Source organism: Paenirhodobacter ferrireducens (genome assembly GCF_004022265.1).
GTDB lineage: Bacteria > Pseudomonadota > Alphaproteobacteria > Rhodobacterales > Rhodobacteraceae > Rhodobacter > Rhodobacter ferrireducens.
Genome location: NZ_SAVB01000004.1, coordinates 1 through 57,077, shown reverse-complemented (window position 1 = coordinate 57,077; position 57,077 = coordinate 1). Strand labels below are relative to the sequence as shown.

Sequence of the window (57,077 nt, the reverse complement as noted above, 5' to 3'; positions counted from 1 at the left end):
GAGAGCAAGGGGGATGCGGGTCATGCGGCGGGCCTCAGGGCGTCGGGCTCGACCCGGGCGAGGAAGCCGACCACCGCGGCGGTGATCGCGGCCTCGACCAGGGCGAGGGGCAGATAGGTGGCAAGCAGCACGCTCGCGACCGGGGCATAGGCGGGGGAGGAGAGCGCGAGGCAGGCGGCGACCAGCCCGCCGGTGCCCAGAACCGACAGCCCGCCGACAAGGGCCGCCAGCCCCGCGCGCAGGCCGGGGCGCGTCGTGCGGCGGATCGTCGGGCCAAGGGCCAGGCCCAGCACCACGCCGGGCAGCGCGATGTTGACCGTGTTGACGCCGAGCGTGGTCAGCCCGCCGAAGCCGAACAGCAGCGCCTGAAGGACAAGGCCCACCAGCACCGACAGGAAGGCGCCGCTGCCCAGCATCACCCCCATCAGCCCGGCCAGCAGCAGATGCACGCTCGAGGGCCCGACCGGCACCGAGATCAGCGAGCCGGCGAAGAAGGTGGCCGACAGGATCGCGGTGCGGATGATCGCGCGGTCGTCGATCTGGCGCAGGGCGAGCGCCACGCCGCCTGCCGCCAGCACCGCGCCGCCGATCAGCACCGGCGCCGCAAGGATCCCGTCGGGGATATGTGCCATCAGTTGCCGCCCATGTCGGTTGCCTTCACCCAGATCAGCGCGCCTTCCTCGACCGGCACCTCGGTGCCCTCGGGCGACGTCATCGGTGTATCGCCTTCGATCAGCGCGGCAAAGCCCCACCACCCGGCGCGCGGCATCACATAGCTGAAGGTGCCGTTCGCGTCGGCCTTCAGCACCTGGGTGATGAAATCGTCATTCGGCGGCACGACCGAGCCGTCGTTGACGAACTCGACCTCGACCTCGGCGAAGGGCACCGGCGCGCCGGCCTTCAGCACCACGCCGGTGAAGGCGTTGCCGGTCCACAGCCCGTTCGGGCGGGTCAGCGGCGCGATCTCGACCGGCAGGCCCGCCAGGGCGTCCCAGCCCTCGCCCGAGGCATAGGAATCGACCACCACCTTCGCGTAATGGACGATGAACTTGCCCTCGGCGGGCTCCCAATAGGGCTGCGGCGCGACCCAGACCACCGCGGCGCCGGGCTCGGCCAGATCGGTCTCGGCCGCCCAGGCGGGGGTGCCGCCCACCGGGGCCTCGCGCAGCGCCGGCATCAGGTCGGTCTTTTGCCCGTTCATCACCATGCCGAAGCCCGCGGGTTTCTGCATCGCCATCACAGGGCCGCCCTCGACCGGGTGGGTGAAGACCAGATCGAAGGTGACCTTGCCACCCTCGGGCAGGACATCGGCCGAGGGGATCAGCTCCTGGAAATGCGCGGCGACGGGGGAGGCGGCCAGCATCAGGGCCAGCGGCAGCAGCGGGAGGAAGCGGGGCATGGCTTTTCCTGTCGTATGCGTTTTTTAAAAGTTATGCATACCATCCCCGGCAGGGCAAGGCAGAACCGCCGCCCGCTTCTGTTTGCCGCGCGCGGGTGCTAGGCTTGCCGCGACAGACGGAGGCAGGATGCAGCGCACGACGATCACGCTTGACGACGACCTGGCGGCGGAGCTTGACGCCTATCTCGACCAGACCGGGGCGCAAAGCCGGTCGGAGGCAATCCGCGACCTGTTGCGCCGGGCGCTGGCGGCGCGGCCGGGCGCGCCCGAGGCGGCGGAGTGCTTCGGCACGGTGAGCTATGTCGTCGACCCGTCGGTGCGCAGCCTGGCGACGCGGCTGCCACAGGGGCGGCTCGACCGGCACGACCAGACGGTGGCGGCGCTGTCGGTGCCGCTCGACCATCGTCACGCGCTCGAGGTGGCGGTGATGCGCGGGCGGGTGGCGGAGGTGCGCGCCTATGCCGAGGCGCTGTTCCTCGAACGCGGGGTGCTGCATGGCACGCTCGGGCTGATCCCGGTGGCCGAGGACGAGCACCACCACCACGTGCACGAGGGCGGCGGCAACCACGCCCACAGCCACCTGCGGGTGCTGGCGAGCTTCTAGACCGCGGTGGCGAGGGCGAGCCCGTCGACGACGGCGGTGAAGGCGTCGCCCTGCTGCATCGCGGCCTGCGGGAAGAGCCGCGCCGCCTCCTCCGTCACCAGGTGCATCAGGCTGGCGCCGCCGACGAAGACGACGCGGCTGACATCCCCGGGCGCCAGCCCGGCAAGGCGCAGCGTCTCGGCCATCGCCTCGGCCAGATCGGCGCGGTAGCGGGCCAGCGCGGCATCGAGCGAGGCCGGCGTCACGTCACAGGCCAGCCGCGGCTCGACGAAGCCAAGCGCGATGCGGGCCGCCTCCTCGCGCATGTTCGCGGCGATCTTGCCCTTCTCGACGGCGAAGGCGATCTCGTGGCCGAGCTCCTCTTCCAGCACCGTGGCAAGGCGCTCCATCTGCTTGCGCTCGACCGCCACGCGGACCATGCCGGCCACCATCCGCCGGGTCTCGGGTGTGTAGAGGAAGGGGATCTTCGCCCAGGTCGACAGGTCGACATAGATCGCCTGCGGCACCGGCAGCAGGCCCGAGCCGAGCTCGCGCCGCAGGCTGCCGCCAAGGCCGAGGGCGGGCATCACATGGGCCATCGACACGGCATGGTCGAAATCGGTGCCGCCCAGGCGGATGCCGTGGCTCGCGATGATCTCGGGGCGGGCGCCGGTGGTGCGGAACAGGGTGAAGTCCGAGGTGCCGCCGCCGATGTCGACGACCAGCCCGGTCTCGCCCGCCGCGGCATTGCCGGTGCTGGCGAGCGCTGCCGCCTCGGGTTCGGGCAGGAACTCGACCGTCTCGAAGCCCGCGGCCAGATAGCAGGCGCGCAGGTCGTCCTCGGCGCGGCGGTCGCGCTCGGGGGCGTTGGTGTGGAAATGCACCGGCCGGCCGGAAAGCGCGCGGGTGAAGCGCAGACCGCTCGTCGCCTCGGCGCGGCTGCGCAGCTCGATCAGGAAGGCGGTGATGATGTCCGCGACGCTGCGCCGCTTGCCGCCGATCAGCCGCGGTTCGTTCAGCAGCGAGGTGCCGAGCACGCTTTTCAGCGCGCGCATGTAGCGTCCTTCGGTGCCGGCGATCAGCGCCTCGGCCGCGGCTGCGCCGATCCGCATCGGCCCGCCATTTGCCGGGAAGAAGACCGCGGTGGGCAGGGTGTCGGCGCCGGTCTCGATGGGGATGCGGCGCGGCAGGCCGCCCATCAGCACCGCCGCGGCGGAGTTCGAGGTGCCGAAGTCGATGGCGAGGGGAAAATCGGGCATGGCGCGGGCTCCGCTGGAAGGGCGCCTCGCCTACCCCGTTTCCGCTGCGGGTGCAAGCGGTTCAGACCTCGTCGTCGCGCTCGGCCAGCGGCCAGTAGAAATCGGGCGGCAGCCCGGCCTCGGCGCGCTTTTCCTCGTTGAAGGGCGGTTTCAGCGCGCCGTGGAAGTAGGTCCGAACGAGCCCGTGGAAGGTCTCCTTCGGGTCGAGCTCGTGCCGGCCGCACAGGAAGTGGAACCACTTCGAGCCATAGGCGACGTGGCCCACCTCTTCGGCATAGATCGTCTCGAGCGCGGCGATGGCGTCGGGCAGACCGGCCTTGCGGAAGATCTCGATCATCCCCGGAGTGACGTCGAGCCCGCGCGCCTCGAGCACCATCGGCACCACGGTCAGCCGTCCCATCAGGTCCTCGGCCGTGTCCTCGGCAGCGCGCCACATCCCGGCATGGGCGGGCAGCTCGCCATAGAACGAGCCGAGCGTGCCGAGACAGGCATTCACCAGCCGGAAGTGGTTCGATTCCTCGTCCGCCGCCTTCACCCAGTCGTCGTAAAAGCCCATCGGCATCGGCGTCGCGGTGAAGCGGGCGAGGATGTCCCAGTGCAGATCGACGGCATTGAGCTCGATATGGGCGAGCGCATGCAGCAGCGCCTTGCGTCCGGCGTCCGATCCCGGACGGCGGCGCGGTACGTCGCGCGGGGCGAGCAGCTCGGGCCGCTCCGGCCGGGCGGGGCGCAGCGGCGGCGTGGCGGTGCCGATCGGCATCGGCGTGCCGGCGGCGCGGGCGTCGAACCACGCTTTCGCATGGGCGCGCGATTTCGCCGTCTTCTCCATCGCATCGGCGGTGGTCAGCACGTCGACGGCGCAGGCGGCCAGGCTTTCGGGGGTGGGGAAGGGCGTGTCGGTCATGGCCGAGCCATAGCGCAGCCGGGCGCGCCGGGCCAGAGCCCGCGCGCCGCGCCGGTTTCGCGAAAGGTCAGAACAGCAGCTTGTAGCTGTTGCCGAGGGTGTCGGTGGCGGTGCCGGTGCCGCTCTTCGTGCCCGAGCCCTGGATGAAGCTGCCCTGGATCCGGGTGCCGTCCTCGCACACGGCGTAGATCTCGCCGCGGTTGACGCCGCCCACATCCTCGGTCGCGTTCTTGTACTTGCCGCCGGTGTCGCGGATCGTCAGCGACAGGCCGCGCTCGTGCGAGGTGACCTTGGGGGTGACCGAGCTCCAGGTGCCTTCGCATTTCAGCTTGGGCTTGGGCAGGCGGAAGTAGAGCTGCCCCGAAGAGGTTTCGATATTGGTCGCCTTGGCCGCGATGACGATCGAGGAATCGGCATCGGCGATCGGCCCGGCGATCGGGTAGAACTGCATCTCCCCGTTCTTGCTGCCGCAGGCGGCGAGGGGGAGAAGCGCGAGGAGGACGAAAGCGCGACGTTTCACGGCGAATGTCTTTCGGTCTGGACCCGCTCCGATTCCGGATTGCGTGGCCCGTCTCTTGGCGGGCGGTGCAATCCTGGGCCGGGCAGGCGGGCGGCCGGGGCGGTCCGTGCCGCGGCCATGTTCTGTAATGCATTGAACACGCCTTGCTTCTTTTGTCCTGTAGAACAAGGGCCAAGCGCGTTGCGCCGATACGTATGACAAGGCGGCATTCCGAGTGCAAGCGCGTTTTTCCGGTGCCAAATGACGTTGGCGTGCGTTGCTACGCGCGCCCTGGATGCCCTCTGCGCTGGGGCATCGCCGCGAAGACACCGGCGAGGGAAAGCGGTGAAACCCAACCAAAATTCAAAATGAACATACTTTAGTATATACACGAGGGGATTTGGTTCGTATCTTATCCATAACGCGCCAGGGGGGCGGCAGGCGACTCAGCCCACGCCTTCCTGGCCGGTATGGAGTGGGGGCACTCTGTGAGGTGAGGTATCAAATGTTCGAATATCCTAATGGAATGATCGACAGAGACACCGCTGTTCCCCGGCGCCAGGCGCGGCAGGCCCGCCCGTCGCTGTTCTACTGGGGGGGACGTGAGCGCCAGGTCTCGCGTCTGGGCTATATCTCGGCCTATTGTCCCCGGGGGCTGTCGCTGTTTTTCGGCAAGGCCGGCGACGTCTCCAGTTGCGTGAACGACTGGGTGCGGCGGATGGGCGGCAATCTGATGCTCACCGATCTCGAGAGCACCTCCGAGCGGCGGCTGCGCCGAAGCGTGCACCGGGTCGACTTCTGCCTCGTCGATGAAAGCTCGATCGGCGATGTCTGCCAGGTGGTCGAGCAATGCCTGTTCCTGCGCCGGGCGGTTCCGAACATGCCGCTGCTGCTGCTGTCCTCCTCGGTCAAGGACGACGATTTCAGCACCGAGAGAATGGCGATCTGCGACGCGACGCTGCGCACGCCGCTTTCGCGGGCGGCCTTTTCCTACGGGCTGCATGCGGCGAAACACAACAACGCGCATTACCTTCGGTCGCTGGCTGACGCGGCAGCGTGGGCCTGACGCGCCGGCCGCGGCCGTGAGGCTGCCTCGGTCGGCCGCGTCAAGCGGCCGCCTTTTTCGTGCGTATTCATTCAAGTGTCTTCCCGAATGGCAATGACCTGCATGTCCGAACAGCCCGTCTTCGAGTCTGCCGCGCAGGCCGCGGCCGGAACCAGCAGCTATCCTCCTGTCAAAGAGATCCGCAGGATGGCGCGGGATCTGCGTGCCGAGGGCCGCTTCCTCGATGCCGCGAAGGTCTATGGCGTCGCGGCGAAATGCGATCCCGACGGAAATGCCGGCCTGTTCATGGCCTACAGCCTGCGCGATGCGGGAGATGACCTGACGGCGCGTCGCGCCTTCGAGCATTATGCGCTCCATCACCCCGCCGATTTCGACGGCCATGTCGCGCTCGGGCTGTTCCTCAAGCAGCGCGGCGAATACGAGGCGGCGATCGCGCCGTTGCGCACGGCGCTGCAGCTGCGCGAGGACATCGCGACCCGGAACACCTACATCTCCTGTCTCGGCCGCTCCGGCCATCAGGAAGACGCCCGCCGCGAGGGGCTGACAAACCTGCGCGACAAGCACCGGCACGCGCTGGACTGCGCGCGTCAGAGCCCCTTCGCCCAGGCCGGTCTGAAGCCCGGCGGGCGCGGCTTCGACCCCGAGCATGCCGAGCGCAACATCATCGCCTTCTCGCTCTGGGGGGACCGGCCGGAATATGTGACCGGGGCGATCGTCAATGCGCAGATTGCCAAGCATCTGTATCTGCGCTGGACCGCGCGGTTCTATTGCGACCGCAGCGTGCCCGCCGACGCGATCGAGGCGCTGAAGGCCTATGGCGCGCAGGTCGTGATGATGGACGACCCCGATCTTGCCGGGCTCCGGCCGATGTGGCGCTTCTTCGTGTCGGACGACCCGGGGGTGAACGTCTTCGTCTGTCGCGATGCGGATTCGCGTCTGAATGCGAAGGAGCTTCTTGCGGTTTCGGACTGGCTCGGGTCGGGCAGGCGGTTCCACGTGATGCGCGACCATGTCCTCCATCACGAACTGATCCTTGCCGGCATGTGGGGCGGCACCGCCGGGGTCCTGCCCAACATTCGCGACTATCTTCTCGGCGCCAAGGGATATCACGACAACAGGTTCATGGATCAGGCGTTCCTGGGGGAACAGGTCTGGCCGATGATTCTCGACGACGTGCGGGTGCATGATTCGGTCTTCGGCTTCCCCGAAGCCGCGGGATTTCCCGCGGGATACGAGCTGCCCGGCGCCATCCATGTCGGCGGTGGCGTGAAGCGGATGCCGCATTGGGCCAAGCTCATCCACATGCCCGGATGAGACGGCCGCGCCGTTTCCTGCGTGTCACAGCACTACACCGATATCGCGCCCCGGAGAGGCGAAGCGTTGACACCTCGCGCCGCTTCACTCACGACGGGCGCGAAAGACGCGACAGAGATCCGAGGAGCAGAGACGATGCACATTGACCGCAAAACCAAGGGGGCTTGTGTTGGTCTGCTCGGCGGGGCCGCCCTGCTGTCCTGTGCGGTGATCGCACCGCTTGCCGAGGCGCGCAGCTTCGACGCCGTGGCGGTGCACGGCACCCGGATGGTCTCCGACGATCAGCTCAAGGCCTCTTGCGGCATCGCGCCCGGCACCGATTATTCCGCCGATGATCTGCGCCAGATCGAGAGCTGCCTGAAGGACTCGGGCGTGTTCAGCGCGGCCAAGGTGACGGCGGATGGCCGGACGCTGGTCGTGGATGTGCAGGAAAAGCAGCTTCGTCCGGGGCGGGCGAGCTTCGGCATCGCCTATGACAGCGAGGACGGAGTCGTCGGCTCGGTCTTCTTCGAGCGCTACAACCTGTTCCCGAACACCTATGGCTCGATCGACATGCGCCTTGGTGCGGAATCGCAAAGTCTCGAGACCAATGCCTATTACAGCGGCGACACGCCCGGTCGCCTGGACTTCGGGCTGGATGCGGCCTTCCTGAACACCGAGTATGACGACCAGAGCTTCGGGCACCGCAGCGCCCGGATCGAGGGCTACCTCGCCCATGTCGACCCGGTGCTCGGCCGGTTCGAGGGCGGGCTCGGCTATCGCCGCGACGCGCTGGAGAATGTCGACAGCGACGCGAGCGCCCTGATCCGCGCGGAAGAGGGATCGGTGGTGCGCCCCTATCTGCGCTTCAGCTATTCCGTCCATTCGGACGAGTCGGTCTCGACGCTTGCCGCGCCGGCCTATTCGTTCCGCTTCGACCAGTATTTCTGGAACCTCAGCGACGAGCACGCATTTGCCGACAGCCGGATCTCGGCGCAGTCGAGCGTTCCGCTCAGCCCGGATACTCTGGTGATGTTCAGCTTCCAGGGCGGGGCGCTGTCCCAGCAGGGCAGTGCGGCGACGCGGATCGTGGACCGCTATCAGGCCGGCGGGGCGATGTTCCGCGGCTTTGCGCCGCGCGGCATCGGCCCGAAGGACGGCAAGGACTTCCTCGGCGGCAACTACTACGCGGTCGGCAGCATCGACGTCCAGCATTCGGTCGGCGAGGTGTTCCATACCCCGACCCGGGTCGGCGCCTTCGTGAGCGCGGGCTCGGTCTGGGGGCTGAATGACACGCTGGGCGGGATGATCGACGATGGCAAGAACCTGCGCAGCTCGGTCGGTGTGACGCTGACTTTCGACGTGCATGGCTCGCCGCTGTCGATCTACCTGGCGAAGGCGACCGAGAAGGAAAAGGGCGACGACACCCAGAGCTTCGGGCTGAGCTTCTCGACCCGGTTCTGAGGCGGAAATCTCCGGAGGCGGCCCGCGGTCGCCTCCCGGCGGCCGCTTAGGCGGCTCAGAGCAGGTTCCGGTCGCGCGAGACGATCACCGCCTGGGTGCGGTTGCTGACCCCGAGCTTGCGGCAGATCGACTTCACGTGCATCTTGACCGTCTGCTCGGCGAGGTTCAGCGCCGTTGCGATGTCACGGTTCGAACGCCCTTCCGCCAGATGCTCGAGCACACCGAACTCGCGATCGGTCAGCGGATGTTCGAGAGAGTCGCGCGCCGTGTTGCGGTCATTCAGCAGCTCGAGCGGCACGTATCGCTCGCCCGCGGCCATGAAACGGATCGCATTCGCCAGAGACTTCAGCGGCATGGTCTTCGGCACGACACCGGCGCCACCGCGCCCGAGAACCTCGTCGACAAGATGCGCCGTCGGGTTGCCGGTGAGGATCGCAACGGGCTTTCCGCCGTTCGCGGCAAGGGCGCGGTCGAGCCCCTCGAGCCCGTTCATCCCGGGCATCTGCAGGTCGAGCAAGATGATGTCGAACGGTCCCTTTGCGCCGATCAGCGCGAAAGCGCCGTCGAAGTCCTGCACGGTGCTCAGCTCCATGTCGGCGGTCTGCCCCACGAACATCTGGAACATTTCCAGGATCATCGCATGATCGTCGGCAATGAGGAGATGCAGTTTGTTCTCAGGTGTCATTCGGTGCGTCGCCCCTTTTCCTCGTCGAGCCATATAACGTCATCGCGAAACAACAAGTAGGGATTTTCTGCTGAGCTGCGCACAGCGGCGCTCACCGCCCGGTCGGTGACGGGCCCAGCGGCCCGCCATCCGTCAGCGCCGTCCGGGTCTGTTCGATCGCCTCGGCAAGCTCGCGGTATCGGGGCGCGAGCGCGCCACTCTCCCGCCCGGTGTCCTGAATCCGGCGCAGGCAGGCCTCGACCAGGCGCAGCCCGGTGATGCCGCACGAACCGACCGAGGAATGCAGCTGGGCGCGTGTCTTCGCCCCGAAGCCCTGCTCCTGCAGCGCCCGCAGGGTTTCCGCGGCCTCGTCGAGGGCGCGCCCCATGAACCGTCTTGCCCCCTCTGTGCCAAGATCGGTCAGCAGTTCCTGCACGATCGCGTCACTGAACAGCGCGATACGCTGAGCCGGCGATGACGGCACGGCCGGGCTTTGGTCCATGGGGGGCTCCGATGATCTGAGGTCGTGGATTTCGTGCGCAACACGGGTCAGAAGCTGCGCCGCGGGCAGGGGCTTGGGCAGCAGCAGGCGGATTCCCGCCTCGGCGCAGGCGGCGCGTGTTTCGGCGTCGTCCTGCGCCGAGAAGCCGATCAGGCGCGGCCGGCCGCGCCGTTCGCGCAGCCGCAGCCGCCGGGCGATCGACAGCCCGTCGAGCCCGGGCAGGACGAGGTCGAGCAGCACCGCGTCGAATGCGGGCGCGGCGGTTTCCGCGAGCAGCAGCCCGGCCATGCCGTCGGCGGCGGTGCTGACCAGGGCCCCGGCGCGGCGGAAAGCCTGCGCCAGCCAGTCACGGACGACCGTATTGTCCTCGATGATGAGGATGCGGGCGCCGGCGAGGTCGTGGGGCGGCGCGTCGGGCGTCGCCTCCGCCGGGGCAAGATCGGCCGCCTCGGGCAGCGCGAAGGAGAGGGCGATCGCCTCTTCCCCCGGGCGCGACAGCAGGTCCCAACTGCCATGCAGGATCTGCCCCGCGGCGTGCATCAGCCGCACTCCCTCCGAGGTTTCGGCGGTTCCCCGGGCCAGCCCTTCGAGGAGCGCCCGCGGGATCGTGCCCGCCTGCTGCCATTGCTCGAGGGTGATCGTCCAGAGGCCGGGACGATCAAGCTCCATCCGCAGCCTGATCCGCCGGAGGCCTGCGCCATGCCGCACGGCATTGCCGATCAGGTTCTGTGCCAGCAGCCGGAAGATCGGTTCCGGCCCCTGCACCTCGGCCCGCCGCGGCGGCGGGTCGAAGACGAGGGGGACCTGCCGGGACTGCGCCAGCGGCTGCAGCATCGTCACGACCGCCGCGATGGTGGTGGCCGGATCGAAGGCGCACGACAGCTCGGCGAGTGTCTCGGCGCGCGACAGCGCAAGAATGTCGGTGATCCGGTCGAGGGCTGTGCGTGCGGCTGCGGAAAGGGCGGGGGCCTGTCCTTCGGTCGTCGCCAGCAGGGCCTGCAGCGGGCTGCGCAGGTCATGTACCGCAAACCGGCGGATCAGGCGGTAGGCCTCGGCCTCGGGCGTGGGCCGGTCGGCCCGGAAAAGATAGACGCGCTGACCCGCCCTGTCGTCGAGCGGCAGGCAGATCAGTTCCGCCCCGGCTGCGTCGGGCAGGGGCCGGCGCAGATAGAGCGGGGCGTCGCGCATCGCCGCGCGCATCGCCGGCGGAAGCTCTGCGCCGTGCGACCAGTGGCGCAGCAGGGCGTCGCCGGCTGGGTTGGCGAAAAGCGCATCGCCGCTGCCGCTCAGCAGCAGCAGCGCGCGATCGTCTGCAGCTTCGGCATGCGACAGGGTGTCGATCAGGTTCTTCAGCGACGGGTTCTCTGTGATTGCCACAGCGACAGCCTTTCCGGGCGGAGGGACGGGGCAGATACCGGATTCGCGCACGACTGAGGGCCGGGCGCAATCCCGCACCGCGCATATGCACCGGGGGACAAGGTGCAGCAGGCGCGGATCAGTCTGCAGTGCCGAAGAACTGCTGCGCGATCAGCCGGGTCTGATCGAAGCTCAGCGGCTTTTCGACGGCGAGGTTTGCGCCCGCCGCCTCCAGTCGCTCGCATTCCGATCCGAGTGTCGAGGCAGTGATCCCGACGACCGGCACCGAGGGCGAGATCCGGCGGATCTCCTCGACCAGTTCGCTGCCGGTCATGCCGGGCAGAAGCTGGTCGACGAAGATGATCGAGGGCGGTGCGGCGCGAAAGCTCGCCAGCGCCTCGACCCCGGTCTCGACCCAGGTGACGGTGCCGAACAGCCGGCGCAACCGGTTCGCGGTCAACTCGCCCACCAGCTTGTTGTCCTCGACCAGGAGAGCGGATTTCGATGCATAGGGAACACTGTCTTGGGTCATTTCTTGCCTCGGTTCGTCGGTTTCCGGCTCTTCACGCAGCAGCCGGACGGGATGGGTCATGACGAAGCAGGCGCCCGGCCGGACCGTCTCGTCGAGCCAGAGCTTGCCGCCGATCATGCCGATGGACTTGCGCGCGTAATAGAGCCCGAGCCCCGGGGTCGCATCGCCGGTGCCCTCGTTGCCCGCGGCGCGGAACGCCTCGAAGATCCGGCCGCGGGCCTCTTCGGCGATGCCGGTTCCGTCGTCGCGCACCATCCAGGTCACCGTCGCCGTGTTGCCCTCGCCCGGTGTGAGGAAGGAACTGATCGTGACCTCGGTGCCGCGCGAATGCACGATCGCATTATGCACGAGTTTCGACAATGCGACGACGATGCGCACCGGCGCGCCCTGCAGCAGCAGTTCGGAGTCCTGCGACTGGTCGAGGCGCAGGCGCATGTTCGCGGCCGAGCTGCTGAACGTCTCGAGGATCTGGAAGCCGATTTCGGCGAGGGTGAAGATCTCGCCCCGACCCTGGCTGTCGGTCTGCGCGCGCAGGTTTTCCATGATGCCGGTCAGCCGCCGGACGGTGCTTTCCATGCTGATGCCGATCTCGTCCCAGCTCGACCCGGCCTTCATGTCCTCGACCAGCATGGCAAGGATCGCGACCGGGGTGCGCAGCTCGTGCGAGGCGACGGCCAGCAGGTGCTCTTCGCGGCTGCGCGCCTCGACGAGGCTGGCCTCGCAGGCCTGAAGCCGGTCCGCCAGGCTGCGGTCGGATTGTTCGGCGGCGAGGCTGAGCCAGATCTGCCCGTCCTCGCGCGCTAACACCCGCGTCCGCATCAGGGTGGGGGCCTCGCCGGGGATGGTGATCGTCAGCGGGGTCGGGTCCCCGCTATCGGGCAGGGAGGCCGAGGCGTTCAGCCGGCGGAACAGCTCCATCAGCGGCGGCAGCTCGGCATGGGCGAAGAGGTGCGAGAACGGCACGTCGCGCAGATCGGCCTCGCGCGACAGCGGAAAGCTCATCAGGCGGCGGTTGAGATCCAGCACGGCGAGCCAGCGGCCCTCGTCCGCCTGAAAGCGGCGCCCGGCGCCGGCCGCTGCCAGCCCGTCCCCCATCCCCCATTGCGCGAATCGGTTCAGCGCCACGAACACCATGATGAAGGCAGCGATCACCGCAAGCTCGGGGATCGAGCTGCCGATGTCCGGGACATGGTCCGTCATCTCGCCAAGCGCGGCGCAGCTCGCCGCCGCGCAGGCCGCCGCGGCGCGGGCCGTGCGCAGCACGCTGACCAAAAGCAGCATCATCGCGGAGGCCAGCAATGCGACGATGGCGGGGACCGTACCCTGTGCGACACTGGCGAGCTCGAGCCCGGCCGGGAGCAGGGTGAAGAGCCCGAGACCGAGTGCGGCGATCATCCCGGCCGATTCCCTGCCGACGCGGTCTTGCTGGGCGAGGGCGTAGCCGGTGAAGTTTCGCGCCGTGAGGATGCACAGGGCGATCAGTTCGGCGTGCAGGGCGGAGCTGATGTCGACGGGCACGTTGAACAGCATGAGTTCGAGCAGAAGGACCGCAATCGCCACGACGGCGATTGCCTGCCAGCCGAGGGTGAAGCCCAGGAACCCCGGCGATCGATCCGGCTCCGTCCGCGTTTCGCCGAGGCTCGGCAGGCGCTCGTTCAGCCCGAGCGCGACCAGCCCGAGACCCGCGCCGAGAAGCATGCGCTGCAGCCCGCCGTCGGCGAGCGGCGACACCACCGGCAGAAAACGGAACGCCATGACGAGCCCGAGCCCCGCCGTCGCCGCCAGCGCCCCGCGTCCGGTCAGCGCGCGGCGGCGGTATGCGGTCAGCACGGTCACGCCGAAGGCGCAGCTGAGTGCGAAACCCGCAAGTCCCGGCTGTTGCCAGATCTGCGCCGGCAGGAAGCCCGCGCCGAGCAGCGCCAGCAGCGTGAGCGCGAGCCCCTGCCCGGCGCCGGCGCCGCTCTGTTCCGGGGCCGAGGTGCCGTGCCGCCAAAACAGCGCCCGGCCAGCTCCGCGTGTCGTCGTGCTCATCACACCATTCCCATGATACGAAGGATTGCCGGGGTCAGCAGCAGCAGCAGCAGCGGCGGCACCGTGAACGCCATGGTGCCGAGCGTCATCTTCGTCGGCAGGACGTTGGCCTTGCTCTCGACCTTGCGCAGCCGCTTATCCCTCAGGTCGTCGGTGTAGACAGTCAGGATCTGTGCGACCGGCGTGCCCATCCGGACCGTCTGCACCAGAGCATTGCCGAGTGCGCCGATATCCTCGTTCTCGGTTTCGGCGGCAATCCGGCGGAAGGCTTCGCCGCGGTCCATGCCGGCAAGGATCGCCTCGGCGGCCCAGTCGAGATGCGCCGCAAGTTCCGGGTGCACCGGATGCAGCTCGCGTGCGGTGCGGATGATCGACTGGTCGAGCGACTGGCCGGCCTCCATGCAGATCTGCAGCAGGTCGAGGGCGTCGGGCAGGGCCTTTTCCAGGCGCTGCTTATAGGCTTCCTGGCGCGCGCTGATCCACAATGCGGGAAGCATATAGCCGACGCAGAAGGCCACCGTGCAGGCGGCGATGGTCATCGTCGAGAACTCCGGCGTGTCGCCCCGGAACCAGGTCAGCCCGAGATATCCGGCCGCGAAACCAAGCGCCCCGGCGACGACCTTCGACAGGTTGAACAGCGGAACCGCACTCGGGTTGGTGAAGCCCGCCTGCGCCAGTTGCCGCTGCAGCGGCGAGAAATCGCCGGTGAGGAAGGGGAGCGTCTCGGCATCGTCTGCGCCGACGGCGGTTTCGGCGCGCGGTGCAAGGCGCCACAGGAGCAGTCCGCTCAGCAGCAGTGCCTCGCCGATCGCAACCCCGAGTATGGCCAAGTTTTCCATCCGGCCCTCAGGTGTCGAAGCGCACGATGCGGCGCATGAAGAGGATATTGAGCACAAGCAGGAGGACCACGGCGGAGAGAACCGGCACGGTCAGGTTGTGATCCTTCATCGGCGCGAAGTAGTCCGGCGCCAGCAGCCAGATGCCGCCGGCGGCGACCACCGGAAAGCCCGACAGGAACAGGCCGGACCATTTCGCCTCGGCGGTGATCGAATCGATCTTGCGCCGCAGCTGGATGCGCGAGCGGGCCAGCATCGAGAGTTTCTCCACGAGGCCGGCCAGATTGCCGCCGGTTTCGCTCTGGATCGCGACCGCCGCGGCGAGGAAGCGCAAGGTCTGGTTGTCGCAGCGCTGCGCGAGTTCCTCGAGCGCCTGGATCGTGTCCTTGCCGAAGTTGATCTGGTCCGCGGTGAAGGCGAATTCCGATCCGAGCAGCCCGGGCGTGTCCTCGGCGAGGGTGCGGATGACCACGCTGATCGGAATGCCGATCCGCAGGCTGCGCACCGCGATATCGAGGGCATCGGGCACGCTCGCCTCGATCTCGCCTTGCAGCTTGCGCGCGTGCCAGCGCGGCAGCAGCGCCGCCGCGGCGCCGAGTGTGAGGGCGCAGGCGAGCAGGCTCCACCAGACGCCGATCTGCAGCAGACCGATGCCGAGCGGCAGGATGACCCCGCACAGCGAGAGCGCACCGATCACGATCAGCCGGCGATGGTCATGCCACAGCCGCATTCCCGGCAGCGCGCCGCCGGCCGTGCCGCGGGAGGCGACCGGGTCGCTGATGCGCAGCGGCGCGGGCCGTCCGGGGGCAGCGGCCGGGGCGGCGGCGGCCGGGGTGCCGGAGAACCGCTCGAGCACGCGCCGGCGCAGCCGGCGGTAATCGGTGATGACATAAAGGCACAGCGCCATCACCAGCAGCACACCGCCGGTCATGAACAGGCCGAGAAGCAGCATTGATCCGCCCATCAGCCTTCTCCGCTGTAAAGGGAATCGGGCAGGCGGATGCCCCAGCGGCGGAATCTCTCAGTGTAATACGAACGCACGCCCGAACCGAGGAACCGGCCCTCGACCCGCCCCTCGGGGGTGATGCTGTCGTGGCGGAAATAGAACAGCTCCTGCATCGAGATCACGTCGCCCTCGCAGCCGACGATCTCGGTGATCGAGACGACCTTGCGCGACCCGTCCTGCATCCGCTCGACCTGCACGATCAGGTTGACGGCCGAGGCGACCTGCCGACGCAGTGCTGCAAGCGGGATCTCGAGCCCCGCCATCAGCACCATGCTTTCGAGACGGCTGGTCGCGTCGCGCGCCGTGTTCGCGTGGATCGTGGTCATCGAGCCGTCGTGGCCGGTGTTCATCGCCTGCATCACGTCGATCGCTTCCTCGCCGCGGGTCTCACCGACGATGATCCGGTCGGGACGCATCCGCAGCGCATTGCGCAGGCAATCGCGCTGGGTCACGGCGCCCTTGCCCTCGACATTGGCGGGCCGGCTTTCCATCCGGCCGACGTGGCGCTGCTGCAGTTGCAGCTCGGCGGTGTCCTCGATCGTCAGAATCCGCTCGCGCTTGCCGATATAGGCCGAAAGCGCGTTCAGCAGCGTCGACTTGCCCGAGCCGGTCCCGCCCGAGACGATGATGTTCAGCCGCGCCTGCACTGCGGCGCGCAGATAGCTGGCCATCGCCTCGCTGAGTGAGCCGAACAGCACCATCTGCTCGAGCGTCAGCTTGTCTTTGCGGAATTTGCGGATCGAGACCATCGTGCCGTCGATGGCGATCGGCGAGATCACCGCGTTCAGGCGCGAGCCGTCGGGCAGGCGGGCATCGACATAGGGGGTGGATTCGTCCAGACGCCGGCCGGAACTGGCGAGGATCTTCTGCAAGATGCGGCGCAGGTGCGCCTCGCTCTGGAACTGGACGTCGGTTTCCTCGAGCATGCCGTTGCGCTCGACGATGACCATGTTCGGGCCGTTGATCAGGATGTCGGCGATGTTCTCGTCCTTCAGCAGCACCTCGAGCGGACCAAGGCCCATGACCTCGTAATAGAGCTCGTCGACGAGCTGCTCGCGTTCTGAGCGGCTCATCGCCACCGCCGTGTTCGGGATCAGTTCGCGGACGATATTGCCGATCTCGATCTTGATCTCGGCCTCGCTCGCCTGCAGCAGCGCGGGCAGGTTGAAGGTTTCAAGCAGCCGCGCATGGGCCGCCTGGCGCAGCTCGCCGAGCTTGTGGCGCCGCTCGCGTGCCGCGTCGTCGCGCACCGTCTCGGGGGTAGGGACGGCCGGTTGCGATGCGGCCTGGGCGAGACCCGGCAGGGGAGGCGGCGACGTCGCGGATGAGGCGACGCCCGAATTCTGCTCGTTCTGCTCCTGCCGGAACTTGTCGAACATCGACATGGATCACCTCTCTCCCTGTTGCGCCAGGGGCATCGGGAACCGCCCGACGAAAGCCCGGATTTCCTGTGCGAGGGCAGTTTTCGGAGAGCCGCTGCACAGCGGATTGCCCTCGTCGCAGGAGGCCGCGACCTGTGCCCCGCCGTCGGAGAAGACCACGGAAAGCGGGCGGCCGATCGCGGTTTCGAAGGCCGCGCGGTTCTCCTCCCATTCGCGCGACCGGCGGGAGGGGGCGCGGTTGAGCACATGCTCGGGTGGGGTCCGGGGGACCGAGGATGCCGCCAGCAGCCGTTCAAGCAGACGCGCATTGCGCGCGCAGCGCACGTCGAGCGTGCTGACGCACAGGATCTGATCCGCCTCGACGAAGACCTGTTCGGCCCAGTCGGCGATGCAATGCGGCATGTCGACGATCACCAGCGGCGCGGTGCCGCGTGCGAGGGCGATCAGCTCGCCGACCGACGCGGCGGTGAGGGCATCGAAGGGCATGATCTCGGCGGGCGTCTGCAGCACCGCGACACCGGGGGCGGGATATTGCAGACAGCTTTGAAAGACCTCGGCGTCGATTCGCTGGATGTTGCGGTAGGCGTCGCGCAGCTGCGAGTTTTCCGGCAGGTTGAAATAGGTCCCGACCGAGCCGAACTGCAGATTCAGATCGAGCACACAGACGGCCGTGCGGCCGTCCCCGAGCTTCGCCCGTTCCGCCAGCGCGACGGCGAAGTTGACGCTCAGCGTGGTGCTGCCGGCGCCACCGCATGTGGGCTGGATCACATGAACCTGTGGCGCGTCGGGGGGGAGGGGCGGCGGGACCGCCTCCTCCTGGCCGGCGAGGCGGGCGATCAGCCGGCGCAGCGGCACCCGCGACCCGGAGCCGGTGCCCAGTTCCGGCCGAAGCGCGGCCGTCGTCCTGCCGACAGGGGCGGCGGCGGCGAGGATCTGCCCGAGGCTGCCCGCGGGGAAGGGCGGGCCGCGCAGGATGCCGAGGTCGGGGGGCAGCCCCTCCGGCAATGTGGCATCGGGGCCGCGCAGCAGCACCGTCGCGCCACGCGCCACGGCGATCCGGGCGACTTCGCGTAGCATGTCAGGGGTCCGGCCATCATCCGTCGCGGCGAGGACGATGAGGTCGAAATCTTCTGTGCCGGTCTTGCCGAGAGCCTCCTGCGCGGCATTCAGCCGCAGGTCGGTGCGTGTCGTCTCGTCCCCCACCGAGGACAGGAGCAGCGCCACCTGCAGCACCGCGTCGAGCCCGTCGGTTACCGTGCAGATTCTGAGAGCCGGCATGGGCGGATCCTTTCTCTCAGTTGCAGGGAACCTGGATGACCGAGCGCTGCGACGACCGCACCACCGAAAGGTTGCACAGCTGCGGCCCCTTCTGTGCCTCGGTGATCCGGTCGACCGCTGCCGCGATCGGGGCGGGGGCGGCGCCGGCGCGGGTGACCAGCGGCAGCGCGCGCAGCACGGTGTTGTCGACGACGACAGCGCCGGTGTCATCGGTCGACGATTTGCCGGCAACCGTGACATAGAGGTCACCCTGGGCGCCGGCCTGAAGCAGGACCGGGATCCGGTCCTGCCCGGCCTCGACGACGAAGCGCCCGTCGAAGGCGTTCTTCGGTGCGGTTGGCGCAGTCGCTGCCGCGGGCCTGCCGGGCAGACCGAGAACGCGCAGCCCGGCGGCAACTTGCCGCACCTCGGGCTGGCCATTGGTGGCGGCGCGCTGCCAGTAGACGTCGACGTAATCCCCGACCTTCAGCGCCGGGGCCACCTCTTCGAGGTTCTTCGGCGTGATCGGCACCGCGCCTTTGCCGGCGGCGAACAGCGGGCCGTCGTCCGCTTTGCCGAGCCAGACCTCCTCGGCGTCGAGCAGGGCATGCGCCTTCAGGTCCCGCAACGCGTAATACTTCTGTGCCGGGTCGCTGCGCTCGGGCCAGGCGCGCAGCACGCCCTCCGGCACATAGACCGAGGGGATGCGGAGATCGGCGAGATCCGCAGCGGTGATCTCTTCGCCGCGTTTCACGTCGCGCTCGAGCGCTGGCAGCGCGACGATGTCGCCGAAGACGGCAATGGCACGGTTCATCTCCTCGGCGCGCTGATCGGCGGCCCGGACGCGCACCAGCAGCAATGCGGACGATACCAGGATGAGGATCGTTCCGAGAGTGACGAGCAGGGCGACTTTCAAACGCATGTCGTGTCCATCCGGATCAGTACAGAGACAAGGTCTCAAACGGGCGAGGCATGGCGAGAATCAGGGCCGGAAGGTCCGTCTCTCGCCACTGGGGGACTGTTCATCAGATAACTGAACTGGCTACTGTTTGGCCTGTCGGCCCGGGGGTACTCTTACAATTTGGATCGGCTGCGCAAGACGCGCAGGCGGTCAGCGGAACACCAGATAGCCGATCGGCTTTCCGGCCAGGTAGTCCTTCCGGATCTGGCGGTAATAGGCCAGCGTCCGGTTGATCTCGTCCGGTGCGACGTCGCCGCTCATCATCGCACGGGCATCCGCTTCGCGGCCATCGAGGGCGTAGGCCAGCGCCATGTTCGCCCGCACCGTGCGGCCCTTGGTCGGATCGCGCAGCAGCTGCTCCATCAGGCGGATCCCTTCGCCGATATTGCCCGACAGCACGTGCGACAGCGCATAGTCGCTCAGCAGCGGAAAATCGGTCGGATAGAGGGCCAGGGCCTGCTGGTAGACCTGCTGCGCCTCGCCGTGCCGCGACAGGTAATCGAGGGCCACGCCCTTGCCGGTCAGCGCCGCCTTGTTCCGGCCATCGACCGCCAGCGCCTTGTCGTAATACGCGAGCGCATCGCGCGGATGCATCTGCGAGAGCTGCAGATGTCCAAGCTCGACAAGGACTTCGGTGTTGCGCGGGGCCAGTTTCTGCGCTGCGGCCAGGGCGTTCTGCGCCCGGATGAACTGCCCGGTTGCGCCATAGGCCCGGCCGAGCCCGAGCCAGGCGTCAACAGACCGCGGCGAGGTCGCGACGGCGCGCTCATAGAGACGGGCGGCTTCAGTGTAATCGCCGACCCCGAGGGCGGCGTCTGCGACCTTCTCGGTGTTTCGTGTCGAGGACGATCCGGCGCCGATGGAAAAGCCGCCGTCGGCACAGCCTCCGACGGCAAGACAGAGTGTGACGGTCAGAAGCGCATTTCGGATCACGGTGCTCGTTCCTTCGGCTGGCCCCCGGCAACTCATAAAATCCAGAAGTCGCGCCGTCCAGCTCGGTATTTCTCCTCGGGAATATCCTTCCGCTGGTCTGGTTCGGGGGTGACGGCAAGACGTATGCGCTTTTGGAAACTATTAGGCTGAGGTGTTCACAAATTAAAGATAGAAAGATCTAATCTTTCGATCTATAGACGATACGAAAGTATGTGATGTGGGGCGGAGTCGCCTTCACCTCAGCCATTGTCCGTAAAGATCCAGAGCCAAGAGAGCTGAAAATGAACACCACGAAGATTTCCGTCCCCCAGCCCATGGATGTGCGTGTCCCGACGCTTCGCGCCGATGTGGCAAGCTATGAGAAGAGCGGCGATGACCTGGTTCTCAAGCTGAACAGCGGTGACCAGATCGTCGTTGACAACTTTTTCCAGACCGGCCCGAAGGGCGAGGTGAGCCGCCTGCTGTTCTCGGACGGCTCGTTCTCGGGCGTGACGAGCTTGACGGAGGCGGTCGATTCGGGCGCCGCGGGGATCGGCGCGGGCATGGACGGCGTTGGCGGGATGATTGCGGCGGGTCTGGCCGGCCTGGGCGCGGTGCTGATCCTGTCGGATGACAACGGCAATGGTTCGAGCGAGCCGACCGACACCACGGAGCCGACGGATACCACGGAGCCGACGGATACCACGGAACCGACGGACACCACAGAACCGACCGACACCACGGAACCGACGGACACCACGGAACCGACGGACACCACGGAACCGACGGACACCACGGAACCGACGGATACCACGGAACCGACGGACACCACGGAACCGACGGACACCACGGAACCGACGGACACCACGGAACCGACGGACACCACGGAACCGACGGACACCACGGAACCGACGGACACCACGGAACCGACGGACACCACGGAGCCGACCGACACCACGGAACCGACCGACACCACAGAGCCGACGGACACCACGGAACCGACGGACACCACGGAACCGACGGACACCACGGAGCCGACCGACACCACGGAGCCGACGGACACCACGGAGCCGACCGACACCACGGAGCCGACCGACACCACGGAGCCGACGGACACCACGGAGCCGACGGACACCACGGAGCCGACTGACACCACGGAGCCGACGGACACCACGGAACCGACCGACACCACGGAGCCGACCGACACCACGGAGCCGACGGACACCACGGAACCGACCGACACCACTGAGCCGACGGATATGACCGAGCCGACGGATATGACCGAGCCGACGGATGCCTCGGATTCGTCGCTGCTTGACAACCTGCTCGATACGGTTGGCGACGTGGTGAGCGATGCCGGGAACCTGGTTGGCGATCTGGTCGACAACCTCGGCGGTACGGTGGGCGATCTGGTCGACGGTCTCACGGGGAACGGCTCCACCGGCCTGCTCGACGGGCTGATCGCCGACGGCGGTCTGCTGGGCGACCTGACGGGGAACTCGGGGCTGCTGGGCGCGGTCACCGGTTCGGACGGTCTGCTGGGGGGGCTTGTCGGCGACAATGGCCTGCTCGGCGCGGTGACCGGCTCGGATGGCCTGCTGGGCGGTCTGCTGGGCGCGGGCCTGCTGGGCGACGGCACCACCGATGGCAATGGCGTGACGGACGCGGTGTCCGGGCTGGTCGATAACCTCGGCACCACTCTCGGAGGGGTGACGGGGGATCTCGGGACGACGGTCGACAACCTGCTTGGCAATGTCACCGATGTTGCCGGCGGGCTGACGGATGCGCTGTCCGGCACTCTCGGTGGGCTGACGGACATCGGTTCGGGTGGCGACGCGGGCAGCACCGGCCTGCTCGACGGGCTGATCGCCGACGGCGGTCTGCTGGGCGACCTGACGGGGAACTCGGGGCTGCTGGGCGCGGTCACCGGTTCGGACGGTCTCCTGGGGGGGCTTGTTGGCGACGACGGCCTGCTCGGCGCGGTGACCGGCTCGGATGGCCTCGTGGGGGATCTGCTCGGTGCAGGGCTCTTGGGCGATGGCACCTCGACCGGGGGCGGCCTTCTGGATGGCCTGCTCGGTGGCGTTCTCGGCGGTGACACCGGCTCGGACGGCCTTCTGGGCGGCCTCCTCGGCGGGTCTGACGGCCTGCTGGGCGGCGTGACCGACACTGTGGATGGTCTGCTGGGCGGTGTGCTCGGTGGCGTTCTCGGCGGTGACACCGGCTCGGATGGGCTTCTGGGCGGCCTCCTCGGCGGGTCTGATGGCCTGCTGGGCGGCGTGACGGATACGCTGGACGGTCTTCTTGGCGGGTCGGATGGTCTGCTGGGGGGCGTGACCGACACCGTGGATGGTCTGCTGGGCGGTGTGCTCGGCGGCGACACCGGCTCGGATGGGCTTCTGGGCGGCCTTCTCGGCGGGTCTGACGGCCTGCTGGGCGGCGTGACCGACACTGTGGACGGTCTGCTGGGCGGTGTGCTCGGCGGCGACACCGGCTCGGATGGGCTTCTGGGCGGCCTCCTCGGCGGGTCGGATGGTCTGCTGGGGGGCGTGACCGACACCGTGGACGGTCTGCTGGGCGGTGTGCTCGGCGGCGACACCGGCTCGGATGGGCTTCTGGGCGGCCTTCTCGGCGGCTCCGATGGTCTGCTGGGGGGTGTGACCGACACTGTGGACGGTCTGCTGGGCGGTGTGCTCGGCGGCGACACCGGCTCGGATGGGCTTCTGGGCGGCCTTCTCGGCGGCTCCGATGGTCTGCTGGGGGGTGTGACCGATACAGTGGACGGTCTGCTGGGTGGCCTCCTCGGTGGGTCGGACGGCCTTCTGGGTGGCCTCCTCGGCGGGTCGGACGGTCTGCTCGGCGGCCTGCTCGGCGGTTCGGACAGCAGCCTTCTGGGCGGCACGCTCGACACGGTGTCGGATACGCTCGACTCCCTGCTGGGCGACACGTCGCTGCTCGGCTGATCGGCGCCGCAGAGCGCAGGCGCTCTTCACATCTGAAACGGCGCCTTCCGGAGCTTTCCCCGGGAGGCGCCCCTGCATTCAAAGAGGGGCGAGCGAGGCGCCGATCCGGTGTGGGATCCGGGCATCGCCCGGCATCCGGTCCGGCAACCGGCGGCGTTGGGGCTTGTTCTGGCCGCCTGACAGTGGCTACAACCGCCGCAGCGGGCGGTGAATCAGGGGAATTAGAGGCAAAATGGCGGTCGAGATCTTTTCCGCAACGTCGTCGACGGGGGGGACTGTCCGGGCCTACGGGTCGGAAATCTCCATCACGGCACCGTCCGACGTCTACTTCGGGAAGGGCGCGCCCGGCATCGCCTATTACGAAAAGGCCGGCACCGATCTGCGCGTGACGCTGCTCGACGGCCAGCAGGTTCTGCTGCACGATTTCTTCGTGATCGGCCCGGAAGGCAATGCCAGCCGCCTTCTCGACGGCGCCGGCGGCCCGGTCGAGGTCACCGGCCTTCTGGCACCTGAACCGTTCCAGCCCGAGACCGGGGTGATTCATCCTGCCGAACCCGACCAGGTCGACACCGCCCATGCCGAAACCGGTGCAGCGGGGGCGGCTCCGGCGGCGTCCGAGGCTGAGGCCGCAGGCGCTGTGCACGGCGAGGCGGTGACCGAGGCCGCGAGCGCTTCGGATGGCGCCGGCGGCTGGACCCTGTTCGGGGTGGGGCTGGACAAGTTGGCCTTTGCGACCGCGCTCGGTGCGATCCTTGGCGAGATCATCGTTTCGGACGGTGGCAATGACCATTCGTCGCATGCAGACGCTGCGCCGGCCGCAGGCGAGACCGCGGCCGATGCGCTCGAGCCTGCCAGCCTGACCGAAGCGACCAAGGCCGACGACACTCCGGTATCGGAGGTCTCCGCGGCGGAAAGCGCGGCCGACCCCGCCAGCCTCGTGGCGAACCTCATCGGCGGCGAGTCCCTGACGATCGACATTGCCTCGCTGCTCTCCTCCGACACCGGGGAGGCGGCCGCGACTGCGAGTTCGCAGCCCCCGGCCACTGACAGCAGTCTTGCCGGCGGGATGTTCGACAGCACGACCGAGACCCCCGGCCCCGAAGCGGACACCACGCCGCCGCTGTCGGAGAGTGATACGACCCTGGCCGATCTGATGCAGGGGAATGATGATGTTCATGGTGCGTAAGGACGGGGGCGCGCCGCGCGGTCCCGCGCGGGCTGCCCGGGCCGCCGATGCGGGGACCTGCTGACGCGATGAGACTGTTCTCCCTCCTGGCCGGAAGCGCTGCCTGCCTTGCCCTCCTTGCAACGGATGTGGCGGCGATGAGCTATCGCGAGGCGCTCCGCGCCGCGACCGAATACGATGCGAGCGTCTCGGCGTTGCGCAAGAAGGTGTCCCGGGCCACGACCAACATCGAGGCGGCGAAGGACGCATGGCTGCCCTCGGTCAGCTTCGCGGCGGAAACCAACACCACCTCCACCGGCGGGCCCAAGGCATTGGTGACGCTGTCGCAGGTGCTGTTCGACTGGGGGCTGACCCGCAGCAAGGTCAGCATCGCCTCCTATGACCGGGTGAAGGCCGTCGCCAAGCTGAAAGGCGCGGTCGAGGAGCTGGCCTATGAGATCGCGCTGCAGTTCCTGACCGTCGAGACGATGGACCAGAAGCTCGCCTGCACCGAGCAATACGCAACCTTCGCGCGCCGGATTGCCAAGTATTCGCAGGACCGCGTCGACGCGGGCCTCGCCGATTCCGCCGAGATCGCCCGGGCGCGGCTCGAGATTTCCCGGGCCGAGGATCAACTCGCCCAGATCCAGGCCGACCGGCAGATGGCCCTGGCGCAGATCGAGTATCTCGTGGGCAAGCAGCCGGACGGTGTCGATCCGCTGCCCGATCTCGGCTTTGCCAAGCTGTACAGCAACAGTGCGGCGATCATCTCGGCGGTCATCGTGGCCCCCGACTACATCTCCGCCAAGGCCGATGTCCGCATCGCCGAGAAGGGCATCGACAAGGCCAAGGCCGCGCGCCTGCCGACGATCTCGATCCAGGCACAGGGCAAACAGGCGCTGAATGGCGAGCGGTCGCAGAGCGGGTCGATCGGCCTTGCGGCCTCGATGGATCTCGACGCGGGCAATTTCCGCGGCCGCGCGATCAAGGGGGCGGAGCAGGATCTCGACGCGGCGAAATCGAGCCTGCTGTCGACCGAGCGTGACTTGCAGAACAAGGTGCGCGCCTCGGTGCAGCAGATTGTGGTGCTGCAACAGACCGGGGTCGCGCAGGAAAAGCAGCTGGCGCAGGCGGACCAGGTGCTTGAGGCCTACGAACAGCAATTCGTGGCCGGCAAGCGCGAGCTCGTCGACCTGCTGACCACCGGACGCGACCAGTATGACGCGCAGGTCAGCTCGATCGACACCTTCAGCACGCTGAAGCAGACCGAATACGAGGCGGCTCAGTCGATCGGGGTGCTCGGATCGCTGGTCGTTGCGGCGGGCGGGCAGCATCGGGTGAAATGACATGAAACGCCGGGGCACGGTTTCGCCATGACAGGACAGAGCACGACCGACCCCTTCGTCGTCGGACTGATGGAGCTGTGTCGGCTCAATGGCATCCAGGTTCCGCCCGAGCGGCTGACCGACGGTCTGGTCAACGCGGACGGGCGCCTGCCGCCTGACCATGCGGCCATCGCGCTCCGCCGGGCGAACATGAGCTGCCGGATCGGAGCCCGGGCGCTGGACGATATTTCCATGGCCTCGCTGCCGGCGCTGCTGTTTCTGCACGATGGCCAGTATGCTGTGCTCGAATGGGTGGGCGAGGGGCGCTGCACGCTGGTTCATCCCGAGACCGGTGGCGGGCGCGAGGAGTGCGCGCTTGCCGATCTGGGCGCGCGCTATGCCGGACGGGCGCTGTTCGCGCGGCCGATCGACGTGCTGTCCGACCGGCTTGGCGAGACCGTCGGGGAGCGGCGGCACTGGATCATCGGTCCGGTCCTCGACAATCTGGGGATCTATCGCGACGTGGTCCTCGCCGCATTCATGGCGAACCTGCTGGCGATCGGCTCATCGCTGTTCTCGATGCAGGTCTATGACCGCGTCGTGCCGAGCGGCGCCTTCGACACGCTGTGGATCCTTGCCAGCGGCGTCGCCATCGCGATCTGCCTCGAATTCGTGCTGCGCATCATGCGCGCGCGGCTGGTCGACGTGACCGGGCGTGATCTCGACCTGCGGCTGTCGTCGCAGCTGTTCGAGCAGGTGACCAACCTGCACCTGTCGCAACAACCCAAGTCGACCGGGGTCTTCGCCAATCAGGTGCGCGATTTCGCCGTGGTGCGGGAATTCTTCACCTCGAGCACCGTCGCCGCGCTGTCGGACCTGCCTTTCACCCTGATCTTCATCAGCATCATCGCCTTCATCGGCGGGCCGGTGGCACTGGTGACGCTGTTCGGCTCGATCGCCATCGTGCTGCCGGGGATCGTGATGCAAAAGCATCTCGCCAAGGTCTCGCGCGAGCACAATCAGGAAAGCGCCGCGCTGAACGGTATCCTGCTCGAGGCGGTGTCGAACCTCGAGACGGTGAAGGCCGCCCGCGCCGAGAACCGGCTGCAGCGCGCCTATGCGCAGCTGTCGGCGACGATTGCGGGCTCGTCGATCCGCAGCCGCGAGCTGAGCACGCTGATTTCGCAATTCGTCGCCTCGACGCAGCAGATCTGCTATGGCGGCGTGGTGATCGTGGGCGTCTACCGCATCAGCGAGGGGCACATGACGGTCGGCGCGCTGATCGCCTGCACGCTGCTGTCCGGCCGCGCGCTGTCGCCGATGAGCCGGGTGGCGGGGCTTCTGGCCCGCTGGCAGGGGGTGCGCGCGGCGATGGAAGGGCTCGACCGGATCATGGCGATGCCGGTCGAACGCCCGTCCGACCGGCAATACCTGCGCGCGCCGCATTTCGCCGGCGCCTACCGGATGCAGGACATCACCTTCTCGCACGAAAAGGATTCGCCGCCCGAGCTGACGATCAACGGCCTCGAGATCGCCGCCGGCGAGCATGCCGCGCTGATCGGGGCGAATGGCGCGGGCAAATCGACGCTGCTGCGGATGCTGGCGGGGTTCACCAATCCGACCAGCGGCAGCCTGCTGATCGACAACCTGTCGCTCAGCCAGATCGACCCGATCGACCGGCGCCGCCAGATCGGCTATCTGCCGCAATCCGTCGCGCTGTTTCAGGGGACGCTGCGCGACAACCTGCTGCTCGACCGCGGCATGCATTCGGATGACGAACTGATGGCCGCGCTCGATGCGGTGGGGCTAGGCGCCTATGTGCGGCGCCATGTGCGCGGCCTCGATCTGCGCATCCACAGCAACGCCAATGTCTCGGGCGGGCAGCGCCAGGCGATCGGGCTTGCGCGCGTGCTGTTGCAGGACCCGCGGATCGTGCTGCTCGACGAGCCGACGGCGGCCTTCGACCAGATCACCGAGAAGCACGTCATCGGCTATCTGCGCGAATGGCTCGGCTCGCGCACGGCGATCATCGCCACCCACAAGCGCGAGGTTCTGGCGCTGGCCGAGACGGCTCTCGTTCTCAAGGATGGGGGCGTTGCCTATCACGGGCCGCTCGGTCAGGTCATTGACCTCGGCGCCCATGCCAATGGAATCAAGACCGTCAAATGAGCAGCCTGTCCACCGATACCCCAAGCTTCGCCGACGGTTCGCGCCGGCTGCAGGCGGTGCGCGTCGCGCGGCAGACGATCTGGGTGATCGTCGCGACGGCGATGATCGCGCTGATCTGGGCGGCGCTGGCGCAGATCGACGACATCACGCGGGGCGAGGGGCGCGTCGTGCCGCTGCGCCGCCAGCAGACGATCCAGAGCCTCGAGGGCGGGATCATCTCGGAGCTGCAGGTGCGCGAGGGCGACACCGTCCAGCCCGGGCAGATCCTGGTGAAGATGGACCCGACGCAGTTCCGTTCGGCCTATCTGCAGGCGAAGTCCGAGATGGAGGTCCTGGCGGCCGAGGTGCAGCGGCTCGAGGCCGAGGTGCTGGAGAAGGAGGATGTCGGGTTTTCCGAGCCGATGACCGAGATCCAGGCGACGGAAGAGCGGCTGTTCCGCGCGCGCCGCACCAAGCTGCTGGAGTCCATCGCCTCGGTGAATAGTCAGATCGAGCCGATCCAGACGCAGATCGACCTGACCGCGCCGCTGGCCAAGGGCGGCGCGGTCAGCCAGGTCGACTTGCTGAAACTGCAGCAGCAGAAGACGACGCTCGAGGGCAAAATCACCGAGGTCCGCAACGTCTATGTGCAGGACGCCTACAGCGAGCTGGCGGACACCAAGGCGAAGCTTCTGTCCTTGCAGCAGAGCATCGTGCAGAAGAAGGATCAGCTCGCACGCACGGATCTGCGCTCGCCGGTGGCGGGGCGGGTGAACAACGTCAACATCACCACGCTCGGCGGTGTCGTGCAGCCGGGCGAGGCGATCATGGAAGTGACGCCGATCGACGACCAGTTGCTGATCGAGGCCCATGTCGCGCCGCGCGATGTGGCCTTCATCGCGCCGGGCATGCCGGCAAGCGTGAAGATCACGGCTTACGATTTCTCGGTCTATGGCGACCTGAAGGGAACCGTCGAGCAGATCAGTGACGACACCGTCGATGCCGATGGTGCCGACGGTACGCAGAGCTTTTACAAGGTCATGGTCAAGACCGACCGCGCCTATCTGGAACGGCACGGGGAGAGCTATCCGATCCGGCCCGGCATGATTGCCGAGGTTGACATCCAGACCGGGCGCCGGTCAGTGCTGAGCTATCTGATCCGCCCGCTGATCCGGGCGCAGCTGCGATGACTGTGAGGCCGGCGCATAGGCCGGTCGGTATTTCTTGTGCCCACCTGTTCTCCGCCGCGTCGAAAGCCGCCTTGAAAAGACATAAGATGACCCGTTCGATCTTTCCTGCCGCCTGTCCCCCCCTGATCCTTGCCGGCACCGTGGCGCTGTGCGGACTTTTCCTTGCTCCACCCGTGCGGGCGCAGAGCGGCGGAGACGGCGCCGCCGCGCCGCAGATCGAGACCGGGACACCGACCCAGCACATGGAGATCCGGCTCAAGGTCGGCGAGGCCAAGTTCATCCGCCTGACCGAGCCCGCCAGTGCGGTCTTCCTGTCCAGCCCGCAGGTTGCCGATGTCGACATGCAGTCGGCCCAATATGTCTATGTCGTCGGCAAGGGGATCGGTTCGTCGGACCTGTTCGTTCTGGGGGCCGACAACAAGGCGCTGATCGAGGCCAAGGTCGAGGTCGACATCGACCTCGGCCGGCTGCAGTCCGCCGTGAGCCAGGCGGTGCCGGGCAGTGCGATCAGGCTGTCGACCGCCGACGGGGCGATCTTTGTCAACGGGACGGTCGAGAGCGACACCGACGCGCAGGCAGCCGAGAACGTCGTCACCAAGCTGGCCGGCGATGCCGCCGTGGTGGTCAACAATCTGAAACTGACGACACCGCCGCAGGTCAACCTGCAGGTTACCATCGCCGAGGTCTCGCGCAGCATCGAGCAGGATCTGGGCATTTCCGTCACGGGCAGCTCGAAGAATCGCAGCCTGACCTCGCCCGCCTCGACGATCGAGGGCTATTCGGTCTCAGCGACCATGGGCAACAACCTCGGGCTGGTGATGGATGCGCTGTCGCGCTCGGGCCTTGCCACCATCCTGTCGGAACCGAACCTGACTGCGCGTTCGGGCGAGCAGGCTACCTTCCTCGCCGGCGGGCGCATTCCTTATCGTGTCGGTGCGACGCAGGACGACACGCGCATCGAATTCGAGCCGATCGGCGTCGAGCTGACCTTCACGCCCACGGTCTACGACAAGGACCAGATCCATATCCAGCTCGATACCAATGTGCGGTCGATCGACGAGGCGCAGTCGACCGCCGACGGCAAGGCGATTGCCGAGCGCTCCGCCTCGACGACGGTCGAGCTTGGCAGCGGGCAGAGCTTTGCCATCGCCGGGATGTTCCGCGCCGACCGGCAACAGTCGCTGACAGAGTTTCCGGGGCTTGCGAAGCTGCCGATCATCGGTGCGCTGTTCCGCTCTTCCGCCTTCCAGCGCGGTGAGACCGAGCTCGTCATCATCGTGACCCCCTATGTCGTCCGCCCGACGACCCGCAACCAGCTGAAGACCCCGCTGGACGGTGCGGCGCTGGCGCCGAACGGGGTGCAGCAGATGATGACCGGGCAGATGGTGCGGCCTGACACGGCGACGGGGGGACGGCCCCGCAGTCAGGCCGGCTTCCTCATCAACAGGTGATGCCATGATCTTTGCAATTTTCGATCGCCCCCTTGTTGCTGCCGGCCTCGCGCTGATGCTGCTGTCGGGCTGTGAGGGCGAGCCGGTGCAGACCGTGCAGGGCCGGCTCTCGCCCGAGATCGTCAGCGCCCATATCAGCTATTCCTTCGGCCAGTGTTCGGCGCGGATCCCGTCGGCCGACCAAAAGCGCATCCGTGCCTTCATTGGCTCGGCCGAGGCGGCGCGCGCCGGCGCCGTCATCGTCACCGTGCCGCGCGGCTGCTCGGCCGGGCAGGACGAGGCGCGGGCCGGTGCCGTCCGCAAGTTGATCGGCAGCCGCATTCCCCGCGTCGATCTGCGCATGCCGGACCCCGCCGACGCGCCGGGCAGCACCGGCATCGTGCGGATGATCCAGATCGACGCGATCGAGGTCGATCAGTCCGGCTGTTCTCCGGGGGCGGGTTGCACTGTCGCCAACAACCTGGCGGCGCAGATGGCTTATCCGGACGAGCTCCTCTATCCCTCGGGGACGGCGCGCCCGACCTATCATGTGCCGCCGCCGCCGCAGGCGGTGCCGACGCAAAGCGGCGGCACCGACAGCACCGCCACAATCTCCGGGGCAAACTGATGCGGGGCGGGCGTTTCGGAAAACTGGGCGACCGGCTGCGCTCCGAGGCGGGGGTGGTGACCGTCGAATTCGTCATCATCTTCCCCGCGCTGCTGCTGATGCTGGCGCTGATCGCCTTCGTCAGCCTGCTGATCGCTTCGCAAAGCGAGGTGCAGCAGGTCGCCTTCGAGCTTGCGCGCAAGGGGTTCTCGCTGGTCGGACAGAATTACGACGGCGACATCTGCCTCAAGCTCGGGCAGGACTATCTGCCGGCACTTGCCGAGAACAGCGTCACGCTCTCGGCCGCGAAATTCGAGCCGATGGCCAGCTGCCCCGGCCAGCCAGCGGCCTCGGGCCTGCTGACGATCAGCGTGACCTACGATCTGGCGGGCGGTGGGGCGTCGCAATTCGGGCAGATGCTGGGCGTCAACCTCGGACAGATCACCCGCTCCGCCTCGGTTATCGTCCGCTGAGCCGTCACTGCACCAGCTGTGACGAACAGCTGTAGTCGCTGACGATCAGCTCGGCCGGGGCGATCTCGATGCCAAGGGCATTGAGCAGATCGTCGACCAGAGTGTCGAGGAATGTCCCGGCGATCAGCGAGGTCAGCCCGCTGATGACGCTGTTGACGAGATCGAGCAGACAGGCGAGCCCGAGGAAACCGCACTGATTCTTGTCGGTGCGCAGGCTGCTGCTGAGATTGCCGAGCAGGCCTGAGACGAAGGAGGTCAGCCCCGAAATCCGGATTGGCGTTTCCACCAGAACGCTCTCGCCGAGCGAGCCGAGCGGCACCGACACCCGCTGAAAGCCGCCGAACAGCGAGATGCTGTCGCTGTCGCTTTTCGTGCTGCCGTTCAGGATGCCCGGGACGGTCAGGCTGAGGTCGAGGGCGACCGGCGCGGTCTGCACGTCGAAGGTCGCCAGCGTGTCGCCCGGTGCGCGGGCCGCGCAGTTCAGACCGGTCGCGGTCGCGGTGGCCTGCGCGCCGGAAAGGCCGAGGTCGAGCTTGATGTAGGTCAGCAGCTCGGCTTGCAGCCGCAGCGAGAGCTGGCTGACCGTGGCGGTAACGGGCGGAATGTCGTCGATGAAACCGGCCGCCATGACCGCTGAATGGACGATGCCAAGCGACAGGTTCACGTCGAGGATATAGGGGATGCCGAGGCTCAGCGGCACGCTGACCAGCCCGTTTTTCAGGCTGCCGTTGAGGCTGGCAGTCGCCATCAGCAGGTCGAAGGCATTCAGCGACAGGTTCGGCAGGATCTGGCCGATCTCGACATCAAGGGCGGAGGGGGACAGGTTCAGAAGCGAGCCGAGGGAGAGCGTCCCGCCCGAAACCGAGGTGGTGCCGGCGGGCAGCACCCCGAGCGTCGACAGCGCCTGCACGACCAGCGGCGTCCCGATCCCGAGGTTGAGAATATCGCGATAGTCGAGCACCTGGCCCGCGACATCGAGGCTCAGCAGACCGAGGAGCTTGTTCACGTCGACACCGAGGCCGAGCACGCCCGATGAGTCCAGAACCGCGGCCGAGATGTCGACGCCCAGCAGACTCTTGAGGACAGTGTCCAGAATCGAGGACGAGGTGTTCAGGGTCAGGAGCGAGTTGCGCAGGCTGAAGGCGATGGCCGCCCGTTGCGTGGCGATCGCGCTGCGGGTGACGGTGAGGTCCGTCGCCATCACCGGCCGCAGCAGCAGCGGCGTGTAGGGCGAGGGGACGACCACCTTGACGGCATTGACCCCGCCGGCCGAATTCTGGTCGGCGGCGGGGACGAAGACGCCGGCATTGTAGCTGCCGAAGATCACATCCGCGCGCGCCAGTGTCACCGTGCCATAGGCGCTGTTCGCGCTGACCACGCCCTGAGCCGTCTGCCGGGCAAGCGCGAGGTTCGGCAGCACGCGCGCAGCGCTTTGTGCCGCGAGGTCGGACTGCGACTGCACGTATTTCTTCTGCGCATTGATCAGGCAGATGTCCGTCCCGATGCCGCCGATCAGCAGGATCGCCGGAATGAGCAGGAGCAGCAGGATCGAGATCGAGCCTTCTGCTGAGAACCATCTGTTTGTCGAGGGTTTCTGGGTCACGGCGGGCTCTTCGGTTTCTGGCGGCACTCTAGGATGCGGCCCGCGCCGACCGCAACGCCAACTTGGCGTCCGGTCTGCATTTTCGATCCGGGGCGGCGCTGTGACGGCCGGAGCAGGCCATCCCTCCCTTGCGCGGATTATATCATTAAGTTACATCTTCACAAACTAAAGTATCGTACTCATGATGATCGCGCATCAGGCTTGCCGCCGGGGCAGCCCCGAGCAGGAGGACCATCTCACATGCATTTCATTCTCAAGGCGTTCCTGGCTGGCTGTCTTGTCCTTGGCTCGGCGGGCGGGGCGCTTTCCGGAAACATTCTGGTTGCGGGCGGCACGTCTTCCTACTCCGGGGGGAGCGTCATGCAGATGATCGCGAACTCGCCCGAGCATTCGACCCTGGCAGCGATGCTGCAGACGACCGGGCTGGACCAGACCCTCGCGGGGAACGGCATGTTCACGGTCTTCGCGCCGGTCAATTCGGCGTTCAGCGCCTTGCATCCGGGCATGCTGGATCAATACACGAACCCGGCAAAACGGGCAGAGCTGACCCGGTTTCTCAATTGCCACATCCTCCTCGGCCGGATCGACACGGCGACGCTGCGGCGGCTGCTCGCGGTGCAGGCGGGCCCTTACATGATCAAGACCCTCGGCGGCTGCTATCTGGGGGTCGAGGCCAATGGTGCGATGATCCAGCTGCGCGATGAGCGCGGCACCGTCGTCTCCATCCTGGCGCCGGATCTGCGGCGGTCGAACGGAGAGGTTCAGGTGATCGACAAGGTCCTGATCCCCGGGAACTGACGGCGGCGCCTTTTCCGGGGGCGCGGCGGGATCTGCCGCATCGCGCGGCGTCTGACATCCTGCCCTCCCGCGGAAAGGGGCAGGCAACATCGGGCGGCGGGGGCAGAGCATGTCTTCCGCCGCGCGATGCGTCCGCGTCCCGGCGCGACGCTTTCTTCGCTTATCGTGGTGTGGCCTGGGCCTTTGCCGCCGTCTGACCGGCGTCGGTGGGGCGGGCTTTGCGCGGGGATGCTGCGGCTGGCCGTCAGACCTGCCGCGTGCACCCGGCAGATCGGCACCCGGCCGCATCCCCCGATGGTTTCTTCAATATTCTGAGTATTTTGCAGATTTTCCGTCCGGCTAAGATTGGAATTTGACGCGTTCTTAGGTGTTCAGTCCCGGCATTTGGTGGATCGGGTTCAAGATGAATCTGTCCGGCTCTGAAGTCCAGATCTTGCAGATGTCCTCGTAGGGCGTGAGCCCGTTGAGGGTCTTGAGCCGGCGCGCGAAGTTGTATGCTGCGATGAAGTCCGAGAGGTGCGTTCTCAGTTGATCATGGCTGTCGTAGTGGAAGTGCTGTGAGCCCCGATGTTCATCCGGCTGAAACCAGAGTCCTTTGCTGAATTTGGCGCGGTTGCGCCGACGGAGCAATGGGTGATCTGCGCAGCAGTTCCGTTGCGCGAAGCTGATCGCCCATTGCGTTGAGTTGGGCGGCGAAGACCGCCGGGGCCTGATAACCGAGGGCCGAATGCGGTCGCTCGGTGTTGTAGATGTGGGGCCAGCGGGCGACAGCCGCGCGCGCATGGTCGATGCCGAAGAACAGGGTCTCGTTCAGCAGCTCGTCGCGCATCCGGCCGTTGAACGCCTCGCAGTTGCCGTTTTGCATGGGCTTGCCAGGCGCGATGTAGTGCCACTTCACCTGCATCTTCTCGGCCCATTCGAGGATCGCGTTCGAGGTGAACTCGGTTCCATCGTCCGAGACGATCACACCGGGCTTTCCGCGCCGCGCGATCAGTGCCGTCAGTTCCCGTGCAACGCGGCGGCCGGAAATCGAGGTGTCGACGACCGCGGCCAAGCTCTCCTTGGTGACATCGTCGATGATGTTGAGAATGCGGAAACGCCGCCCGTCGGCGAACTGGTCCTGGATCGAGCTATGGAGCCGCCACTGGTTCGAGGCCCATGGCGAGGGTCGACCGACCAGCGCGCGTTCGCCACAGCCTCGGTCACCAGCGGCGCCCGTGTGCCGATGGCGCGTTTGCGGTTGCGACGCCGACGCACGGCCAGGCCCTCTTCTCTGTAGAGCCGCTGCGTGCGTTTGCGGTTCAGCACATGGCCATCGCGTCGCAGAATGACATGCAGCCGTCGATACCCGAACCTTCGGTGCGTCTCGGCCGCGGCGCGCAACACATCGCGCAGCGCAGCATCATCGGGGCGCCGGTGCCGATACCGCACGGACGACCGATCGGCCCCGATCACGGAACACGCCGTTGTTCGCTACAAACAGTCCCCCGGACTGTTTGCTTCACGCTCCAACCTCGCTCATCTCGTAACGCTGTTTGAGATGGGCGACGGCCTCGCGCCTGGCGGCGGGCGTTACCATTTTTTTGAGAGCAGATCCTTCAGCGCGGTGTTGTCGAGCATCGCTTCGGCAAGCAGACGCTTCAGCTTGCCGTTGTTCGCCCGCTCTCTCGGGCCAGTGGCGTTCACGGGCTCACTCTTCGAGGGCCTTCAGACGCTTTGCCTCCGACGGCTCCATGCCGCCGAACTTCGCCTTCCAGGCATAGAACGTGGCGCTACTGATCCCGTGCCTGCGGCAGACCTCTGCAGTCGTTGCCCCGTCGACATATATGTCGACCCTGCTCTCGCAGGATCGCGATGATCTGCTCTTCGGTGAACTTCGATCTCTTCATGTCCGGTCCTCTCATTGGGACGGACTCTAGCATCAGATGGACGAGCTATCGGGGGTCACAGCACGTATCATCGGCGCGGCCGAAGGCGAAATCACCCAAAATCCAGAGATCATCGTCGTGGGCAGGCAAGCCTGGAAGTTGGCGATCAGGGCTGCGTTCATCTCCGCGGTTGAGGCGAAGGGGCGCTTGCAGAAGTCGATGATGCGGTGGTGGCCGAAGTGCAGGTCGGCCGAATGCCAGTTGGCCATACCTGTGCCCTCCCGTGTTCGTCAGACCTGAGTTTAGGGAGTAGGTCACACGGGCGCAGATGCCTGTCAGTTCGGAAGGATTCCGGACGGCGAGACGTTCGGAATGTCAGCAGATGCCCGTCTTGCCCGAACAAGATGCCAAGTTTGACCGGATAGGTTCCAATCTTCGGCGAACGTCACACAGAGATTTGGCTGGGGCGGTAGGATTCGAACCTACGGTACACGGTACCAAAAACCGTTGCCTTACCACTTGGCCACGCCCCAACGTGGGGCGTTGTTTAGCTAAGGGGTTTCAGTGCTGCAAGAAGAAAGTTCCGAATCCTGTTGCGGTCGCAACGGCTGAAGCGATAGGGCTCGGCCATGTCTGAAACCGATGTCGTCATTCTGGGAGCCGGGGCCGCCGGGCTGATGGCGGCGGGCGAATGCGCCCGTCGCGGTCGCCGCGTGACCGTGCTCGACCATGCCGCCCGCCCGGGCGAGAAGATCCGCATCTCGGGCGGCGGGCGGTGCAATTTCACCAACCGCGAGCTGAGCCGGCAAAACGCAGCCGAACGCTTCCTGTCGGAAAACCCGCGTTTCGCGCTCTCGGCGCTGAGCCGCTTCACGCCGGCCGATTTCCTGGCCCGGATCGAGCGGGCGGGCATCGCCTGGCACGAGAAGACCGCGGGGCAGCTGTTTTGCGACGGCAAGGCGACGCAGGTCGTCGAGATGCTGCTGGCAGGGCTCGGGCCTGCCGAGCTGCGGCTTGGCACCGCGGTCGAGGCGGTGCGGCGCACGGGCGAGGGGTTCGTCGTCGATACCTCGGACGGCCCCTTGCGCGCGGGCCGGGTGATCGTGGCGACGGGGGGCAAGTCGATTCCGAAGATGGGGGCGACCGGCATCGGTCACCGCATCGCGGAAAGCTTCGGGCTGCGGGTGACGGAAACGCGCCCCGGCCTCGTGCCCCTGACCTTCGCGGCGCAGGATCTGGAGAAGACCGCGCCACTCGCTGGCATCGCGGTGGCGGGTCGGGCGAGCGCGGGGCGCACGGGCTTTGACGAGGCGGTGCTCTTCACCCACCGCGGGCTGTCCGGTCCGGCGATCCTGCAGGTGTCGAACTACTGGCGCGAGGGCGAGGCGATCGTGGTCGATCTGGCGCCGGGCCGTGACATCGCCGCGGCGCTGGCCGCGATGCGGGCCGAGGCGGGGCGGGTGGCACTCCACAACGCCCTGGCGCGGCTGCTGCCCGAGAAGCTTGCGGCTTTCGCGGTGGCCGAGGCGGGGCTTGCGGGGCGGCTTGCCGATCACGGCAACCGCGCGCTCGAGCGGCTGGCGGCGCAGGTGCACCGCTGGCAGGTCCGCCCGGTGGGCTCGGAGGGCTATCGCACCGCCGAGGTGACACTGGGCGGCGTCGCGACCGAGGCGCTCGACGCGAAGACGATGGAGGCGCGCAACGTGCCCGGTCTTTACTTCATCGGCGAGGCGGTCGACGTGACCGGCTGGCTCGGCGGCTACAACTTCCAGTGGGCCTGGTCGTCGGGCTGGGCTGCGGGGCAGGTCGCCTGAGCGACCCGCCGGAACGGGCGGCGCCGGGGCAGACCCCGGCGCGGTGGTTCAGCTCGACACCTGTTCGCGCAGGATCGAGGCGGTGAGCGACAGCATCAGGTAGATGCCCGACAGGATCAGGAAGGCAAGCACCGTGTCCTCGAAGGCGCGCGGATAGGTCGGCTCGTCGGGGGCGACCGGGCGCACGCCCATCTCCAGATAGCGCACCTGCTTGTTCGCCTCGATCCGCGCCGTCTCCATCTGCTGCGCCGCCGCGGCCAGCAGCGACTGGCGGGTCTCGAGTTCGGCTTCGGCGATGCGCAGCTGGCCGGTGACCGCGGCGAGCGAGTCGCTCGATCCGGTCTTGTCGGTCAGCTGCTTGCGCAGCTCGGCGATCAGCTGTTCGAGCCGGGCGATGTCACCCCGCACGCCCTGCACGCGCGCCGAGCTGGGCTGCGAGTTGTCGAGCAGCTGCCCGAGCTCGAGCCGCTTCTGTTGCAGCTGGGTCTGGAAGGCCGAGATCTGCCCCATCACCAGGCTGCTTTCCGACACCGGGTCGAGCACGCCGACCTGTTCTTGCAGCTCGAGCACCTTGGCCTGGGCGGCGAAGACCTTCGCCTCGGCATCGTCATAGCTGTCGCGCGCGCCCTTCATCTGGTCGCCGCGCAGCCGCGAGGTGAGCTGGTCGACCTGCTCCTCGGCATAGGAGATCAGCGATTTCGAGAACCGCTCCGAGGTCTGCGGATCGGGGGCGATGACCTCGAGCCGGATCAGCCCCTCGGAGGGGTCGTAGCCGATCTTCACGTTGCGCTGATAGACCTTGTAGCCTGCTTCGCTCGAGGCGCCGGGGTCGAGCCGCTGCAGCGGGTCGATGTTCGGCGCCGAGAAGACCTCGCGGAAATGCTGGTCGGTATCGAGCCGCTTGTAGGCGTCGCGCGATTGCAGATAGCTCTGCACCGTGACCGAATCCTGGTTGGTGGCGAGCTGCGTGCCCGAGAACAGGCTGCCCAGGCCACCGGCGCCGGACATCCCCTCGGACTTTTGGATCACGAACTCGCTTTTCGTCGCGAACATCGGCGTGGCGATGGCGTAGTAGTAATAGCCCGCGATCAGCGTCGGCAGGAAGATGAAGAAGGCCAGCCGCGCGGCCAGCAGCATCAGCTTGCGCCGGCGCCGGCGCGCGATATCGCGCTGGATCTTGATGATTTCGCGGGCGCGGGCGCCCTCGTCGAGCGGCGCGGCGGGGGGCGGCGCGTCCTTCACCGTCTGCGGCAGCTTCACCCGGGTGTCGGCGCCTGCCCCGTCGAGCCGGGCCAGCGCCTTGGTCGTGGCCAAGCCCGCCCCCATGCCGGCCGGTGCGGTGTCGCTCTGCGCGCCGGCGCTGTCCTCGTCATCCTGCTCGAGATGCATCAGCGCCGAGCGGTCGAACGGGTCGAGACCGCGCCGGCGCAGCATCCGCACCGCCTCGAAGTCCGAGGTCGCCTCGATGCCGTATTTCTTCGCCATCCGCCGCGCCAGCCGCAGCTGTCGGCCGGTCAGCCCCTCGGCACGGATCGCCTCGATCTCCTCCTCGGGTGTCATCTCGGAGGGGCCGAGCACCTGCGGGGCGTCATCGGGATGCGCGCTCGGGAAATCGAGCGCGGCAAAGCCGTCGTCCTGCGGCTCGAAGAGTGCGGAGGGATCATCCGCCGGGGCCGCTACGCCGCGTCGCGCGGCGGCGCGATGGGCAAGCAGGTCGGCGATGGTCGCGCCGCGGCCGGTTTCCGCCGCCTTGGGCGGCACCGGGGTCACGCCGGGGATCGGCGTGCGGCGAATGCGGTACTTGGCAACTTTAAGAGGTGTAATCATACATCCGCTTCGCTTCTTCCAGAGTGTCGAACATGTAGAGCTGGCCGTCGCGCAGAACGGCTGCCGAGCGGCAGAACTTCTCGAGTGTCGCGGCCTGGTGCGAGACGACGATCACCGTCGCCTCCTTCAGCCGGTCGCGCAGGATCGCGCCGGCCTTGCGGTTGAACTCGACATCGGTGGTCGAGGGCATGCCTTCGTCGATCAGGTAGATGTCGAATTCGAGTGCCAGCATCAGCGCGAAGGTGAAGCGCGAGCGCATACCCTGGCTGTAGGTGCCGACCGGCATGTCGAAATATTCGGCGATCCCGGTCAGCCAGCGGCAGAAGGCCTCGACGTAATCCGGATCGAGCCCGTAGAGCCGGGCGATGAAGCGCGCGTTCTCGCGCGCCGAATGCTTGTTCACCACGCCGCCCATGAAGCCGAGCGGGAAGGAGACCCGGCAGGTCTTGCGGATCTCGCCCTCGTCGGGCTTCTCGAGCCCGGCCATCATGTTGATGATCGTGGTCTTGCCGGTGCCGTTCGGCGCCAGGATGCCGAGCGACCGGCCCAGTTCGACGCGGAAGCTCGCCCGGTCAAGGATCACCTTGCGCTGCTTTCCCGTCCAGAACGACTTGCTGACATTCTCGAATTCCAGCATCGCTTCCTGCCGACCGTGCCCCGTCCGTTTCGTAGATCACGACCGGATCATGTGTGAAAAGGTATCTATATGTGTATTCCGGCGACATTATGTCCGAACTGTGCGGCCAGTTACAATCGGGTGACGGCTGTTTCGCCGCATGAAACGGAGAAGGAAGGGTGAGCAGGCCCGCCGATGGATCACTGGAAGAGGGAATCCGCGCCTGCAGGTTGTGTGCGGCGCGCTTTGCCGCAACCGCAACGGCACATGCGCCACGCCCGGTGGTCTGGTTCCGCCCCGGGGCGCGGGTGCTGATCGTCGGTCAGGCGCCCGGCGCGCGGGTGCATGCCTCGGGCCGGCCCTTCACCGACCCCTCGGGCGACCGGCTGCGCGCCTGGATGGGGGTGGGGACCGAGACCTTCTATGACCTCGCGCGGATCGCGATCGTGCCGATGGCCTTCTGCTTTCCGGGCTATGACGCGAAAGGGGCGGACCTGCCGCCACCGCCGCTCTGCGCGGCCACCTGGCGGGTGCGGGTGATGGCGGCGCTCGGCCCGATGGACCTCACGCTGCTCGTCGGCGGCGCGGCGCAGCGCTGGCACCTCGGCACGCGCGCCGTCACCGCGACCGTCGCCGCCTGGCGCGATCATGCGCCGCGCGTCTTTCCCTTGCCTCATCCGTCCTGGCGCAATACGGCATGGCTGAAACGCACCCCGTGGTTCGAGGCGGAGCTGATCCCCGCCCTGCGCGCCCGGGTGAAGGAGGTGACATGACCGAGACCCCCTACGACCGCGCCCATGCCGCGATGGAAGCCGATCCCGAGAACGAGGCGCTGCGCCTTGCGGTCTATGACCGGCTTGCCGATGCCGAGCTGTTCCTGTTGCTCGAGCACGAGCCCGACGAGGACAACGACATCATCCCGCAGCTCTTCTCGACCGAGGAGGGGGATTTCGTCCTTGCCTTCGACACCGAGGAACGGCTGGCCGAATTCACCGCGACCCCCGCGCCCTATGTGGCGCTTCCGGGCCGGGTGATCGCGCAGAACCTCGCGGGCGAAGCGGTGGGGCTGGGCGTCAATCTCGGCGTCGCGGACTCGGCGATGCTGCTGCCGCCCGAGGCGCTCGAGTGGCTGACCCATGCGCTGACCCATGCGCCCGAGACCACCGCGGCGCGCCCGGTGGCCTTCGACGCGCCGGCGCTGCCGCCGGCGATGCTGGCGCTGCTGCTGCCGGCCTTCGAGGCGAAGTTCGACCAGCTCGCGGGGCTTGCGAGCCACGCGCTGCTAGGTGGCGTGACCTACGAGGGCGGCCGGCGCGGCCATGTCCTCGCCTTCCTCGGCGCGCCCGAGCCGGCGCAGCCCGGCATCGCCAAGGCGATGGCCGAGGCGCTGGCCTTCTCGGGGCTCGAGGCGGGTGAACTCGACGTCACTTTCCTGAGCGAGGCGGACCCGGCGGCGGCGGTGCTGCTTGAAAAGGCGCTGGTGCTGCACCTGCCCGAGGCGGTCGAGGAAGAGGTGCAGGAGCTGACCATCAGCGCGCCGGGGATGGACCCGTCGAAACCGCCGATTCTGCGCTGAGCGGGGCAGGGGGCGCTGCCCCCTCGGCCTTCGGCCTCACCCCCGAGGTATTTCTTGCAAGGAGAAAGCACGGGGAACTCCCAGCTTCCAATTGCTGCAAATATCCTCGGGGGGTGAACCGGCCGCAGGCCGGGAGGGGGCAGGCAGCCCCTATCTGAGGCCGATTTCCGAGAGTGCCGCCTGCAGCTCGCGCGGCAGCGGCTCCTCGCGCTCGCGCGTCGGGCGCAGGTCGGCCGGCGCGTCCTCGGGGTTCAGGTATCGCCAGCCTTGGAACGGGCGGCGCGGCATCGCCTCGGTGCGCACCACCTCGCGGTCGAGGAGGATCGCGCAGCGCGGGATGCCGTCACTGCCCACAACGTCCTCGAGCCCGACCACCCGTTGCCGGGCCAGTACCACCCCCTTGAACACCCAATAGAGCGAGCCGCCGTCCAGCAACTCGTCGCTGCGCTTCGGGCCCATGCGGGTGACGTGGCGGGCGGGGCCCGTGCCGTAGTGCAGCGCCTGCCACTCGATCAGGTCCTCGACCTTCTCGGCGCCGACGCAAAGCTTGATCAGGTGAATCATCGCGGCCCCCGGTTTCGCGGCTTTTGACATAGGCCGCAGGGGAGCGGCCGGCAACTGCACCATGGCATGATTTCGCGGCTGGAAAACCGCCGGCTACTCATGCTATTGTGGCCTCCTGCCCCGTCAGACACCAGATGTTCCGGGGCTTTTTCTTTTCCTGCCCCGAATGTTGCCACTGCACCGGGGCCGTCACGACAGGACCGAGGAGCCGATGACCCGATTCGCCGCCAATATCGCCGAACAGATCTGGGACATGAAATACCGTCTGAAAGAGGCCGATGGCACGCCGATCGACATCACGGTCGAGGACAGCTGGCGCCGCGTGGCGCGTGATCTCGCCTCGGTCGAGACGGACCCGGTGGCCTGGGAAGAGCGCTTCTATGCCGCGCTCGAGGACTTCAAGTTCCTGCCCGCCGGCCGCATCCTTGCGGGCGCCGGCACCGGGCGCACGGTGACGCTGTTCAACTGTTTCGTCATGGGCACGATCCCCGACAGCATGTCGGGCATCTTCGACATGCTGAAGGAAGCCGCGCTGACCATGCAGCAGGGCGGCGGCATCGGCTATGACTTCTCGACGATCCGCCCGCGCGGCGCCGAGGTGAAGGGCGTCGCGGCCGATGCCTCGGGCCCGCTGTCCTTCATGGATGTCTGGGACGCGATGTGCCGCACGATCATGTCGGCGGGCTCGCGCCGCGGCGCGATGATGGCGACGATGCGGTGCGACCATCCCGATATCGAGCAGTTCGTGACCGCGAAGCAGGATTCGGCCCGGCTGCGGATGTTCAACCTCTCCGTGCTGGTGACCGATGCCTTCATGGCGGCGGTGAAGGCCGATGCCCCCTGGGATCTGAAATTCGGTGGCAAGGTCTTTCACACGGTGCAGGCGCGCGATCTGTGGAACAAGATCATGCGCTCGACCTATGACTACGCCGAGCCGGGCGTGATCTTCATCGACCGCATCAACAAGATGAACAACCTCGGCTATTGCGAGCAGATCGCGGCGACCAACCCCTGTGGCGAGCAGCCGCTGCCGCCCTATGGCGCGTGCCTGCTCGGCTCGATCAACCTCGCCCGGCTGGTCACCGATCCGTTCACCCCGGCGGCGAAGCTCGACCCGGTGGCGCTTGACCGGCTGGTGCGCACCGCGGTGCGGATGATGGACAACGTTGTCGACGCCTCGCGCTTCCCGCTGCCGCAGCAGGCCGAGGAGGCGACGAACAAGCGCCGCATCGGGCTCGGTGTGACCGGGCTTGCCGATGCGCTGCTGATGCTCGGTCTGCGCTACGGCTCGGACGAGGCGGCGGCGCAGACCGAACGCTGGATGCACGAGATCGCCCGGGCGAGCTATCTCGCCTCGGTCGATCTGGCGCAGGAGAAGGGCGCCTTCCCGCTGTTCGACGCCGAGAAATATCTGGCCACCGGCACTATGCTGCAGATGGATGAGGATGTGCGCGAGGCGATCCGCACGCATGGTATCCGCAACGCGCTGCTGACCTCGATCGCGCCCACCGGGACGATCTCGCTTTATGCCGGTAATGTCAGCTCGGGGATCGAGCCGGTCTTCGCCTATGCCTACAAGCGCAAGGTGCTGCAGAAGGACGGCTCGCGCACCGAGGAAGAGGTCGTCGATTATGCGGTGCAGATGTGGCGCGACCTGAAAGGCGACGCGGCGCTGCCCGACTATTTCGTCAACGCCCAGACCCTCGCCCCGCTCGACCATGTGCGGATGCAGGCGGCGGCGCAGAAATGGATCGACTCGTCGATCTCGAAGACGATCAACTGCCCCGAGGACATCTCGTTCGAGGAGTTCCAGGGCGTCTACATGGAAGCCTTCGAAACCGGCTGCAAGGGCTGCACCACCTACCGGCCGAACGACGTGACCGGCTCGGTATTGAGCGTGTCTGAAACCTCGGAGAAGGCGCCCGAGGCCGACAAGGGCGCCGAGGTGGTCTATCTGACCGAGCCGCTCGACCGCCCCGCGGCGCTCGAGGGCGCGACCTACAAGCTGAAATGGCCGGCGAGCGAGCACGCGATCTACATCACGGTGAACGATATCGTGCAGGGCGGCCACCGGCGCCCCTTCGAGGTGTTCATCAACTCGAAGAACATGGAGCATTACGCTTGGACCGTGGCGCTGACGCGGATGATCTCGGCGGTGTTCCGGCGCGGCGGCGACGTGAGCTTTGTCGTCGAGGAACTGAAGGCGGTGTTCGACCCGCGCGGCGGCGCCTGGATGGCGGGGCAATACATCCCCTCGATCCTCGCGGCGATCGGCGGAGTGATAGAGCGCCACCTGATCGCGATCGGTTTCATCGCGGGCGAGGGGATGGGGCTGAAGTCCGATCCGAAGGCCGAGGTGATGGTGGTGGGCGAGGCCCCGCGCGGCGCGGCCTGCCCGGCCTGCGGCAGCTATGCGATGCGCAAGGTCGAGGGCTGCATGACCTGCGCCGACTGCGGCCATTCGAAATGCGGCTGAGGAACTGGCAACTGTAAGAGAGTCAGAGAAAGCAGATGAATGCGCAAACGGAAGCATAAGTCTGCGCAAGGGGTGTCAAGGGCGAAACGTACCGCCTGGTGTCCCTGGGCTGCTCTCTGAAAGACGGTGATAGAGGCGCTGGGGCGGACGCTCCGGCGCCTTTCGCGTATGAAGGGGATGTGCGGTTCGTGGCATGAGGCGGGGGATCTGGCGGAGGGCCGTTGTGCCCTCCCTGTGAGAGCCTGAGCATGGCGCAGTGGGGCTGGCTTGCGATGGTGAGACCCTGGACACGAGGTCGCTTAGAAGCGGTGGAGACCATTAAGCCGACGCAAGCTGTCGCTAAGATCCTCAGCCGATATCAGCGTCGGAGAAATTGTCAGGTGCCCGTCACAGCAACAGACGCCTACGCCGATACCCTTGCACGCGCCTGTGGAGACGACGTTGACCTCGACCCGGTCGAACGGGGCCTCATCCACCTCAAGCGCCAGAAGGTGATTTCCGGCCGAAAACTGGTCACCCTTCTTGCTCGCTATCAGCGGGAGATCAGACCTGAGTGACGCCTCCCGAGGGCTTCCCAGGGTACTGGGCTTAAAACCAGATACCAATACACGAAGCGTCATCACTCTTGGGAGCGAATGGTTTGCTTCAAGGGGCCATAGTCATTGCTCACGTCCGGCGCTGCATGATGATCTGCCCTGGCGCGAAGGGCGGGAAGGGGACATTCGCTGCAACACGAGCCAACGACCGGTTTCGGCATGAGGTGGAATAGTCAGCTTACGGTGGAAACAAAAACTCTGATGGTTTTATGCGCACCGACGTCAACCCGCCGGGTTTCGACGTTGAAAGTGACAGTCGGTGATTATGAACGCAGTCCCTCGTCCAGACCATCAATATGCCGAAATTTAAGAGGTTAGCGCCGACATCGTCACAACAGCGCAGACTTGTGCCGAAATTGGTAACGTAAACTCGATTACGATGAATATGTGGCGGCCAGATAAGACGTCACCACACGCTCGAACACACTACTTGTCATCCACATCCTTGTGCAAATCCCTAGAAATTTCAGAATACCTCTTATAATCCAACCGCGCTTCCAGCGCGGGGAACAGTTCATTTTTTATCCAGTTGCTGAGCTTGCGGATGTTGAAGATCGGGACGGCCAATGCCGCTTGGTTGGTGATGTCCTTTACTTGGCCGATCTCGTCTTTCTGCTCGTCGGCATATTGAACGATATCTTCAATAAATGAGAGCTGGAGCATCATGACGGACCAAATCGCAAGATCTGTCTGCCGGGAAAGCTGAAGCGAACCAGAATAGCGAAGATCGCCAACCTCAACCGACGGAACATTCTCGAGGCGCTTTTTCGTCCACCAATACATATGAATGCCGCTTGTCCAGCGACCACCGTTGCGAACGCAATTCCTGACATAGGCTCGCCCCAGACTAGAAAATGCGATGTCGGATCGAGCGGAAGAAATCCTATTAAGTTGTGCGAGAGATTCGATTTTGGAACCTAGGAGCCCGTATTCAACTGCTGCGTCTCCCACCTGGTCGCGGCAAAGGATCTTTACATCCTTATCGGAAGATGAAAAATCACTCTCAACAACCGCCTTTGACTCTATTCTAACAATCTTGTCAGCCTCGTAGTATTCCTTGTGTCGCATCAAAACTTGCTGCGCACGCGCGAGCCCAAGGTCTTTACGAATGTGCAAACCGCATGTTGTCTCATCAGACCGGTTGAGAACCTTACGATGGCGCGTGCAGTATCCGACGGGGAGCCCTATGGAGCCATATTGCAGCCCGTTAAACCAGCAGTTTTGGCAAGACTGAAGTTTCATGGCTTGAAAAATATCTTGGTCACGACGGTCTTGGGATCGTCAACTTTACGAAAATCTAGAAGATGCTCTCCATGTTCCTCGACATAGCGGCGTGCCTGCATCACTTCATAAGCATCGGGCCACTTTGCATCCCCCTTGCCTTGGCCCCTCATCAGCCCGAGCAAATCTGACTTGCTTATGTGCGTTACGCCTTCAGCCGAAGCGTTCGACACCGATGTCGACCAAACACCACCCTGCTGAGCGAAACGCTCAGCGACTTCGCGCTGCTCGGTTGTGGAAAGGTAGGGCGTCTCCCGACCAGGTCCTTCGAGATACATGACATGGCGGACGATAGAATCGTCGGCTGAAGGAACAGGAACACAAAGGCTGTCTTTGTGATCCCCGCGAAAGAGTGGGTCCTTGCTCGGTCTCCACTTCTTTTCTGCCATAGCTTTCTCTTCCTCAGATCTGCCGGTTCCTACCGCCGATGTTGCAGCGCTCTTACGAGGCCTTCCTACAATCTATAGTTCGCGACAAGCCTCACCGTAAGGTGCTAGTCTGTCCGCTGCCTGCTTTTATCATTCTTCAGGTTCGAACTCGGAACTGAGGGGTGTCTACAGGCAATATTATCTGTCATCCAACTCAGCGCACGGGGCCGTCTGCTATGGGCCGAGGCTGTGTCAAAACGCGGTGGCCGGGTCTGTCTGAGGGTGGTCTTCCGTGCCGCCCAGCATGGCGGCGTCAGATCTCCCTTCGCGCGGATGGGGCCCGATAAACTTCGCCAGAGGCAGTGCTGCGCCGGGGGTGGAGCGGCTGTGTCCTGATCAGGCCGGAATGGACTGTATCAGGTGCCGGATGCCGATCAGGGAGATCACCCGCTTGATGTTGTCGGCCATAACGTTCAGGGCCATCTCGGTGCGGACATTCTTCAGCCTGCGGGTCAGGAAATGCGTGTGCCCCATCCAGCCCTTGATCGTGCCGAAGGGATGTTCGACGGTGCAGCGGCGAAGGGGCATCGGATCGGTGTCCCGGCTCAGCCTGTCGCGCATCGCGTCGATCAGATGCTCATGCTCCCATCGGGTGATGCGGCGTTCCGTGCCTGTGGTGCAACGGCTTTGCAGCGGGCAGGTCTGGCATTCGTTGATCCAGTATCGCCGGACCTGAACACCGCGCTCCTCGGTGGTGTAGCGGTATATCAGGTCCTCGCCTGCGGGGCAGACATAGACATCGCGTTCGGCGTCATAGGCGAAATCAGCCTTCACATACATGCCTTTGGTCGCATTGCCCGAGGTGGCCGGTCGCGGCACGGTCGCGGTGATGCCCGCCTCCTGGCAGGCGAGGATCTCGGGGCCGCTGAAATATCCCTTGTCGGCGATGGCATGCAGGTCTTCGCGGTGGAGGGCATCCCTGGCTGCGATCGCCATCGGGCTGAGCTGGTTGCGGTCGAAGCCCTGGTTCGTGACCTCGTGCGCAACGATGATGTGGCTCTCGGTATCGACGGCGGTCTGCACATTATAGCCGACCATGCCGCTGTGCCGGGCGCTGGTCGCCATGGCGCGGGCATCGGGATCGGTCAGGGAAATCTGCCCATCCGGGGCGTCGGCCAGAGCCCTGTCCATCGCCTTCAGCCGCGCGATCTCCTGCTGGATGCGCCCATAGCGGCGGGCGAGATGGGCCACTTTGTCGACCCGGGCCTCGCCCTCTTCCTGCCGGTCGATGCGGACCATCTCGTTGATATAGCGTTCAACATCTGCCTCCAGATGGGCGAGGCGGCTGGCGATCTTGTTCTTCGTGAAGTTCCTGTCACGGTTGTTGACGGACTTGAATTTGCTGCCGTCGATGGCAACGCAATCGCCCTTCAGCACGCCGATCCGGCGGCAAAGCTCCACGAACTGCGCGCAGGTCCTGCGGATCGCGCGGCCATTCGTGCGGCGGAATTCGGCGATGGTCTTGTGGTCCGGCACCAGCCTGCCGGTCAGCCACATCACCTCGACATTGCGCCCTGCTTCCCGTTCCAGTCGGCGGCTCGACGGGATCCGGTTCAGGTATCCATAGATGAACAGCTTGAGGAGGACCGCAGGGGGATATCCGGGCCGCCCTGTCCGGGCCGACGACGCGCGCATGAAACCAAGGCTGGTCAGGTCAAGTTCCGCGACGAAAAGATCGACGACGCGGACCAGGTCATCCTCGCCGATCCAATCATCGAGGCGGTCGGGAAAAAGCACCGTCTGGCCTCGCTGCACGCCCTCGATGAAACCTGCCATGCCGGTCCTCCCGCTCTCACGGAATCGTAGCACGGCGCAGGGTTTTGACACAGCCTCGGCCCAAACCTGCCGTCCGTATAAGGAAGCGGTGCTGCATTGCAGCTTCCCCAAAACGGTCATCCGGTCTAAGTAGATTTCCAACTTCAAGTTCGATCAGAGCCCGTATGATCCAGTACAGAACCCTTGTTGGTGCGACCGCCACAAAAGAAGAGGTGGATACCTTCGTCGAGTTGGTTGGGTCAGGCGGTGCCGTTGATGAGAACTATGTCCGGAGAGGTGCGGTAAGACCGGGCGCTCAAATCATCTTTGCAGAAGTCGATGGCCAAACGGTTGGCGCTGCTGCCTTGAAAGTTCCGCTGGTCGGATACCGATCTGGCCTTCAAGAAGCCGCAAAGGCGGGCTACTCGCTACCGGAAAGCGAATATCCGTATGAGCTCGGCTATGTCTCAGTTTCGCCCAAATATTCCGGCCAAGGCATAGCGAAAGCACTGGTCACAGAAGTGCTGCGCCTTGCGACCGGAAACGGCGTCTTTGCGACCACAAGCAATCCCACGATGAAAAAAGGTGTGCTACCGTCCTTCAAATTCGTCCCTGTTGGCAAGACTTGGAGGAACGGATCGGGAGACATCCTCAGTCTTTTCGTTCGGAAGTCACAAACGAAATGACGGCATCCAATTGTGTCCGGCCAAACCGGACATTGACTTGAGCATCGCCAGCTGTCCGACGAGCAAGAGCTAGTACGAGATCGTCATATATCTTTTTGGTTGCAAAGATGGAGGTAAAGGAGGACTCTAACGAGATGGTACCTTTCAAAAGATCAGATCGTCGATCGGGCGAAATTCTGCTTTGAAGAGGATCGTGAAAGGAGCATGTTGGAAGGCGTTCAGTTAGAAAAGAGTGAAACGGGCTCATTATGTTTCACCATTGAAGATATCTCCGATGAGTTGAAAAACGTTATCCGGGCGCGCCTGTCGGAGATTTGCCATGGCGCAGCCAAGGCATCGAGAAAGTCGGTTATCTATTCATACAAAAAGACGCTCACAGCTTTCTTCGACAAATTCGACACCAAATCCGCCGACACACAAAAGGGCATGATCGGCGAGCTGCTGACCCACGTACTGTTCTTGCATTATGAAGACGAGTTTCGTGCGGCCTCACCATTTTTCAACATGGAGGAGGACTCGATCAAAAAGGGATTTGACCTCGTCTTACATCATAAGGGTACAGGTGAAATCTGGTTTGTTGAGGTGAAAGCTGGTGAGTGCGGTGTGGAAACAAGCATCAACAAGCTGGGCGGTCTTTTGTCTCTTGCAAAAAATGGCCTGAAGGCCGCTTTGAACAGCGAGCGAAACACGCTTTGGCAAAACGCGGTAAACGGGGCCAGCTTGGTCATTCAGGATTCAGGGCTCAAGTCACAAATCGAGACGCTGCTTGAGAGTTTCAACGAAAAGGCTGTAGCAGGCGAATCAGCAAGTAAGGACTACAACGCTGTCCTGGTGGCCGTGTGTTTTTCCGGCGGTCAGGCGTTCGCTACCGGAGCGGAGTTTGAAGGAAGGCACACCACACAAAAGGATATGAATGAGTTCCGGGATTTGATGTCAATTGCACTGCAAAAGGACACCATCCAAAGCGTGGTAGATTTCCTGCGGACCGAGGGTGACGATGGCTAAGGCACCGCTCAAAACACTCAGAAACTCGGATTTCTTTAAGCTTTATCAATCGCTGTTAACTCGTGGTGAATTGAGCCGGGCGCAAGCGGAAACACTTCTGGCCGCGGCTGTCCTGTTCCTGAACAATGACAACCCGGATGTCACCGCGTTGGGATACCGGATTGTTGTGATGTATGCGAACCTTACGGGCGACTACCTTCCGCTATACGACGTTGCGATTGGCCGGGGGTTCATGCCGATTGTGGACAGTGTACAATCGGGCTTGGCGGCGGAGGACGAGACCGCCCATTTCTTCCCGGAATATTTTTCATCACTGCTGGAGTTGTTCGAAGTCGAAGGCGCGGTCTTCACTCAACAGCAGCTGGATTTGGGAAATTTCTTTTTCGAGCACAATCTGACGGACGTGACGGTTACGGCTCCTACATCTTACGGGAAGTCCGAGCTGATTTCCGGGTTCTGCAATCAAAATCTCCAGAGCAATATCTGCGTCTTGGTGCCGACCAAAGCTTTGCTGGCCCAAACAAAGCAACGCTTGCTGAGAAAGCGCGTTGCTGGAGACAACCGTCAGATCATCACCCACGCCGAGATGTTTCAGGGTGGTGATCGCAAATTTCTGGCGGTCTTGACCCAAGAGCGGTTGCTTAGGTTTTTCATCAAGCATCCGGGGGTCAATTTTGACTTTGTCTTTGTTGATGAAGCGCACAACTTGCTTGGGGAGGACACGCGGGCTTTGTTGCTGGCCAAGGTGATCATCCTGCAAAAGCGGCGAAATCCGGCGGCGCGTTTCAAGTACCTGACACCGTTTCTAGTCGATCAAAAGAACTTGCAACTTCGATACGCTGAAATCCAGCCAGAGGACTACAAGGTCAAGGAAGGCCTGAAGACCGAGCGGTTCTACTTGGTTGACTGCCGGGAGGACGAAGCTGTCCAACTTTACGATCAATATTTCGACAGGTTCGTTCAGTGCGGCGAAGAAGCCTTCGATGACGAGCTTGAGTTGATTTTGCGGAAGGCCGCCAAGAAGAATATCATCTTCTTCAACCTGCCCAAAAAGATTGAGCAGTTCATGCGTGCATTTCTTCCGCGCAATGACAGTGTCGAAAGCGCCAGTGTCGCGCGGGTGTGTGAGAGCATTTCAGATTTTCTTCACAGTGAGTATTTGCTTGTTGAGGGTCTGCGCAAAGGCGTCTTGTACCATCATGGTTCAGTCCCGGACATCGTGAAGCTTTACATTGAGCGCGCCTACACTGAAATCCCTGAAATCCGCCATATCGTGTGCAACTCAACTTTGCTTGAAGGAGTGAACATCCCAGCAGAGAAGATGTTCATTCTTGAAAACAAAAAGGGACCAAGAAACCTATCCAAGTCCGAGTTTCGAAACCTCGTAGGCCGGGTATGCAGGTTCAATGAAATATTCAGCGGCGAGACTGGAAATCTCAGAATGCTCGAACCGGAAATATACCTGGTTGGAAGCGATGCCTATCTGGATGGTCGGGCCAATTTGAAAAAGTTCATCAAGACCGTCGCGCAGGTTGATTTGAACCTTCAAGATGAGATCGATAACGTGTTGCTGGAAGAGCGGTTGATCGAAGATGGCGACGCTGAAGAGCGTAAGCGCGAGGCCGATGAATTTCTTGAGAACGTCCTTCCGGGCACCACAGGGCTGGACGTCGCCCGCGCCGCTACGCCGGTAGGCCGCGCGTGCTTTCTTAACAACGTCTCTGAGATAGAGGTTCTACGGCACGAGGTAGAAATCCAGGGTATACTCGACGGTCTTGTTGGGCCGCTTCAAAATTCAAATGAAGTCATGAAGTTGATTGCTGGTGCGTTTGTGCCGTTCCTCAAGGACGGTGCGGCCTTCGACATTCTTCGCCGTTTGCAGGAGGAGAACGCCCAGACCTTCTACGCCATGCTCATTGACTGGAAGATCAAAGGAGCGTCCTACGCGGAAATGATCAGGAACTTCCTTCGCTATTGGGAGGGTATGGGCAGCGATGAAGTGTATGTCGGGAAGTGGGGTGAAATCGCTAGGGAAGGCTCTTTTCGCCAGAGCTGGGTTGTCATCAGCCAGAAGACGCATGCCGAACAAGTGAATCTGGCGATAGTGCGGATCAAGGAGGAGCAGGATTTCGTTGATAATCACTTGCTCAAATACGTGGAGCTTCTGCACGATCTCGGGAAGCTTGATGAAGAGCTGTACTTAAAGATCAAGTACGGAACGACCAATCAGGACAAGATCAGATTGATGAACTTCGGGGTGAACTCGATACTGGCGGGAAAGCTCATCGACAACTACTCAGAGTTTGTTGATGTCCAGCAAGACGCTGGCATTGTTAATCTCAGACTCGAATTGATAGAGCGAATGCGACAGGATGGCGAGAACGAAATCTTGGTGTTCGAAGCTGAAATGCATATGGGGCTAAACCACAACTTCTAAACCCGCAATGTATATCCCGCCACTGCTATCGAATGACCGCTCAGGCATAGCTCGCATATCAATTCGCGCATGCAGCGAATGACGGCTTCCCGCCCCTTATGTCGTTGCTACCTTGGCCGTTGAAACGCGTATGATCGCTATCTTCGGCCCGGCTTGTCCAATTGGCGCTGCCGCTTTCCGGAACCTATTTAGCCACCTGTTCGCTTGCCTGCTTGACGTCCTAACTTCGACTTTCCTGCGCAATCAGGGAAACGGACGCAGCCCAGAAAGACCCCGTATCGTCCCCTCCGTTCCACGAGCCAGCCGTCGGTGCATTCCGGACATGGCTCCTGGACGGCTCCGCACTCCCCGCAAATTTTCTCGCCATGTGGTTCTTGGTGAACCGGAAGCCCGGTACCGCAAGCGGGACATGCGGGCATGCGGTTGCCGCAGTGCTTGATGTGCTCGCAACGGTACCAGCCTGGGCCATCAACGCCGGGCATGAACAGCAGGCGCCCCCCGCATTGCCCGCATGTATGGGTGCGCTCCTGGGCCTCGCGCGGGCTGGCTACGTCATAGAGGGGATCTTTCAACAGCTCCGTGACGAAGGCTGAAGGGCGGGCCTCGGACGCCAGGATCGTGACCGTTCGTCGCGCCCGGGTCATGGCGACATACATCACCCGGCGCTCTTCGGCGTTGGCGAAGGGTTCCGCTTCGGGCGAGACAAGGGCGAGAAGGGGGTCGTCGACGATCATCGATGGAAAGCCCATGCGTGCGCTATCGGCGCCGAGCAGGACAACGTGGTCGGCCTCCAGGCCCTTTGAGGCATGGATGGTCTTGAAGGTGATCATCAGGTTCGGATGCCGTTGACGGAGGCTGCGCATGTCGGGCTCGATAAAGCGGTAACGGCCCAGCAAGAGCACCGTTGCCTTGCGGCCGGGAGGAGCTGGCTCTGCTGCCAGAGCTTTCAGGGTGTCGTCCAGCACCTGGTCGCCGGTCTCACGCCGGGTCCATGCGATCCGGATCGCGGGATGCTCTGACACTCCGGCAGGAACAACCGTCTTGATGATCTGCGCCGGGTTGCAAAGCACGAAGCGCCGGGCCGCTAGCGCGATCCTGTCGACCGACCGGAAAGTCCGTCCGAGGTCCACCGTGCGGTGAACACCGGTGTGACCAGCGAAGACGCCGCCGAACTCGCGACCGAAGTTGCGCATGATGTGGATGTCGGATCCGGCAAACCGGTAGATGGACTGCCAGTCGTCGCCGACAGCAAATATCCTCGCCTCCGCATGCTGACTCTTGAGCGCCTGGACCAGCCGCGCCCGGCCGGTCGAGATGTCCTGGAATTCATCGACAAGGATATGGCGGAACGGGCTTTCGTAGCGCCCGCTTTCCACCAGTGCGGTCGCGCGGTTCACCATGTCTTCGAAATCGATGCGCTCGCCCAGCCTGTCCTGATACTCGCGGTACACTGCCCCGAAGATCTTGAGAAAGGCCTCGCCGCGTTTGCCCATCTTCAGGGTCGCGGCTTTCGTCTCGCAATCGCCCAGGTGATACCCTCCGTTCTTGAAGTGCCGCAGGAAGGTCGCGATCAGTGATGTGAAGCCGTCGACGACACCAAGGGACGTAACGCTGTCGTAGATTTCGAGGGCAGGGCGCGGGCGGAGCGTGACATACGGCGCGACCTTCTCTGCCAGCGCCTCGAGCAGGCGGCCTTCCTCGTTCTCCCAGCTATAGGTTTCGATCAGGGTCGTGCCGTGTTCGGCATGGACCTTGCGCTTCCACGCCATGCTCTCCAGGTAGGCATTGCGGTCTATGAAGGGGGCGGTAGTCAGCTCCTCCGAGCCGTCCTTCCGCGTCGTCTTGCGGACGCCGAAGTGCTCGAGATAGACGCCGCTCTCAGTGAGCCGGAAGTCCGGCGTGTAGGCGCGCCTGCCGGTCCCGGCCAGCTTGTGCTCGTAGGTTGGCTCGTATTCGTAGGCGATGCCGTTCAGGTACAGCCAGTTGGCGATCATCAGCTCCTCGAAGCTGGCGACGGTGTCTCCCTTCAGGCTTCGCAGGTTCCGGCTTTCAATCTCGGAATACCACTTGTGTGCGGAGTCGTAGTCCCATGCATTGGGAATGTCGTCGAAGAATCCGGCGAACCAGCCCACCACGGTCCCGGCGATGTCGGCCACCCGGCTCACAATGTCGCGCAGGATGTCCTTGATCAACTGGAGGAAGGCTTTGTCGTCGGTGGCCGTCGGTGCGAGGGGCGGCTTTTCGCCCTCGACCGTGCCGATGATCTCGTAGGCCAGGGCGTGGAAGGTGCGCGCCATGATCGGCACGCCGCACCGCGCCTCGATGCGCTCGGTCATCTCGGCTGCGGCATCCTTGGCAAAGGCCAGGAGCAGAAGCTCATGCGGCTGCCGGATACCGGCCTTCACCAGGTAGGCAGCCTTGGCGGTGATGACCGAGGTCTTGCCCGAGCCCGCACCGGCGAGGACGAGCGTTGCATCTTCGTCGACCACGACGGACAGCCGCTGCTCCGGCGTCAGCGGCATGGACTCGACGGTATCGAAGAACTCTTTCCACTCCGCCAGCTGCTGGTCGACGAAGGCCGGGATTGCCGCATCGCGGAGTTGCTCTGGATTGCGCGCGAAGTCTATGATCGGAGCCAGCCGCGCCATCGTCTCCTCGCCCAGGGCTGCCGGGGTGAGCTTCTTCAGGACGCGGGCGTCGAGGTCGGCGGCCTGGCTTGCGACCGGGTCCACAAGGCAGGCGGCGGGATATCTCGTCGGTGCCTTCAATCCCTCGATTGCCGTCATCAGGGCCGCAATCGCGTCGTCTTCCCTGGAAAGCTGGGTCAGATTGTAACCTGACCAGGCTGTTTCGACAGCTTGTGCGAAGGCTCTGGCGGCGGCCTCCTGGACCCCGGGCAGCAGGACGCAGGACTGGTTGCCGAGATCCAGGGTGAGGCGGGCGGAGACACGGCCACGCTGCACGACGGGAGCTGTCGCGATCTCCGAGAGGTGAATCCTGGCATGCGCGCCGCCGGACGTCGCAATGGTGTCGTCCTGGAGTGCCAGCGCTCGCGGGTGCTTGCGGAAGGGGTCAGACAGGAAGGCGGGCAGTGGGCGCGATACAAGTTTCATCGAAATCCAGAGGTCGAGTTCCATCTCCGACATATCAGACGCTCCCTAGGTGGGAAGCCTTCGCGTCCAGGTGGCGTTGACTGGTTCCGAGTGCTTGTCGACTGGAATGCTGTACGTCACTTCGGCGACATACCTTTGTTCTCAAGCGTGCAGTGTCCGGATGCGGTGGTAGCGCGCTACAGGGCGCGGGCCGCAAGGTCCCGGTCACCTTTCTCTATGCGGCCGGATGTCGAGGTTTGCGATTTGGCTGGTTTGTCCCCGCCAAGGGAACAAACTCGCCGATCTCCAAACCGCCGTAACAGCGGCTCCCATCGACACTCCCCTAGCCGCCGAGGTCTGGGCATCAGTGCAGAAGCGGCGACCAGTGCCCGCCGTGCAGCTCTGGGGCGATCTGGTGGGAACCTCGTTGCCTCATGGGATGATCACTCCAAGACGCGTGGCAACTTTCTTCTCGCGATGTCCTGCTCATCACCTTGCGAGAACATGTCCGCCATCGTCGCGCCGGCCCCGAGAACGTGACGCCGAAGGCCCCTGAAGTGGTCATATGAAGAAAATTCAGGGGATATTTTTTCGCATTTTCAGTGGGTTGACTCCACTTCGGCAAGGGCCTTCAAGGCCGGGCGCATTTTTCTGTTTTGGATTTTCAGCGGATTCGCGGACCTTCCCCTTATGCAAGGTCGGCGGTCCATGAGGGCCACGTCCTGCGCAAAAGAAAACGCGCACCCTGGGGTGCGCGCCTGGAAGTTGGGGCAAAGATCGCCCGTGTATCACTTGCCAAGCTAGAGGCCGAAAACGGTCCGGGCAAGCGCGGTCTGAGCTCCAGGATGAAAAGATGACCACCCCGGAAACGCCTCGTTTCCGGGAACGGAGACGGCATGTCGAATTACGAAGACTGGTTGCAGGACCAAGCGGCACCCAAGAAGGAACAACCCGCCCTGGTGGTGGCACCAATCCGCGGGGTGCTCCCCTACACTGGCGCTCGCAATCCCCTGACCCGCAGCGACACGGCCAAGCGGGTGTCGGTTGCGATCGCAACGCCGATGACGGGCGGCATCCGGCAGGTCTACCATTTTGATGGCGAGTCCGAATATGCCGTCACCCTGGATGCCCTTCGCAGCCCCGAACTCTATGGACTGGAAGTGCAGCTTGCCCCTGTTTACTACTATTGCCCTCGCCAGAAGGGAGTGTACCCCCATCACTTCGACTTGCGGCTGACCTTCCGGGACGGTTACCGGCGCGCGGTCTTCGTCCGCAACGCGACGAGCTTGGCGAGGCGCGAAACCCAGGACGAAATCGACGACTGAGCACCTCCCCGAAAATTGGACAGTGACGGAAGCTACGATCTGACGTCTGCTGGTCTCCAAGAACGAGGAGATCAGAACATGTCGAAACGCAGAAATCACGACGCGGGCTTCAAGGCTCGCGTG

At 65.1% G+C, this 57,077-nt stretch carries 45 protein-coding genes, 1 tRNA gene and 2 pseudogenes (1 of these 48 running past the window's edge); 21 read left to right on the top strand and 27 right to left on the bottom strand.

The genetic code is table 11. From position 1 onward, the window contains the following. The 3 genes in view from EOW65_RS04040 to EOW65_RS04030 are tightly spaced (each overlapping or abutting the next) and all read right to left on the bottom strand, a layout consistent with a single transcriptional unit that may run on beyond the window. Positions 1 to 24 carry the start of a cobalamin biosynthesis protein CbiL gene (locus EOW65_RS04040; RefSeq protein WP_128147715.1) on the bottom strand. 564 nt of this gene lie to the left of the window's left edge, so 24 of the gene's 588 nt are visible here — the first part of the coding sequence; its start codon is at positions 22 to 24; the stop codon falls past the left edge of the window. Next, on the bottom strand, positions 21 to 632 hold the full coding sequence (gene cbiM / locus EOW65_RS04035) for a cobalt transporter CbiM (RefSeq protein ID WP_128147714.1): 612 nt from the start codon (positions 630 to 632) through the stop codon (positions 21 to 23). The genes EOW65_RS04040 and cbiM overlap by 4 nt, the downstream gene beginning before the upstream one ends. Further along, positions 632 to 1,399, bottom strand: a complete 768-nt coding sequence (locus tag EOW65_RS04030; RefSeq protein WP_128147713.1) for a DUF4198 domain-containing protein — start codon at positions 1,397 to 1,399, stop codon at positions 632 to 634. The genes cbiM and EOW65_RS04030 overlap by 1 nt, the downstream gene beginning before the upstream one ends. A 127-nt stretch (positions 1,400 to 1,526) precedes the next feature. On the opposite strand from EOW65_RS04030, the gene nikR reads away from it, so the two are divergent. Continuing rightward, positions 1,527 to 2,003 carry a nickel-responsive transcriptional regulator NikR gene (nikR, locus tag EOW65_RS04025; protein WP_128147712.1) on the top strand — a complete coding sequence of 159 codons (477 nt, stop codon included), beginning with the start codon at positions 1,527 to 1,529 and terminating at the stop codon, positions 2,001 to 2,003. Here nikR and EOW65_RS04020 read toward each other — a convergent pair. From EOW65_RS04020 to EOW65_RS04010, 3 genes are all read right to left on the bottom strand, one after another. Continuing rightward, positions 2,000 to 3,241, bottom strand: coding sequence for an Hsp70 family protein (locus EOW65_RS04020; protein ID WP_128147711.1), 1,242 nt, complete (start codon positions 3,239 to 3,241; stop codon positions 2,000 to 2,002). The genes nikR and EOW65_RS04020 overlap by 4 nt on opposite strands. A 61-nt stretch (positions 3,242 to 3,302) precedes the next feature. Continuing rightward, positions 3,303 to 4,145, bottom strand: coding sequence for a ferritin-like domain-containing protein (locus tag EOW65_RS04015; RefSeq protein ID WP_128147710.1), 843 nt, complete (start codon positions 4,143 to 4,145; stop codon positions 3,303 to 3,305). 67 nt (positions 4,146 to 4,212) lie between these two features. Beyond that, positions 4,213 to 4,596 carry a hypothetical protein gene (locus tag EOW65_RS04010; RefSeq protein WP_240664490.1) on the bottom strand — a complete coding sequence of 128 codons (384 nt, stop codon included), beginning with the start codon at positions 4,594 to 4,596 and terminating at the stop codon, positions 4,213 to 4,215. 574 nt (positions 4,597 to 5,170) lie between these two features. Between EOW65_RS04010 and EOW65_RS04005 the strand changes: the two genes are divergently transcribed. The 3 genes from EOW65_RS04005 (at position 5,171) to EOW65_RS03995 (ending at position 8,467) form a co-directional block, all read left to right on the top strand. Then, complete coding sequence (locus EOW65_RS04005; protein WP_128147708.1) at positions 5,171 to 5,710, top strand: hypothetical protein; 540 nt, start codon at positions 5,171 to 5,173, stop codon at positions 5,708 to 5,710. A gap of 186 nt (positions 5,711 to 5,896) precedes the next feature. After that, positions 5,897 to 7,024 (top strand): UDP-N-acetylglucosamine-peptide N-acetylglucosaminyltransferase, encoded by a 1,128-nt coding sequence (locus EOW65_RS04000; RefSeq protein ID WP_128147707.1) that lies wholly within the window; start codon positions 5,897 to 5,899, stop codon positions 7,022 to 7,024. A 135-nt stretch (positions 7,025 to 7,159) separates the two neighbouring features. Then, positions 7,160 to 8,467 carry a BamA/TamA family outer membrane protein gene (locus EOW65_RS03995; RefSeq protein WP_128147706.1) on the top strand — a complete coding sequence of 436 codons (1,308 nt, stop codon included), beginning with the start codon at positions 7,160 to 7,162 and terminating at the stop codon, positions 8,465 to 8,467. A 55-nt stretch (positions 8,468 to 8,522) separates the two neighbouring features. On the opposite strand, the gene EOW65_RS03990 is transcribed toward EOW65_RS03995, so the two are convergent. From EOW65_RS03990 to EOW65_RS03950, 9 genes are all read right to left on the bottom strand, one after another. Further along, positions 8,523 to 9,152, bottom strand: a complete 630-nt coding sequence (locus tag EOW65_RS03990) for a response regulator transcription factor (protein ID WP_128147705.1) — start codon at positions 9,150 to 9,152, stop codon at positions 8,523 to 8,525. Between the two features lie 91 nt (positions 9,153 to 9,243). Then, the gene (locus EOW65_RS03985) at positions 9,244 to 11,010 is read right to left on the bottom strand and encodes a response regulator (RefSeq protein WP_128147704.1); all 1,767 of its coding nucleotides are present in this window, start codon (positions 11,008 to 11,010) and stop codon (positions 9,244 to 9,246) included. 118 nt (positions 11,011 to 11,128) lie between these two features. Further along, complete coding sequence (locus tag EOW65_RS03980) at positions 11,129 to 13,552, bottom strand: response regulator (RefSeq protein WP_128147703.1); 2,424 nt, start codon at positions 13,550 to 13,552, stop codon at positions 11,129 to 11,131. Next, entirely contained in the window at positions 13,552 to 14,391 is an 840-nt protein-coding gene (locus EOW65_RS03975; RefSeq protein ID WP_128147702.1) for a type II secretion system F family protein, read from the bottom strand. The genes EOW65_RS03980 and EOW65_RS03975 overlap by 1 nt, the downstream gene beginning before the upstream one ends. Before the next feature lie 7 nt (positions 14,392 to 14,398). Beyond that, complete coding sequence (locus tag EOW65_RS03970; RefSeq protein ID WP_128147701.1) at positions 14,399 to 15,352, bottom strand: type II secretion system F family protein; 954 nt, start codon at positions 15,350 to 15,352, stop codon at positions 14,399 to 14,401. Further along, positions 15,352 to 16,773 (bottom strand): CpaF family protein, encoded by a 1,422-nt coding sequence (locus tag EOW65_RS03965; RefSeq protein WP_128147859.1) that lies wholly within the window; start codon positions 16,771 to 16,773, stop codon positions 15,352 to 15,354. The genes EOW65_RS03970 and EOW65_RS03965 overlap by 1 nt, the downstream gene beginning before the upstream one ends. A 9-nt stretch (positions 16,774 to 16,782) precedes the next feature. Next, positions 16,783 to 18,054: an AAA family ATPase gene (locus tag EOW65_RS03960; RefSeq protein WP_128147700.1), complete on the bottom strand. Its 1,272-nt coding sequence runs from the start codon at positions 18,052 to 18,054 to the stop codon at positions 16,783 to 16,785. Between the two features lie 16 nt (positions 18,055 to 18,070). Continuing rightward, the gene (locus tag EOW65_RS03955; protein ID WP_128147699.1) at positions 18,071 to 18,955 is read right to left on the bottom strand and encodes a CpaB family protein; all 885 of its coding nucleotides are present in this window, start codon (positions 18,953 to 18,955) and stop codon (positions 18,071 to 18,073) included. Between the two features lie 189 nt (positions 18,956 to 19,144). Further along, the gene (locus EOW65_RS03950) at positions 19,145 to 19,927 is read right to left on the bottom strand and encodes a tetratricopeptide repeat protein (RefSeq protein WP_164879985.1); all 783 of its coding nucleotides are present in this window, start codon (positions 19,925 to 19,927) and stop codon (positions 19,145 to 19,147) included. A 215-nt stretch (positions 19,928 to 20,142) separates the two neighbouring features. Here EOW65_RS03950 and EOW65_RS20100 point away from each other — a divergent pair, with 215 nt between their 5' ends. The 8 genes from EOW65_RS20100 to EOW65_RS03910 all read left to right on the top strand — a co-directional run bounded on the left by EOW65_RS20100 (position 20,143) and on the right by EOW65_RS03910 (position 31,207). After that, positions 20,143 to 22,869, top strand: coding sequence for a BapA/Bap/LapF family prefix-like domain-containing protein (locus EOW65_RS20100; RefSeq protein ID WP_128147697.1), 2,727 nt, complete (start codon positions 20,143 to 20,145; stop codon positions 22,867 to 22,869). 232 nt (positions 22,870 to 23,101) lie between these two features. Continuing rightward, entirely contained in the window at positions 23,102 to 24,055 is a 954-nt protein-coding gene (locus EOW65_RS03940) for a hypothetical protein (protein ID WP_128147696.1), read from the top strand. 68 nt (positions 24,056 to 24,123) lie between these two features. Next, complete coding sequence (locus tag EOW65_RS03935) at positions 24,124 to 25,380, top strand: TolC family protein (protein WP_164879984.1); 1,257 nt, start codon at positions 24,124 to 24,126, stop codon at positions 25,378 to 25,380. A gap of 27 nt (positions 25,381 to 25,407) precedes the next feature. After that, the gene (locus EOW65_RS03930) at positions 25,408 to 27,528 is read left to right on the top strand and encodes a type I secretion system permease/ATPase (RefSeq protein WP_128147694.1); all 2,121 of its coding nucleotides are present in this window, start codon (positions 25,408 to 25,410) and stop codon (positions 27,526 to 27,528) included. Then, positions 27,525 to 28,697: an HlyD family efflux transporter periplasmic adaptor subunit gene (locus tag EOW65_RS03925; protein ID WP_128147693.1), complete on the top strand. Its 1,173-nt coding sequence runs from the start codon at positions 27,525 to 27,527 to the stop codon at positions 28,695 to 28,697. The genes EOW65_RS03930 and EOW65_RS03925 overlap by 4 nt, the downstream gene beginning before the upstream one ends. Before the next feature lie 86 nt (positions 28,698 to 28,783). Then, complete coding sequence (locus tag EOW65_RS03920) at positions 28,784 to 30,148, top strand: type II and III secretion system protein family protein (protein ID WP_164879983.1); 1,365 nt, start codon at positions 28,784 to 28,786, stop codon at positions 30,146 to 30,148. A gap of 4 nt (positions 30,149 to 30,152) precedes the next feature. Further along, on the top strand, positions 30,153 to 30,755 hold the full coding sequence (locus tag EOW65_RS03915) for a hypothetical protein (protein ID WP_128147691.1): 603 nt from the start codon (positions 30,153 to 30,155) through the stop codon (positions 30,753 to 30,755). Further along, on the top strand, positions 30,755 to 31,207 hold the full coding sequence (locus EOW65_RS03910) for a TadE/TadG family type IV pilus assembly protein (RefSeq protein ID WP_128147690.1): 453 nt from the start codon (positions 30,755 to 30,757) through the stop codon (positions 31,205 to 31,207). The genes EOW65_RS03915 and EOW65_RS03910 overlap by 1 nt, the downstream gene beginning before the upstream one ends. 4 nt (positions 31,208 to 31,211) lie before the next feature. Here EOW65_RS03910 and EOW65_RS03905 read toward each other — a convergent pair whose 3' ends face one another. Continuing rightward, positions 31,212 to 32,810, bottom strand: a complete 1,599-nt coding sequence (locus EOW65_RS03905; RefSeq protein WP_128147689.1) for a pilus assembly protein TadG-related protein — start codon at positions 32,808 to 32,810, stop codon at positions 31,212 to 31,214. A 360-nt stretch (positions 32,811 to 33,170) separates the two neighbouring features. Between EOW65_RS03905 and EOW65_RS19905 the strand changes: the two genes are divergently transcribed. Then, positions 33,171 to 33,608: a fasciclin domain-containing protein gene (locus EOW65_RS19905; RefSeq protein WP_164879982.1), complete on the top strand. Its 438-nt coding sequence runs from the start codon at positions 33,171 to 33,173 to the stop codon at positions 33,606 to 33,608. A 363-nt stretch (positions 33,609 to 33,971) separates the two neighbouring features. Here EOW65_RS19905 and EOW65_RS03895 read toward each other — a convergent pair. From EOW65_RS03895 to EOW65_RS03880, 4 genes and pseudogenes are all read right to left on the bottom strand, one after another. Further along, positions 33,972 to 34,163: pseudogene (locus tag EOW65_RS03895) on the bottom strand (IS3 family transposase); the annotation flags it as partial. A 16-nt stretch (positions 34,164 to 34,179) separates the two neighbouring features. Further along, positions 34,180 to 35,497 (bottom strand): annotated as a pseudogene (locus EOW65_RS03890) (IS3 family transposase). 32 nt (positions 35,498 to 35,529) lie between these two features. Continuing rightward, complete coding sequence (locus tag EOW65_RS03885; protein ID WP_240664488.1) at positions 35,530 to 35,745, bottom strand: hypothetical protein; 216 nt, start codon at positions 35,743 to 35,745, stop codon at positions 35,530 to 35,532. 189 nt (positions 35,746 to 35,934) lie between these two features. Continuing rightward, positions 35,935 to 36,009, bottom strand: a tRNA-Gln gene (locus EOW65_RS03880). A 96-nt stretch (positions 36,010 to 36,105) separates the two neighbouring features. Between EOW65_RS03880 and EOW65_RS03875 the strand changes: the two genes are divergently transcribed. Next, the gene (locus EOW65_RS03875) at positions 36,106 to 37,290 is read left to right on the top strand and encodes a BaiN/RdsA family NAD(P)/FAD-dependent oxidoreductase (RefSeq protein WP_128147687.1); all 1,185 of its coding nucleotides are present in this window, start codon (positions 36,106 to 36,108) and stop codon (positions 37,288 to 37,290) included. 48 nt (positions 37,291 to 37,338) lie between these two features. On the opposite strand, the gene EOW65_RS03870 is transcribed toward EOW65_RS03875, so the two are convergent. After that, a complete protein-coding gene (locus tag EOW65_RS03870) occupies positions 37,339 to 39,117 on the bottom strand; it encodes a capsule biosynthesis protein (RefSeq protein WP_128147686.1) in 1,779 nt (592 codons plus the stop codon). Beyond that, positions 39,101 to 39,754 (bottom strand): ABC transporter ATP-binding protein, encoded by a 654-nt coding sequence (locus EOW65_RS03865; protein WP_128147685.1) that lies wholly within the window; start codon positions 39,752 to 39,754, stop codon positions 39,101 to 39,103. Before EOW65_RS03865 ends, EOW65_RS03870 begins: the two co-directional genes overlap by 17 nt. Positions 39,755 to 39,912: 158 nt before the next feature. On the opposite strand from EOW65_RS03865, the gene EOW65_RS03860 reads away from it, so the two are divergent. Both EOW65_RS03860 and EOW65_RS03855 read left to right on the top strand, forming a co-directional pair. Next, positions 39,913 to 40,506 (top strand): uracil-DNA glycosylase family protein, encoded by a 594-nt coding sequence (locus EOW65_RS03860; protein WP_128147684.1) that lies wholly within the window; start codon positions 39,913 to 39,915, stop codon positions 40,504 to 40,506. Continuing rightward, positions 40,503 to 41,309 carry an SseB family protein gene (locus tag EOW65_RS03855; protein WP_128147683.1) on the top strand — a complete coding sequence of 269 codons (807 nt, stop codon included), beginning with the start codon at positions 40,503 to 40,505 and terminating at the stop codon, positions 41,307 to 41,309. Before EOW65_RS03860 ends, EOW65_RS03855 begins: the two co-directional genes overlap by 4 nt. Before the next feature lie 150 nt (positions 41,310 to 41,459). On the opposite strand, the gene EOW65_RS03850 is transcribed toward EOW65_RS03855, so the two are convergent. Further along, complete coding sequence (locus EOW65_RS03850; protein WP_128147682.1) at positions 41,460 to 41,873, bottom strand: DUF1489 family protein; 414 nt, start codon at positions 41,871 to 41,873, stop codon at positions 41,460 to 41,462. Between the two features lie 211 nt (positions 41,874 to 42,084). Between EOW65_RS03850 and EOW65_RS03845 the strand changes: the two genes are divergently transcribed. Next, positions 42,085 to 44,349, top strand: coding sequence for an adenosylcobalamin-dependent ribonucleoside-diphosphate reductase (locus EOW65_RS03845; RefSeq protein ID WP_128147681.1), 2,265 nt, complete (start codon positions 42,085 to 42,087; stop codon positions 44,347 to 44,349). Between the two features lie 1,022 nt (positions 44,350 to 45,371). Here EOW65_RS03845 and EOW65_RS03835 read toward each other — a convergent pair. The 3 genes from EOW65_RS03835 to EOW65_RS03825 form a co-directional block, all read right to left on the bottom strand. Continuing rightward, positions 45,372 to 46,187, bottom strand: coding sequence for a hypothetical protein (locus EOW65_RS03835; protein WP_128147679.1), 816 nt, complete (start codon positions 46,185 to 46,187; stop codon positions 45,372 to 45,374). Beyond that, on the bottom strand, positions 46,184 to 46,615 hold the full coding sequence (locus EOW65_RS03830) for a hypothetical protein (RefSeq protein ID WP_128147678.1): 432 nt from the start codon (positions 46,613 to 46,615) through the stop codon (positions 46,184 to 46,186). Before EOW65_RS03830 ends, EOW65_RS03835 begins: the two co-directional genes overlap by 4 nt. Positions 46,616 to 46,990: 375 nt before the next feature. Beyond that, entirely contained in the window at positions 46,991 to 48,430 is a 1,440-nt protein-coding gene (locus EOW65_RS03825) for an IS1182 family transposase (RefSeq protein WP_128147677.1), read from the bottom strand. Between the two features lie 164 nt (positions 48,431 to 48,594). Between EOW65_RS03825 and EOW65_RS03820 the strand changes: the two genes are divergently transcribed. From EOW65_RS03820 to EOW65_RS03810, 3 genes are all read left to right on the top strand, one after another. Then, positions 48,595 to 49,095, top strand: a complete 501-nt coding sequence (locus EOW65_RS03820) for a GNAT family N-acetyltransferase (RefSeq protein ID WP_128147676.1) — start codon at positions 48,595 to 48,597, stop codon at positions 49,093 to 49,095. 204 nt (positions 49,096 to 49,299) lie between these two features. After that, positions 49,300 to 50,100 carry a Hachiman antiphage defense system protein HamA gene (locus tag EOW65_RS03815; RefSeq protein ID WP_128147675.1) on the top strand — a complete coding sequence of 267 codons (801 nt, stop codon included), beginning with the start codon at positions 49,300 to 49,302 and terminating at the stop codon, positions 50,098 to 50,100. Next, positions 50,093 to 52,537 (top strand): DEAD/DEAH box helicase, encoded by a 2,445-nt coding sequence (locus tag EOW65_RS03810; protein ID WP_128147674.1) that lies wholly within the window; start codon positions 50,093 to 50,095, stop codon positions 52,535 to 52,537. The genes EOW65_RS03815 and EOW65_RS03810 overlap by 8 nt, the downstream gene beginning before the upstream one ends. Positions 52,538 to 52,725: 188 nt before the next feature. Here the strand turns inward: EOW65_RS03810 and EOW65_RS03805 are convergent, their stop codons facing one another. Then, positions 52,726 to 55,674 (bottom strand): UvrD-helicase domain-containing protein, encoded by a 2,949-nt coding sequence (locus EOW65_RS03805; protein WP_240664485.1) that lies wholly within the window; start codon positions 55,672 to 55,674, stop codon positions 52,726 to 52,728. Between the two features lie 851 nt (positions 55,675 to 56,525). On the opposite strand from EOW65_RS03805, the gene EOW65_RS03800 reads away from it, so the two are divergent. After that, the gene (locus EOW65_RS03800) at positions 56,526 to 56,954 is read left to right on the top strand and encodes a hypothetical protein (protein ID WP_240664483.1); all 429 of its coding nucleotides are present in this window, start codon (positions 56,526 to 56,528) and stop codon (positions 56,952 to 56,954) included. Positions 56,955 to 57,077: the final 123 nt, after the last annotated feature.

Excerpts from the sequence above, each read along its gene's own strand:
- cbiM (WP_128147714.1), bottom strand. The coding sequence starts at position 632 with ATGGCACATATCCCCGACGGGATCCTTGCGGCGCCGGTGCTGATCGGC.
- EOW65_RS04030 (WP_128147713.1), bottom strand. The coding sequence starts at position 1,399 with ATGCCCCGCTTCCTCCCGCTGCTGCCGCTGGCCCTGATGCTGGCCGCC.
- nikR (WP_128147712.1), top strand. The coding sequence starts at position 1,527 with ATGCAGCGCACGACGATCACGCTTGACGACGACCTGGCGGCGGAGCTT.
- EOW65_RS04020 (WP_128147711.1), bottom strand. The coding sequence starts at position 3,241 with ATGCCCGATTTTCCCCTCGCCATCGACTTCGGCACCTCGAACTCCGCC.
- EOW65_RS04015 (WP_128147710.1), bottom strand. The coding sequence starts at position 4,145 with ATGACCGACACGCCCTTCCCCACCCCCGAAAGCCTGGCCGCCTGCGCC.
- EOW65_RS04010 (WP_240664490.1), bottom strand. The coding sequence starts at position 4,596 with ATGCAGTTCTACCCGATCGCCGGGCCGATCGCCGATGCCGATTCCTCG.
- EOW65_RS04005 (WP_128147708.1), top strand. The coding sequence starts at position 5,171 with ATGATCGACAGAGACACCGCTGTTCCCCGGCGCCAGGCGCGGCAGGCC.
- EOW65_RS04000 (WP_128147707.1), top strand. The coding sequence starts at position 5,897 with ATGGCGCGGGATCTGCGTGCCGAGGGCCGCTTCCTCGATGCCGCGAAG.
- EOW65_RS03995 (WP_128147706.1), top strand. The coding sequence starts at position 7,160 with ATGCACATTGACCGCAAAACCAAGGGGGCTTGTGTTGGTCTGCTCGGC.
- EOW65_RS03990 (WP_128147705.1), bottom strand. The coding sequence starts at position 9,152 with ATGACACCTGAGAACAAACTGCATCTCCTCATTGCCGACGATCATGCG.
- EOW65_RS03980 (WP_128147703.1), bottom strand. The coding sequence starts at position 13,552 with ATGAGCACGACGACACGCGGAGCTGGCCGGGCGCTGTTTTGGCGGCAC.
- EOW65_RS03975 (WP_128147702.1), bottom strand. The coding sequence starts at position 14,391 with ATGGAAAACTTGGCCATACTCGGGGTTGCGATCGGCGAGGCACTGCTG.
- EOW65_RS03970 (WP_128147701.1), bottom strand. The coding sequence starts at position 15,352 with ATGGGCGGATCAATGCTGCTTCTCGGCCTGTTCATGACCGGCGGTGTG.
- EOW65_RS03965 (WP_128147859.1), bottom strand. The coding sequence starts at position 16,773 with ATGTTCGACAAGTTCCGGCAGGAGCAGAACGAGCAGAATTCGGGCGTC.
- EOW65_RS03960 (WP_128147700.1), bottom strand. The coding sequence starts at position 18,054 with ATGCCGGCTCTCAGAATCTGCACGGTAACCGACGGGCTCGACGCGGTG.
- EOW65_RS03955 (WP_128147699.1), bottom strand. The coding sequence starts at position 18,955 with ATGCGTTTGAAAGTCGCCCTGCTCGTCACTCTCGGAACGATCCTCATC.
- EOW65_RS20100 (WP_128147697.1), top strand. The coding sequence starts at position 20,143 with ATGTGGGGCGGAGTCGCCTTCACCTCAGCCATTGTCCGTAAAGATCCA.
- EOW65_RS03940 (WP_128147696.1), top strand. The coding sequence starts at position 23,102 with ATGGCGGTCGAGATCTTTTCCGCAACGTCGTCGACGGGGGGGACTGTC.
- EOW65_RS03935 (WP_164879984.1), top strand. The coding sequence starts at position 24,124 with ATGAGACTGTTCTCCCTCCTGGCCGGAAGCGCTGCCTGCCTTGCCCTC.
- EOW65_RS03930 (WP_128147694.1), top strand. The coding sequence starts at position 25,408 with ATGACAGGACAGAGCACGACCGACCCCTTCGTCGTCGGACTGATGGAG.
- EOW65_RS03925 (WP_128147693.1), top strand. The coding sequence starts at position 27,525 with ATGAGCAGCCTGTCCACCGATACCCCAAGCTTCGCCGACGGTTCGCGC.
- EOW65_RS03920 (WP_164879983.1), top strand. The coding sequence starts at position 28,784 with ATGACCCGTTCGATCTTTCCTGCCGCCTGTCCCCCCCTGATCCTTGCC.
- EOW65_RS03915 (WP_128147691.1), top strand. The coding sequence starts at position 30,153 with ATGATCTTTGCAATTTTCGATCGCCCCCTTGTTGCTGCCGGCCTCGCG.
- EOW65_RS03910 (WP_128147690.1), top strand. The coding sequence starts at position 30,755 with ATGCGGGGCGGGCGTTTCGGAAAACTGGGCGACCGGCTGCGCTCCGAG.
- EOW65_RS19905 (WP_164879982.1), top strand. The coding sequence starts at position 33,171 with ATGCAGATGATCGCGAACTCGCCCGAGCATTCGACCCTGGCAGCGATG.
- EOW65_RS03885 (WP_240664488.1), bottom strand. The coding sequence starts at position 35,745 with ATGGCCAACTGGCATTCGGCCGACCTGCACTTCGGCCACCACCGCATC.
- EOW65_RS03875 (WP_128147687.1), top strand. The coding sequence starts at position 36,106 with ATGTCTGAAACCGATGTCGTCATTCTGGGAGCCGGGGCCGCCGGGCTG.
- EOW65_RS03870 (WP_128147686.1), bottom strand. The coding sequence starts at position 39,117 with ATGATTACACCTCTTAAAGTTGCCAAGTACCGCATTCGCCGCACGCCG.
- EOW65_RS03865 (WP_128147685.1), bottom strand. The coding sequence starts at position 39,754 with ATGCTGGAATTCGAGAATGTCAGCAAGTCGTTCTGGACGGGAAAGCAG.
- EOW65_RS03855 (WP_128147683.1), top strand. The coding sequence starts at position 40,503 with ATGACCGAGACCCCCTACGACCGCGCCCATGCCGCGATGGAAGCCGAT.
- EOW65_RS03850 (WP_128147682.1), bottom strand. The coding sequence starts at position 41,873 with ATGATTCACCTGATCAAGCTTTGCGTCGGCGCCGAGAAGGTCGAGGAC.
- EOW65_RS03845 (WP_128147681.1), top strand. The coding sequence starts at position 42,085 with ATGACCCGATTCGCCGCCAATATCGCCGAACAGATCTGGGACATGAAA.
- EOW65_RS03835 (WP_128147679.1), bottom strand. The coding sequence starts at position 46,187 with ATGAAACTTCAGTCTTGCCAAAACTGCTGGTTTAACGGGCTGCAATAT.
- EOW65_RS03830 (WP_128147678.1), bottom strand. The coding sequence starts at position 46,615 with ATGGCAGAAAAGAAGTGGAGACCGAGCAAGGACCCACTCTTTCGCGGG.
- EOW65_RS03825 (WP_128147677.1), bottom strand. The coding sequence starts at position 48,430 with ATGGCAGGTTTCATCGAGGGCGTGCAGCGAGGCCAGACGGTGCTTTTT.
- EOW65_RS03820 (WP_128147676.1), top strand. The coding sequence starts at position 48,595 with ATGATCCAGTACAGAACCCTTGTTGGTGCGACCGCCACAAAAGAAGAG.
- EOW65_RS03815 (WP_128147675.1), top strand. The coding sequence starts at position 49,300 with ATGTTGGAAGGCGTTCAGTTAGAAAAGAGTGAAACGGGCTCATTATGT.
- EOW65_RS03810 (WP_128147674.1), top strand. The coding sequence starts at position 50,093 with ATGGCTAAGGCACCGCTCAAAACACTCAGAAACTCGGATTTCTTTAAG.
- EOW65_RS03805 (WP_240664485.1), bottom strand. The coding sequence starts at position 55,674 with ATGGAACTCGACCTCTGGATTTCGATGAAACTTGTATCGCGCCCACTG.
- EOW65_RS03800 (WP_240664483.1), top strand. The coding sequence starts at position 56,526 with ATGTCGAATTACGAAGACTGGTTGCAGGACCAAGCGGCACCCAAGAAG.